The organism is Mesorhizobium onobrychidis, from assembly GCF_024707545.1.
Lineage (GTDB): Bacteria > Pseudomonadota > Alphaproteobacteria > Rhizobiales > Rhizobiaceae > Mesorhizobium > Mesorhizobium onobrychidis.
The window spans coordinates 6322571-6379140 of sequence record NZ_CP062229.1; the positions used below are offsets into that span (position 1 = coordinate 6322571).

Sequence of the window (56570 nt, forward strand, 5' to 3'; positions counted from 1 at the left end):
CATTGCGCTGATGCTGTTCGGCTCGGGTCTCGCCTTCTTCTTCGGCAAACCGTTCATCCAGCCCTCGGCGCCCGACCTGCCGGCCATCCCCTTTGGCGGCTGGTCCGACGTTCCGCAGGTGCAGGCGGCGCTCAACGTCAATGTGCTGTTCCTGATCGGCGCAGCCCTTGCCGTGTTCCTATGGTGGGCTTTCCGCAACACCCGCGCCGGCCTGATCCTGCGCGTGGTCGGTGACAGTTCCGATGCGGCGCGCGCCATGGGCCTCAACCCGAACACGGTGCGCCTCATCGCCACCGGTATCGGCGGTGCGCTGGCCGGCATCGGCGGCGCCTATCTGTCGCTCTATTATCCCGGCAGCTGGACCGAAGGCATTTCGTCGGGCCAGGGGCTGATGGCGGTGGCGCTGGTCATCTTCGCGCGCTGGAACCCGCTCGGCTGCTTTGCCGCAGCGCTGTTGTTCGGCGGCGCCGGCGCGCTCGGGCCGGCGCTGCAATCGGTCGGCGTCACGCAAGGCTACTATCTGTTCTACGCCGCGCCCTACATTCTCACCCTCGTCATCATGATCGCCACCTCGTCGCCGAGCCGTTCGCTGGCTGGCGCGCCGGGCGAACTGTCGATCACCAAATGACGTTTCCAGACTGGAGTTTTGCTCAATGAACGCCAGAGCCGAGGTCACGCAGCGCTACATCGACGCCGACCCCTATCCATGGCCCTACAATGGCGAGCTTCGGCCCGACAACACGGCGCTGATCATCATCGACATGCAGACCGATTTCTGTGGTCCGGGCGGCTATGTCGACCATATGGGCTACGACCTGTCGCTGGTGCGGGCGCCGATCGAGCCGATCAGGTCGGTGCTGTCGGCCATGCGGGCGAAGGGCTACACCATTATCCACACGCGCGAGGGCCACCGGCCCGATCTCGCCGACCTGCCGGCCAACAAGCGCTGGCGCTCGCGCCGCATCAATGCCGGCATCGGCGACCCCGGACCCTGCGGGCGCATCCTGGTGCGCGGCGAGCCGGGCTGGGACATCATCCCCGACCTCTATCCGGCCGAAGGCGAGCCGATCATCGACAAGCCGGGAAAGGGCTCGTTCTGCGCCACCGACCTGGAGCTGATCCTCAACCAGCGCGGCATCGAAAACATCGTGCTGGCCGGCATCACCACCGATGTCTGCGTGCACACGACGATGCGCGAAGCCAACGACCGCGGCTTCGAATGCGTGATGCTGGAGGATTGCTGCGGGGCGACCGACTACGGCAACCATCTCGCTGCGATCAAGATGATCAAGATGCAAGGCGGCGTGTTTGGCGCGGTGTCGAACTCGGCGTCCTTCGTTGCCCAGTTGCCATGAGGTTCGACCATGAGTGACCGCGGCAAAAAAGCGCTTGGCGTCGAGACCATCGGCATGAGCATGCGCTTCGGCGCCTTCACCGCGCTGGACGACGTCTCGATCAAGGTGCCGGCGGGATCGTTTCACGCGCTGCTTGGCGAAAACGGCGCGGGCAAGTCGACGCTGGTCAAATGCATCATGGGTTTTTATCACCCGACCGCCGGCGACATTCTGGTCGACGGCCGCGAGGTCGGGATCGCCAGTCCGAAGGATGCCTCGGCGCTCGGCCTCGGTATGGTCTACCAGCATTTTACGCTTGTCCCGTCACTGACGGGTGCAGAGAACCTGGTCATTTCGCGCGAAAAGGTGCCGGGGATTATCGACTGGCGCAACGAGCGCGCCGCACTTGCCCAATTCATGGAGCGGATGCCGTTCAAGCTGCCGCTCGACGTCAAGGTGGCCGAACTCGCCGCCGGCGAGAAACAGAAGCTCGAAATCATCAAGCAGCTTTATCTCGGCCGCAGCTTTCTGGTGCTGGATGAGCCGACGTCGGTGCTGACCCCCGGCGAGGCGCAGGAAGTGCTGGGCCTCGTGCGCGGCATGACCAAGGCGGGCGACCTCACCGTGCTGATGATCTCGCACAAATTCCACGAGGTGACGGCTTTCGCCGACGACATCACGGTGCTGCGCAAGGGCAGATTGACCGGAACTGGCAAAGTATCGGAGCTGTCTCACAAGCAGATGGCGGCGATGATGATCGGCGACCAGCCGATTGCCGCCCTCGACTCGCGTGCTCCAGTGCCGGGCGATGCCAGGCAGGTTCTGACGGTGAAGTCGCTGAAGGCGCCCGACCGCACCGGCCTGAAGACCATCAATATCGGCGAGCTCGATGTGAAATCCGGCGAGATCGTCGGCGTCGCCGGCATTTCCGGGAACGGCCAGAAGGAGTTTTTAGAAGTCCTTGCCGGGCAGCGTGCGCGTGATGCCGGCGACGTTCTGGTGAAGGGGTCACCCTATGGCGCCAGCCGCGCCGAGGCACGCACGCTCAATGTGCGCTTCATCCCGGAGGAACCGTTGCGCAATGCCTGCGCGCCGAGGATGACGGTTGCCGAAAACATGGCCTTCCGGACCTTCGACCTGAACGAGGCCGGCAAGCAGATCAACTGGATCAAGATGAGCGCCATCAGGGACTATGCGACGCGCCTGGTCGAGCAGTTCAAAGTCAAGACCGCCTCGCTCGCCTCGCCGATTTCATCGCTGTCCGGAGGCAATGTGCAGCGCGCGGTGCTCGCCCGCGAACTGACCGGCGAGGTCGATCTTCTCATCGTGTCCAATCCCTGCTTCGGCCTCGATTTCTCAGCCGTCGCCGAAATCCGCGCCCGCATCATGAAGGCGCGCAACGCCGGCGCCGCGGTGCTGCTGATGTCGGAAGATCTCGATGAGCTGCTTGAACTTTCGGACCGCATTTTCGTCATGTCCGACGGTGCGCTGGTCTACGAGACGCCGATCGCCCAGGCGAGCGTCCAGACGATCGGCGAGCATATGGCGGGACATCACTGATGGCGGAGATCGACGCGCTGCCGTTTCCGTTTGCCTTCAAGCCTGAGGCGATGGCGCTGGTCGTCATCGACATGCAGCGCGATTTCGCCGAGCCGGGCGGCTTCGGCGCCAGCCTCGGCAACGACGTCGGCCGGGTGGTGGCGATCGTGCCAACGGTGAAGAGACTGATCCAGGGATTTCGCGCCGCCGGCCTGCCGGTGATCCACACGATGGAATGCCACAGATCAGACCTTTCGGACCTGCCGCCGGCCAAGCGCAATCGCGGCAATCCGTCGATCCGGATTGGCGACGCTGGCCCGATGGGCCGGGTGCTGATCGTCGGCGAGCCGGGAACGGCGATCCTCGACGAGCTTGCCCCGCTGCCTGGCGAAATCGTCATCGAAAAACCCGGCAAGGGCGCGTTCTATGCCACCAGCTTCGGTGAGGACCTGAAGCGGCTCGGCGCGCAGCAACTCGTCTTCGCCGGCGTCACGACGGAAGTCTGTGTGCAAACGACGATGCGCGAGGCCAACGACCGCGGCTATGAATGCCTGCTGGCCGAGGATGCGACGGAGAGTTATTTTCCGGAATTCAAGGCGGCCGCGCTGGCCATGATCAGGGCGCAGGGCGCGATCGTCGGCTGGACGGCGACGACGGACCAGGTGCTCAAAGGAATTGCCGATGCCTAACATTGCATACCCGGCTCTCATCGATGCGGGCTGGCGTGATCTGGCATTCGAGCATTTTCGCGAAGGCATCACGGTGCATTGGCTGCTCAAGGGCGGGCCGGCCGAACCCTCCGTCGCGATCCTGAACTATCGGCCCGGCGCCGGCGTGCCGCGCCATCGCCATGTCGCACTGGAAACCATCGTTGTGCTGGAAGGCACCCAGAGCGACGAGAATGGCGACTATCTTCCCGGAAGCGTGATCCTGAACCCGGTCGGGACCGAGCATTCGGTGTGGACGAAACACGGCTGCGTCGTGCTGATCCAGTGGAATCTGCCGGTGGTCATCCTGGACGAGACGAAATGAGCGACATCCGCTTCGATATCGGCAGCCTGCACGCGACCTATGCCTCCGGCATGTCGGCCGCTACCATTATTGAAACCGTGTTTCAGCGCATAGCGAAAGCGGACGATCCAGGTATCTTCATCCATCTGGCGAGCAAGGCGGACCTGCTCGCCGAAGCCGAGGCACTCGGCGGATTCGATCCCGTGGCAAAGCCGCTCTGGGGCGTGCCGTTCGCGGTCAAGGACAACATCGATGTTGCCGGCATGCCGACCACGGCCGCCTGCGCCGAATATGCCTACTTGCCGGCGAAAGACGCCACCGTCGTCGCGCGTCTGAGGGCGGCCGGCGCGCTGGTCGTCGGAAAAACCAATCTCGACCAATTCGCCACCGGGCTAGTCGGCGTGCGCACGCCCTATCCGATCCCGAGAAACGCGATCGATCCGAAACTGGTGCCGGGCGGTTCCTCGTGCGGCTCGGCCGTGGCGACGGCGCACGGCATTGTTTCTTTCGCGCTCGGCACCGATACCGCAGGATCCGGCCGTATCCCCGCCGGCCTCAATAACATCGTCGGGCTAAAGCCGACGGTCGGCGCGCTGTCGGCCACCGGCGTCGTCCCGGCCTGCCGTACGCTCGACTGCGTCTCCGTCTTCGCACTCACCGTCGATGACGCCTACAGCGTCTTCAGGGTCGCGGCGGCAGAGGACGACGCCGATCCTTATTCGCGCGCTATCGCGGCGGCGCCGCTCGGTCCGCGCCCATCCGTGCTGTCTGTCGGCGTTCCGGCAAAGACGGACCGGGAATTTTTTGGCGATGCGGCCATGCAGGCGGGATTCGAAACGGCGCTGCGGACGCTGGAACAGCTCGGCTGCCGATTGATCGAAATTCCCTTCGGCGATTTCTACGCTACCGCCAACCTGCTCTACGAAGGCGCCTGGGTGGCGGAGCGCTATGCGGCGATCGCGGATTTCATGGGCGTGAACGAGGCAGCCATGCACCCGGTGACGCGCCAGATCATCGGCGGCGCGCGAAAGCTTTCCGCAGCGGATGCTTTCAAAGGCCTCTATGCGCTGCAGGCCTACAAGGCCAGGCTCGCGCCTGTCATCGCCTCGGTCGACCTTTTCTGCGTGCCGACCGCGCCGACGCACTATTCGCTGGAGACTGTTTTGGCCGATCCGATCGTCACCAACAGCCGGCTCGGCACCTACACCAACTTCGTCAATCTACTCGACATGTGCGGCATCGCCGTACCGACGGGCAAGCGCGACGACGATCTGCCGATGAGCGTCACCTTGCTTGCCGCCGCCGGCAAGGACGCCTTGACGGCGACGCTGGCCAGCGAGCTCCATGCAGCCAGCGGTCTCGGCCTTGGCGCGACTAGCTGGGCGATACCTGCCAGCGTCGCCAAAATCCCGGATTTCGATGACGAGATGATCGAGATCGTGGTCGTCGGCGCGCATTTGTCGGGAATGCCGCTCAACGGCCAGCTCTGCACACTGGGCGGCCGAATGAGCAGGGCCGTCAAGACGGTCGCCTCCTATCAGCTCTATGCACTCGCCGGCCAATCCGTGCCGAAGCCGGGGCTGGTGCGTGTTGCCGATGGCAACGGGAAGTCGATCGATGTCGAGGTCTGGCGGCTTTCAGCAGATGCGTTCGGACGCTTCGTGGCCGCGATCCCGCCGCCGCTCGGCATAGGCACGATCGAGCTCGATGACGGGACATCGGCCAAAGGCTTCCTGGTCGAAACCGCCGGGTTGTCACGAGCTATCGACATTTCGGCCTATGGGGGTTGGCGTAGCTTCATCGCAAAGGCCGGCGGAGAGCAACTGGAAAGCGTTCCGGCCGATTGAACGACCGGCGGTTCGCGCCGGCAATGTCAGCTCGACGAGCCGGTCACGCAGAATGCCGTAAGCGATCCGTAAGCGCGCGTGTGCGAAAGTTGCACCGTGAGTGGCAGGCGTCACCAAACGCTCGCCACTGCCGGAGATCTCGCGATGCGAACAGTGGCCCCAACAGGTTTCGTCGGAACTCATCAGACCCGGCGATGGTCCGCGCCGTCGCGTTTTTCTTCGCGCCGGACGCTGTCGACGGCAGCGGCGATATTTCTCAGCCTGCTGCCGGCTTCGGGGATCGCTGGAGGCCAGACTCCCGATTGGCGCCTGAACGCTCGCATCGTCGCGGTCGGGCTGCCCGACGTGGCCGGCGTGCGCGAGGTGGGGCGCTTTCATATCGGCGGGCCTATACCGGGAAATCCGGAATTCCTGATGGCGACGCGCGAAGGCCGGATGCTCGATCCGCTCAGGGTTCTCGTCGCCGTGGGCAGCAATTTCGGCGCACCGCCAGGCGATCCAGCATTTGAGGCCGGGACGATCCTGTCCATCGATCCGCGCGCGGGCAAGTCCGGTGGCACCATTATCGTTCCGCAAGAGCTCAACAATGGAGATGCGAGGGTTCAGCTCTACACGGCACAGAGTGAACGGTTCCTCAACCAGCGGTACAATGCCGGGGCTCGAACCGCACGCCTCGCAGCCGCGTCTGGACCGCGATATATTTCGATCAACAACGCGTTCGGAAGGCCCTGGATCGCCAACGCGCCGAACGGGGTGGCTGGCGAGGGCAGCGTCACGGTCGTCGACCCCGACGGTGCGCCGCTCGCCAACGCGCCAAGCCGCGAGGCCGGCGGCGTGTTCGCCGGCCGGCATACCGATCGCGAGCAGACGCCGAAAGCACAGCCCAGCGGCTGGCTTGGCAAGCTGCTGAACTATCAGGCAAGCGGCCAGCTGACATCGGGCGGAATGCAGACGGGCGCGCTCGGAACGGCGTTTCTCGGTCCGTCGCCGGACGGCAGCGGCTTTGCCGTTTTCGCCGCCGTCACCGCGGATGGCGGCGTTGTTCAAATCCATGTCCAGGACGGCGTCGACGGCTTGGCCGGGCTTGGCACGGTAAGCACCGGCCTGGGCACGGTAAGCACCGGCCATGGCACGGTGAGCACCGGCCAGGGCACGGCAAGCACCGACCGTGGCACGGTGAGTGCCGGCCACGGCATCGGCGAAGATCCCGGCGTCATCGGCATCGCCTTCAAGTGGAACCCGGACCGCGCTCTCTACATCGCCGATCCGGGCCGCGACCGGCTGGTGCTGCTTGAGCTGGAGGACGACCGGCGGCATTTCACGGTCGCCAGGACCCGCACGATCTTGCTGCCGGAATTCGACCGCCCGGTCGACGTCGCCGCCGCCATTCCCGAAATCGCCAATCCGCAGTTCTCGAGCCATACGACACTCGCCGGCGGGTCCGATCTGTTTGTCGCCAACCGCGGCAACGGTTCACTGCTGCGCGTGAGCCAGGACGGCCAGCTTCTCGCACGCGCGACGATCGAGGTTCCAGGGCTCGGCCCTTTGGGAGCCGATCGCCTTCGCGCGATCGCGACGTCGGCGGACGCACAGCATATCTGGATAACGATTGGCGGCGAGGTTCCGGGATTTCCGGGCCACGAAGGGGCGCTCGTCGAGGTTGGGGCCTTCGATGAGCACGGCGCGGCGGCAGCGACGCAGGAGACACAGAGCGCTGCCGCCGACGCCAATCTTGCGGCGCGCGGAAAAAAGTCGTTCCAGACCGATTTCACGCCGCGGACGGGCCTCGGCCCATTGTTCAATGCAACGTCCTGCGTGGCCTGCCATCCCGGCCCTGGCGGCGCGAGCGTCGATGAAGGCCACTTTGCGCGCAGAATAGCCCACATGGATCCGGGGTCTGGGCGCACGGTTCCGATCGATCATCCCAACAGCCCGGTCGCCAGGCGCTATACACTCGACGGGGGCGCCGGCAACGCGACCGTGCCAGCGGCGATGCCAAGCCAGGCCAATGTGATTTCGCTGCGCATGCCGCTCGCTCTCTACGGGATCGCTGGGATCGACGAGATACCCGACAGCGTCATCGAAGCGCAGGCGGTCAGCAAGGGCGACGGCATCAAAGGCCGCGCGCATCATGTCGTCGATGGCCACGGCGCATCGCGGGTCGGCCGATACGGCTGGAAGGCTGACATGGCCACCCTCGAAGACATGGTGGCGAACGCTTTCGCAAACGAACTCGGCGTCACCAGCGCGACTGTCAGCCGCGGGGCGGGCGCGCAGCCGATCGAAGACGATTCCGCACAGATCGATGCGGTCGCCTCCTATCTGCGAGCGCTCCGCCTGCCCGATGGGGCAAAGCCATGAGCCTCGCCCTGACGCTCTCCCATGCGCCGGAAAAAATGCGCCCGGTCTTGCCCGGCGTCATCGTTGCTGCGGCACTCGCCCTTGCGGCCGGCTGGATCGCCGGCGGACTGGGCGAGCCGCTGTCGCGCAACCCGGTCCTCGTCGCCATGCTCTTCGGGCTGCTGATCGGCAGCAGCTTCGCCTGTCCGGACGCCTTGCGCCCGGGGCTCGACTTCACCAAGCGCTATCTGTTGCGGCTTGCCGTGGTGCTGGTCGGCTTCCGTATCACGACGCGGCTGTTCCTGGATCTGGGGTTCATGCCGCTCGCGGTGGCTGCCATCGAGCTGATCCTGGTGCTGACGCTGCTCTACGCCATCGCGCGCAAGCTGTTCAGGCTCGACTCCGAGATCGCGCTGCTTGTCGCCGTCGGCAGCGCCGTCTGCGGCGCCGCGGCGATCCTCTCGATGGCCGCGCTCGTGCGTGCGCGCGACCAGAGCGCCGGCATCGCCATCGCCTTGATCACGCTGAGCGGCACCGTGGCGTTGCTTACCTATCCGGTCATGTTCCTGGGCGGATGGCTGCCGCATCTCGACGACCGCCTCTATGGCGTGTTCGTCGGGGCGAGTATTTTCGAGCTGGCGCAGGTCTACGGCGCCTCCTTCGCCATTTCCGATGACGCGCTGAACACCGCCACGCTGGTCAAGCTCAGCAAAGTGCTGATGCTCGTCCCGCTTCTGCTGGTCGCCAGCCTGGTGTTTCGCCGCCGTCACAAGGCGCAAGAGGCCACGCCGATCCCGTTCCCATGGTTCATCGTCGCGTTCATCGGCGTGGTGATGTTCAATTCGGAGATCACCCTCAATCCGCAACTGCGCCGCGTCATCCTCAATGTCGACCAATTCCTGTTCCTCATGGTGATGATCGCGCTCGGCATCACCACCAGGGTCGGCCGGCTCGGAGAGGCCGGCGGCGCCTGGCGCCTGATCGGCGTGGGGCTAGTCGGGGTGGCTCTGTCGGCGGCCCTGGCCTATGGTGCGCTGATCCCGTTCTCGGCGACCTTCCGGGCCGCATCACCTTCATCGAGCCAAAGCGCGATGCTTGGCAGCCATGGCGGACGGCTTTTCGCCTCGACCGGTTGCGCCAAATGCCATGTGCCGGCGCTGGAGGGCATCAACGGCGAAGTCCGGCTCTACTCCGACCTTTTGCTGCACGACATGGGGCCAGCGCTCGACGACAAGATCGTCCAGGGCGATGCCGTCGGCGCCGAATGGCGGACCACGCCGCTCGTCGGCATCCGCCTGCGCCAACGTTACCTGCACGACGGCCGCGCGACCACGCTGCGCGATGCCGTCTTCGCCCATGGCGGCACGGCGCAGATCGTGCGCGACCGCTTCTTCGACCTGGAGGACACCGACCGCCAGGCGATCCTCGATTTCGTGGCGAAGCCATGATGCGGCTTTATCACGCCACCACCGTTTTTGATCGGCCGAACCGCCATGTATGAAGCCGTCATCGCAGAGCTGAACCATCTCGACGGACCCGACCTGCTGGCGCCGCTCGTCAGCGACCTGTTTTGTGGAAACATAGCGCTCGTGTCCTCGTTCGGCGCGGAATCCGCGGTGCTGCTGCATATGGCGGCCTCGATCGACCGTTCGCTCCCCGTCATCACGCTCGACACCGGAAAGTTGTTTTCGGAAACGATCGCCTATCGCGCGCAGCTGACGGCTCTGCTCGGCCTCACCGATCTGCGTGTCATCACGCCTCAGGCGAATGTCTTGCGGGTGCTCGACGGCGCTGGAGCGCTGCACCGCCGCGATCCGGACCGGTGCTGCCACATCCGCAAGGTTCTGCCGCTCGAAAATGCCCTGACTGGTTTCAAGGCCTGGATTTCCGGTCGCAAGCGATATCACGGCGGGCTCCGCGCGGATGTTCCGACGGTCGAGGAAACTGACGGACGCCTGAAGATCGATCCGCTTGCCCGCTTCACCCGCGAACAGATCGAGGTCTATCTCGATCGCTATAATCTTCCCCGGCATCCGCTGCTCGAAAAAGGCTACCTCTCGATCGGCTGCGCGCCCTGCACGCTCGAGGGCGGCAGCGTCGACAACCCGCGCGCGGGCCGCTGGAGCGGATTGTCGAAGATGGAGTGCGGGATTCACCGGTCGCCCGCCGGCGCTGCCTCACACAATTCGGTCTCCTCCGCGTCCTGATTTCGCGATCGCAGGCATCCAGTCGCCGCTTAGAGTCGGCCGTTGCCGCTTCACTGCGAAGCCCCTACGAATTGTCGCATGATTGCGCTACCCTAAGGCCAATCTGGGCGGCGGGACGGTCATGGCGGCACGACCGACGCTCGATGATTGGTCGAGCGGGAGCCCCCATGACCGCCCTAGACGCAGTTGAAGCCGATGCGAAGCGCCCGCTCTCGGGCACAGGCCGGATCGCCAAGCTTGCGGCGCCGCGCAGCGCCAGGATATTGAGGCGGAACCGCGTTCTCGAAGCGATCGACCTGAAATCGCGATCAACCATATGCTGGGTGGCGGCGCCGGCCGGCTACGGCAAGACGACGGCGGTCATCGACTATCTCGAAAGCGTCGAGGCACCGCATGTGTGGTTCCGCATCGACGAGGGCGACCAGGATATTGCGCGCTTCTTTCAATATCTGGCGCAGTCACTCGCCTCGGCCGCGGACATGCCGGTGTTCGGCGTGGAGTATGCCGAGCAGCCGAAGGAGTTCGCCAGGCGCTTCTTCAGGGCTTATTTCGCGCGGTTGAAGCCCGGCACCATTCTGGTCCTGGACGATTTGCAGGACGCCGACACGCCCGAATTCCGGGCGGTGCTTTCCGTGATGTTCCGTGAGCTTCCTGACACGGTTCGCTGCATCTGCGTCTCGCGCACGCTGCCCCAGGGCGAACTGGGCGACCTCGTTCTCAAGGGTCAAATGGCCGTCGTCGACCGGTGGGCGCTCGAATTCTCGACATCGGAAGCACGCGATTTCGTCAAGCTGCGTTCGAGGAACGGCGCCGTTTCAGTCGATGTCGAAGCGGCGCGCGGTTGGGCTATCGGGCTGGTTCTCCTCGCTGATCACGGCTCGGCGGTCGGACCTGACGACACGAACGGGACAGCACCCGGCGGGCAGAACGCGCTGTCGGACGTTCTCGGCCGTCATTTCTTCCTTTCCCTCCCCGCCGCCGACCAGGACATGCTGCTGAAACTGAACCTGCTGCCCGAAATCAGCGCCGAGCTGGCGGACGTTATGATCGGGTCGGGGGAAGCGGGAAAGCTGCTCGACAGGCTCTTCAGGCGGCAGTTGCTGGTCACGCGAACGGAAAACAGCCGCGGCGTCTTCCACCTGCACGACCTCTTGCGGGACTTCCTCGACCGACGCTTCGCGCAGCGTGTGCCGATTGAAGAGCAGAAGTCGCTCAAACAAAGGGCGGCAAAGGTCCTAGCGGACGCCGGTCGTTATGACGAAGCCATACACCTCGCCTTGCAGGCAGAGGACTGGGACCGGGCGAGCGGACTCATGCTGAGCCGGGCGGAGGCCGTGCTGGCGCAGGGACATCGGACAACCTTCATCGAATGGGTCGGCCGGTTGCCGGAAGCTTTCATGAATGGCTGGCATTTCTATTGGCTGGGCGTGGCCCACATGCCGGACGACGCGGCGGCAGAGCACTGGCTGTCGAAGGCATGGCACGCCTTTGGCGAGGCCGACGATCAGCGCGGGCTTTGTCTTACGGTGTCGCGCGCGGTGCTGGTCAAGACGGACAGTTGGCGCACCTACGAGGGACTTTCGGCCTGGACTCGTCGGGCGTTCGAAATCATCGAGCGCGGCCTGCCGGAACTGCCTTCAGAGGAAGCGATGCTGGTGCGCATCGGTATGGTGCGGGCGCTGAACTTCGGCGACGACTACTATGGCAACAGCCCGGCCGGACAAGCGCTGGAAACCGAACTCCTGCAGCGGTTGACCCGGAATCCCGAGCAGGATCCGAGCGGCTTGCGGCTGCTTGCCAGCGAATCCCTGATCGAGCATTCGGTATCGATCATGCGGGCCGATTTGTTCACGAAGGCCGTCGACAGCGTCGTTGACGATTTGAGCGACAAGGAGATGCTGCCTTGGGTCCTCGGCATGTGGCTGGTCGAGTTTGGCGCCAAGAGCGGCCGCTATTTTCCCTACAAAAGACGGGGTTTTCCCTATCCTTCGGCCGAAGCGGCGTTGCGGGAGGCGATCGCCATCGGCGAGCGCGAATCGCTCAAGGGCGTGGAGTTCGGTGGCCTCTATCACCTTCAGATGCAGATGAAGTTCCGCAACGATTTTGCCGAGTTCCAGCAGGTGGTTGAGCGCCTGGCCGAGATCGCTGACAGCCGTTTCAGCACGCAAGTCGCCGTCGTCGCCAATTGCTACGCTACGCTTCATGCCAGGCAAGGCGATTTCGCGGCCGCCTATCAGGATTGCGAGCGTTTCATGGCGGCGAGCGAGGCCGCCAACGAGCCGATGGTCGAGCGCTGGGCACACTTTATCACGAAGTTCCAGGTGCTGCTCGCCGACAGGAAGCCGCGCGAAGCCGCCACGTTTCTTGACGATTTGCTGCCGCGGCTGGACGGCGGCGCCCGCAAACGGACTGAGATATGCATTCTGGCAGCGGCCGCGCTGGAGAGCCTGTGGGACGGGGATCCGCACTATGGCGATCGGCTGAAGCTCTTCATGGAGGCGCTGCGCGACATCAGCTGGCCAATGGTGCTCCTCAATGTTCCGGAGTTGCTCGCCGAACTGCTTGGCGATGCGCTTGAACGCGGCATCGAGCCCAAGCTTTGCCGGTCGCTGATCGGGGAACGCCGGCTGGATGTGCCGCAGCGGCGGCCCGCGGCCTGGCCATGGCCGCTCAAGGTCCACGTTCTCGGAGGCTTTCGGCTCGAACTCGACGGAAACCCTCTCCCTCTCGGCGCCAAGCCACCGACGAAGGCTCTCGACATACTGCGGGTACTGGCGATCTCGAAAGACAACACCTGCTCGCTGGAGACCCTTCAGGACTGGCTGTGGCCCGACCTCGACGGCGATCAGGCGCGGGCGGCCTGCGAGCAAGCGCTGCATCGGCTGCGCAAGCTGCTCGGGCGGACCGACCTCATCGTCCAGCGCGAAGGCAAGCTTCGCCTGGCATCGGACAAGGTCTGGGTCGACCTCACCGACTGGGATACACGGCTCAGGTCCGTCACGACCGTCAATGGCGGGGCGGTGGGACTGCGCCCGGAAGCGGAAGCGCTCTTCCTCGCATTCCCCGGTCCGCTGTTTCTGCACGAGCGAGCCAGCTTCTGGTCGCTAGCCGCCGCTGAAAAAGTGCGTCGCGATCTGATCGATCTCGCCTTGCGGATCGGCCAGCGGCTGGAGGCGACCAACGCCCATGAAGCGCGCTCGATTTATCTGAGGACGTTGGACCTCTATCCGGATGCCGGCCCCGTCTGCAAGGCGCTGATCAAGGAGCGGCTGTCGCGCCATGATTTCGAAGGTGCGGTCGACGATTATGCGCGCTACGAACGGGCGCTGCGTGCTGCCGGAGAAGCGGCGCCCGCTGTGGAAATACGCGCCTTGGTCGACCCCTATCTTGTGCGGCATACGCGCTGAAGACGATCCGTTGCGCTGTCTGGCGAAACACGGCGCTATAGTCGGTCTGACGGTCATCGCTCAAGCTCCGTTCAGGATGTTTGCGGCCAGGAGAAGGGCTGCCAGGATCAGAACGAGACCGGCGATCGCGTCCATTCGCTTGCGGTAGATCGGGCGGTCGAAGCGGCGCGACAGGCTCACCCCGGCCAGGCTCCAGCCATAGAACTTGATTGCGGAAGCCGTGCGGAACCCGGCTGCGAACCCCGCCTGTTCGTCGCTGCCGTAGCTGAACGAGAGAACGCCGACGAGAAACATCGCCTCGAGCCAAACCAGAGGATTGAGCCAGGTGACGGCGAGCATCGACCCGATCGCCCGAGATCTGGACTTGCCGCCTGTTGTGGCAGCCGCCGTCCTGCGTTTCCGGCTGATGTTGAGCAAGGTGCGCGCACCCCACCAGGCGAGGAATACGGCGCATACTGCCTGCAGCACACCGGAGATTGCGGGATGGTGCGTCAGCAGCGTTCCAAGCCCGCCGATTCCCATGGTCACCAAAGCGATTTCCGAGACGTAACCGGTGGAAGCGACGGCAAAGGGGTGGCTGCGGGTCAGCCCCGCCTGGATCAGCATGAGGTTCTGGGGGCCGAGGGAAAAGATAGCCCGAGGCCGAACACGAAGCCGGATACCGCTGCCGGCGACAACAGGGCGTCGGCTGTCATGTGACGCCACCCGGCTTTTTCGGTCCCGCACCCTTCTGCATCTGCCGCCTCCCACGCGACGTAGTGTGGAAGGCAGACGCATATGGATCGCTTACGGCAAAGCCGGCAGTCCCAGTTCATGGTTCGCCGACCACAGCTGATTTGCCGAAATCGCACGAAAAAAATAGCCGGGCTCGAATACGGCCCGGCCAAAAGAAGGTTACAACCTTCAGAGGGGAACGCCGTTCAACGGAATGGGAGGAAACCGTCGAACGGTCTTACCTGTTTGAGCTTGTTTGGGCGTGTTGGCGACGAACAAAATTCCAAAAGCCGGCGGGATAACGAAAATTCCCGTTCTATTTGCTCTAACCTCTTCAGACAGGTGACGCCCTCGTCTCACGGAGATCGGCATAGTGCCGGCGCGCCACGTCAGGATGCGAGCGCAAGCGACTTTTCAGCACGTTGGTGCCGACATCGCGAAACAGCGGATTGTCCGGATCGCTCGCCGGTCCGCGCGCCTCGGCAGCCAGTTCTTCAGGCAGGGTGAGCAACGGGATCGTCGCATCGAGCCGGGCGCTGAAGAAGAACGGGACGGAAATCCGCTCGACACCGGCCGGCGGCGTGACGACACGGTGGACCGTCGCCCTGAGATAACCGTTCGATGCCAGTTCGAGGAGTTCGCCGATGTTGACCACCAGCGTTCCGGGGATGGGATCCACATTCACCCAGCTTCCGTCGTATTCGACCTGCAGCCCCCTGTTGTCGTCCTGAAGCAGGAGCGTCAGGAAACCGCCGTCCTTGTGTGCGCCGACGCCCTGGTCGCCGCCGGTTGCATTGCGTCCGGGATAGCGCACGATCTTCATGCGATGGTTGGGCTCACCGCCATAGATCGGATCGAAAGCGTCCTCGGCCTGGTCGAGCGACAGCGCGAAAGCCTTCAGCAGGCGGATCGCCACCGCCGTCGCCTTGGTCTGCCATGCCAGCAGCGCCGGCTTGAGTTCCGGCAGGGCCGAAGGCCACTGGTTCGGCCCTTGCAGCCGCGTCCAGGCAGGAATGCCCGGCCCCTGTGGTATGGGTCGACGCTCGACGCCGATGTCGAGCTGTTCGCGCCAATCGGCCTTGCCCTTGGTCAGTTCGCCACCGGTCCGCGTGTAGCCGCGGAATTGCGGGGACTTGACCATTTCGATGGCCAGCTTATCGGCTTCCGACAAGGCAAAGAACCGGCGCGAGGCGTCGAGCACCTCGTCAATCTCCACAGCCGAAATTCCATGGCCGCTGAGATAGAAAAAGCCGACATCGCGGGCCGCCGTGCGCAGGTCAAATAGAAAGGTCCGACGCTCCGACGCACCCTGTTCGAGACGGCTGAGATCGAGCACGGGTACAATCCTGGCCATGGTCAACCTCCTCCTGCCTTCAGGCTTGGTTCAGGCCTTTACGGTGACACGCAGGTCGTTGCGATCAAAGCAACGTTCGATCCAATCTCGATGCCAATGGAAGAAAGTCAGCGCTGCGTTTGGCGGCCGCCAGGCAAATAACGTCCGAACGGGTGTTCCATGGCACGAAGGCATCATGGCAACCATATGCACGAGTTGCAGTCCGGCCGAGACTCAGAAATTTTCGACCCACGGCCTGAGTTCGAGCTCCCAAGTCCAGGCGCTGCGATGCTGCCGGTGGATTGCGAGATAGGTTTCGGCGATCGCGTCCGGAGACAGCCGGCGATCCTGCCGGTCGGGTTCGCCGGCCTGTCCGGGCCTATTCTGTCCGGGCTCGTTCGCCGCGATCACACCGTCGACAATGAAATGCGCGACATGGATGTTTTTCGGCGCAAGTTCGCGGGCCATGGATTGGGCCAGTCCGCGCAGGCCGAACTTTGGCATGGCAAAGCCGGCCGAACCCGGAAACCCTTTGACGCTGGCGGTGGCGCCGGTGAACAGGATCGAGCCGGAGCCGCGGGAAAGCAACCGGCGCGCGGCCTGCTGGCCGACCAGGAACCCGCCATAGGCGCCGACCAGCAATGCCTGTCTGACCGCTTCGGGTTCGAGGTCGGCGATCGGTCCGCGGGAGCGGCCGCTGGCGTTGAAAACCACAAGCGACAGAGGACCGGCCTTGTCGGCGACGTCGAACAGGTTTTCGACCGACGCGACATCGGCAACGTCCGTTTCGACCGCCAACGCTCCGGTCTCGTCGACCAGCGTGCTCAGCTTGCCGACGTTGCGGGCAGCCAGGACCACGCGAAATCCCTCCTTGGCGAGAAGACGTGCAAGCGAGGCGCTCAGCCCCGGTCCTGCTCCAGCGATAATTGCCACGTGCGATGTCATGGAGCTTCTCCCTTACGGATTCTGGTATGGTACGGATTCTAGTGCGGCGGATTGGCGATTCAGGTCCTACCACTCGTGCTTCTGAGGTAGGATTTCGAGCCGACATAAATATGTTCGCCGAGACGAAGGCCGGTCGGCCGATCGAGGGTCGACTTGCAGGCCGCCATGACGGCAAAGTTGCCGCTGGTGCGCGCACATTGAGCAGTGACAGGCGATCGGCTGAGCAAGCTCGCCTGCAATCTCGTGGCGCACGCCGCCGCAGGGACAACGTCCAGTCGCCATCCGGTCCTCCGTGATCCGCCCCATCAAGTGGTCCGGTCGGATTGTTATGGCATTGAGGGTTTCGGCGCCAGCACAGCCGCTGGTGTGGTGAATGGCCCCTGCGTAGCGAAAAGGACAATGCCCGCATCACGCACGAGGTCGATGCGGACCGCTTCTTCAAACTGATGTTCGATCTGCTGCGGGATTAGGGCGAATTCGAACGGCACCCTCCTGATCTTTGCGTGGATCGCAGAGGGGCGGCGCTACCGACTTGAAGGATCGGTGGGCGCACCCACCGACGGCGCGCGATTTCGACGCCGTCGGCGGCTTCCTGTGCCTCACCCCACTGCCCTCTTCCTTCGGATCAGGAAGGCGTGAATGATCTTGGGAAAGTCTTCCACGCTGCGAGCCCAACTCTATGCGTGCCGGCGGGTACGCAAATCGGTGCCATCACCCATTTTTGGGCGGCCGGTTTCCCAGTTTTCGCGGGCGTGTTCTTGCTTTTGCGGGAATTACCTAATTTTCGTGCGGTTCCAGCGGATAGGCGCCCGTCGGGAACGACGCGTTTTTGTACGCAGCGGTCTCGCCATGCAGTCGGCGGTGGCTCCGATGCTCACGGCGCTTATGAAACCGAGCAGGATGATGGAAATGCAGCAAACAGCGTTGATCGCGAGCGCCGTCACCGTCTGCCAGTCCCGCACCGCTACGAGGGTGTAGGCGACAACAGTGGAAAGATGCGATGCGGCGAAAAGGCTCCAGGTCCAATAAGAGACCGCAGTCGCACCGTTCGTATCCCGGACAATTGCTGCCATCTGAGAACGGGAACCGCATCGAATGAAGTGAAGGCAAGGAGCGCCATTTCGATCCTGGTCATAGAAACCTCGTGGACTTCGAGGAAGCACTCGATGTACGGCGGCTCGGCGTCCAAGGGTTTGATCTGCCGGGCCGTTCGCAACCGGGCCCCTCGGTGTGGGCCTGCATCGTTTCACCCGTCGAGACCGCGCTAAGCGGCGGCCCATTTACCGGCTCACCGGTCGAGAGCGTCCTGGATCAATGCTTGTTCCATCGGATCGCCATCGGAGTGGCAGCGGGCTCGCTCACGAGAACCGTGGCGCCGTCCCGCATGATCTCGAAATCGAGAGATGGCTGACCGACGGCTTGAGGCAAGGAGATCACCATGTGTTGCCCCGGTCCGAGCGTGGAGACGAACCGCATCGGCTGCGCATCGGCCCCTGAAGCCAGGGTCGCAACGACCCGGTAGCCGTCCTGCTCGACCGTGTAATAGACGACGCCTTTGACGTGGCCGAAATGGATGCTGTGGCCGTTCCCCGGCGCAAGTTCCGAGGCCGCGGCCACGCTCGTGGTGGCGAGCAAGACCGTCGCAAATGCGGTAGAATATCTGATCATTGCTATTCTCTCCGATTGGCGAGCTCATGGACTGCTTCGCAGTCTATGCCAAACTCACAAGCGCAACCTATGCGCGGAGGCATTCGCGCACATCGGTACGGTCACCTAGTTTCCCGGCAGCTGATCTCCTAGTTTTTTAAGGGCTTGCCTAGTTTTCACGGACTTGCAGCGCGTCTGCCGACGGCAAAAGCCAGGGCTCGCCGCGAAGGCGGAGCAGAATTTCCATCCGGTTTGCTGCGTTGAATTTGCCGAGCACGGCGGAAACCTGGTGCTCGATGGTCCGCGGCGAGCGCGACAGACGCCGTGCCGCCTCCTTGTTGCCCAAACCTTGAGCGATCATTGTGAGTACCTGTTGTTCTTGCCTCGTCAGGCCCAGTGGATGCTGCCTAGCCACGGTGTATGGCCCCCGGCGCTGCTTCGGCAGCAGATTGGCAGCTCCGATGCGCTGCGCCAGCTTTCGCGCCAGCGCTGCCGCGGGGCGCGCTTCGACGCCCTCGAATGTAGCCACGGCGCGAGCCAGCGCCGCGCCGGCATCGGTTCCGCGGACCTGCATGAGGGCGAGCGCTGACTCATAGGGAAGACCCAGGCGGGACCATTCTGCCGAGGCCGCCATCGGGTCGCCGCGGAGTTCCAATGCTTGCGGCAAAGGAATGCGGCCGGCCGGCACCGGCAGCGATCCCGCCATTCCGCAGCGCTGCCACCAGACTGCCAGTTCACCGACATCCCAGGGACGGAAATTGTCGAGGTCCATTTCGGTGAGGGCCGTCAGCTGCTCGTGGCCGGCGCCGGGCTCCTCGGCAAGCCAGGCGGCCTCGGCCAGCGCCAAGCGAACCGGTATGACGCGTTGAGCCTCGCCGGTTGTCAGACCCTCCTGGAGCGCCTGCTCCAGCAGGGCCGCGCCACCGGGCTCACCCAGCCGGATCCGCGCCCTGCCGAGTTCCGTCAGAGCCGGCAGGTGCATCACCATCGGCAGGCGTTCCAGATTCATGACGCCTTGGGCAATCGTCTCGGCCTCGCGAAAGCGGCCCTGCTCGGTACGAAGCTGTGCCTGCCGGCCGAGCAGGTATTGCGCCGCCGAATCGAGGTCGTGCCTGGCGCAATACGCAATCCCTTCCGCGAGCAGCCGTTCGGCCAAGGCGAAGTCCTTGGCCACTACCGCGCATTCGGCGAAGTTCGTATAGGCTCGCGACGCATGGTCGTGAAACCCGTGATCGAGCGCCAGGGTAAGGCTTTCCTCCAACCGCTCACGCCCGCCCGGGCGGTCGGCGAACATCAGCGCTGTGCCGACATTGTTCAGGGCGTGGACGCGTGTCTCGACCTCACCAAACCGGTCCGCCAGGCTGATCGCGCGCTCGCCCCATTCGATCGCCTCGTTGAAGCGATAATGCAGCATGTGTAGCTGCGAGCGCGTGCTGTATGCCATCGCCAGTTCCGGCCCAGGCGGCAGGTTCTCCACTTCACGCACTGCCTGATCCGCGTAGTCTTCCGCCTCCTGGCCCTCTCCGCGGCGCCAGTGGAGACGCGACAGCCAGCGCAGATTGGCCCCGACCTTGTCGATGCGCCCAAGCTCCCGCCAGATCGCAATGGCGCGATGCCGCGCCTCGATGATTTCATCGTAGACGAACAGTGACAGGCCCGCCTCGTAGGCCCAGTCTTCACAAAGCTGGGCAGCCAGCGCCGACGGAGCCTCTGAAACGTATCGGAGTGCGGTCGCCAGATGTGAAGCCGCCTCTCTATGCGCGCCCAGACGCGCGGCCTGCTCGGCGGCCTGCGGCGCGAGCTCCAGGACGCGTTCGCCGTTGTCGGCGCCGCCGGCATGGTGCACCCGTCGCGAAAGTAGAGCGCTTGCCTGCGCCGCCGGAAGTTCGGAGAGTGCCGCTTCGACTTTCGCATGCAGCGACCGTTGGAGAGACGGAGCGAGGCGGTCGAGCGTCGCTTCCCTGGCAAGCTCGTGGCGAAACGTCAGCGCGCCTTGAACATCCCGCCGCAGCAATCCCCGTCCCACGCACTGATCCACGAGAACTTCGGTCTCGTCCCCGAGAAGCGCCCGGATCAGCCACGGCTCAACGCTGCCCGGCATGATGCTCATGACCTCCAACACCTCGCGCTCTCCTGGGGTCAGGCGCGACAAGCGCGACCAGACCGCATCGCGTATGGAATCGGGCACGCGCCCCGACTCGACCTCACTGCTAGACAGGAGTTCGGTGACGAAGAAGGGATTGCCCTCGGTAATGCGATAAAGCCCGCCGGCGGAGCGGCCAGCCTGCTCGGCCAGCACCGTCACCGCCTGGGAAGACAGCGGTTCCAGGGTCACGCGGCTCACCGAGCCGGACGGAAGGTCGCCGAGCACGTGGGTCAGAGGATGATCGGCACTTATCTCGTCTCTGCGCATGCTGAGCACCAGCATCGTGCGAAGCAGGGAGACGCGGCGACCGAGGTATCTTACCAGGTCAAGTGTCGCATTGTCGGCCCATTGCATGTCCTCGAAGACGAGCACGGTCGTGCCCTTGGTGTGCTGAAGCGCATTCAACAACGCCGGAAAAAGCCGCTCCGGCGCCGCGGTCTCCTCGAGCAGCGCCGCCACGCGGGGGTCTAGCAGGTGCGCCATGTCCTGAAGAGGACCGAGCGGGCGCGGTGTGAAGAGCGCCTCGCACCAGCCCCACAGCATCCGGTAATTCCTGTCGGCGTTTTCCGCGAATTCGCGCAGGAGGGAAGTCTTGCCGACGCCCGCTTCGCCGTCCACCAGCACGGTCCCGCCGTGTCCGGCCGCAGCTCTCTCGGCGCTGGCCAACAAAGTTCCAAGCGGCGCCTCTCGCTCAAGCAGCATAAAAACTCACGCCTCCTTAACCTTGAAGGTACAGCAGTAAGCCTCGAGTGCAACAACGTCATTTCATGTGGATTGATTGGAATGACAGCTTTCGTCTATTTCGTCTTCGATCGCATCGTGATGGCTGCCGACGGCGCGAACGCCGTCGGCCAGGCAGATAGTGTAGAAAGACCTGCTGCCGATGAAGATGACATCCTCGACCCGTCCCATCGCCGATTGCGTGGTGTCATTGTCCCGGTTGAAGCGGAAGGATTCCGGACGAATTGAGACGATCATCTTGCCGCGCAATTCGCCTGTCGGAACGATGCTGTTGTGAAAGCGGAGCCGGATCCGGTAACAGGACGCATCAGTCATGAAGTTCCTTCGAGATCGCCGGGCCGACCGAAAAATCGCTGAATGTGACTTCGAAACCTTCACGTTGCGGCGAACAGCACATCATGCCGATATCGACTGTTTTCGAAGGCGGGAAGTAGGCGAGCCGCACCGGCTTCCAGTGATGGTCGGAGGCATCAAGATACTGAACACGAATTGTCTCGGCATGGCGGGTCAGCCGGATCCTGACGCCGCCCGGACCAGCCGGGATGCTGACCAATGACCAGTCGGAAGCATCATTGGTGACGACGACGGAAAAATATGCCAGCCCGTCGGTGAACTCAATGCCGGCCTTGACCCAGTGCGTCTCGCTCAGCCGGACCATCAAACCGGCCTGGTCGTAGAGCACCTTGTAGTCCCCCTTGACGGTGACCTCGGCGCTGAAGTCGCCCTCGACCTGCCGGTAGAGGAAGTGGCCATTGTCGCGCCAGAAGTCGTAGAACGTCGCGCGCCAGAAATCGGTTTCCTTCCCGGTCCGCACATGCACGGTGCTGTCGCCGAAAGCATGATGCGGTGGCGGGTTGAGCCAGGTCAGTTCTGCATTCTGAGATGTCATCGACTTGCTCGTCTCTCCAGTTCGTGTTGCCTTGTCCGTCGCTCATGCGAAGAGGCGGCTACGATCTCGTCCAGATCATTTGTACCCGGCTCCAACCGTTTCATTTCGGCGTTTGGTAAAGCTCGGTCGCGGCCTCTCTCAGAGCGCGCCGGCTGTCTGGCCTGAAATACATCATGTGGCCGCCTTCCAGCAGGTCGACGCGGATGGGCTTTGCGCCAGGAAGCGAAGGAACCTGGCCGACCAGGTAGCGTGACACCAGATAGGGTGTCACCAGGTCGGTGTAGCCGTTGACGATCAAAACGCCGAGGCCGGGATTTAGCGCGCGCGCCTGCTGAAGGTCATCCATCACGCCGACATAGCCCTGACGCGTCGGGCTCGTCCCGTAATCCCAATTGCCGCTGACTTCGCGGTTGAGAAGCCGGTAGCTTAGATCGGTGCGGAATTTCAATTCCTCACGCACATAGCTGACAAAAGCGGATGTGAGCGCCGGCACGCTACGGTCGAGCACCGGATCAGGACCGCGAGGCCTTGGACTTTCCGGGGCAACGTCTGCCGTTTCGATCGTGCCGTCATAGGTGCTGAGAACATTGCCCCTTGCCCGCGCAAACTCCTTGGCGAAGAGGGCGGTGGGAATGCGTGCAAAGTTTCGTTTGACGAGTTCGAGCGGCAGGCCGGTGATTTCGGCAACGCGCGGGCTCGCCAGGCGCCCACCCTGTTCGAGCCCGCTGGCAAGCGCGACGAGATAGTCGCCAAGCGCATAGCGTTCGACATCGGCCAACCGCTCCTGCAGTTCGGAACCGGTGACGCCTTCGCTGCGCAGGCGCACCGCCGCCAGCGACGGCAGCTCAAGCGCCCAGTGGAGCGGCTGGAACTCGTCGGGCCGCACGAGTGTGAATTCGAGCGCGGGCGAGATGAGCACGATGCCGCGAGGACTGATGCCGATATCATCCTGAAGCGTCTTGGCAAGCAGTGCCGCCCGAAACCCACCATAGCTTTCGCCGGCAAGAAACACCGGCGACGCCGTGCGGCCCGCCTGTGCCAGGTAGAGCCGGATAAAGGCGCCCATCGCGGCAGCGTCCTGGTTGACGCCCCAGAAGCTGCGTGCCTCGGTTCCGGGTGCTTCGCGGCTGTAACCCGTTCCGACCGGGTCGACAAAGACCAGGTCGGTCATGTCGAGCCATGTGTTCGGGTTGTCCAAAAGCCTCTGCGGCGATGGGAGAAAACTTCCATTAGCCGCCGTCGCCATCACGCGTGGACCGAGCGCGCCGAGATGCAGATAGGCGGAAGCCGCTCCGGGACCACCGTTGAATACGAACGTGATCGGGCGCTGGGGATCAGGTTCCCGGCTTGGCTCGGCACGCAGCGTGTAGGCGACATGAAAGATTTCCGCGGTGACGTCGCCCTTGCCGGATAGCAACGACAGCGTGCCGGCCCTTGCCTGATAGTTGAGCGTGCGTCCCGCGATCACGATCGAATGATCTGAGACCTGGGGCGGCGGAAGCAGCGACAGAACGCCGCCTGAAGGCGACGGCCGCTCGGCCACTTCCGCATGGCCGGCTGAAAGGCCGCCAACCAGCAGCAGCATAGCAAGGGTGATTTCTAGCAGCTTGATACGCATGACGACTCCGCAGCGGAACGACTGGAAGCTACCACGCTGATTGCTCAGCCGAAATCACAGGACCGTGCACGCCCTCGCTGCTGGAAGGAGACAGCGTGACTTTCAACGCACGATCTTGACGCACATCGGCGTGCCGACATCGATAAACCGTCCGGTGTCGGCCAGCCGGCCCGTGGCCGCGTCGCGCGCGAAAATCGAGATGCGGTCGGCGTTCTGGTTGGCCGAGAAGAGATGGCCGCCCGAGGGCGTCAGTGCCAGATTGCGCGGCGTGGCGCCCCCGCACGGCGCATAGTCGACGAGCGCGAGCGTGCCTGTCTGCTGGTCGACAGAAAACACCGCAACGCTGTCATGGCCGCGGTTGGAACCGTAGAGGAAGCGGCCATCGGGCGAGATCTGGATATCGGCGCAATGATTGCCGTCGCGCGTCGCGGCCGGCACGGCCGGCTTCGTGTCGATGACCGAGAGCCTTCCTGACGTATCGTCGAGCGCAAGCGACGCCACCGTTGAATCCAGTTCGTTCATCACGAATACGAAGCGCCCGCCCGGGTGCAGCGCCACGTGACGTGGGCCGGCGCCGGGCGCAAGCACCGACTCCGCCAGTCTGGTCAGGCTGCCGTCAGGCGCGATGCGGTACGAGACAAGCCGATCGATGCCGAGATCGGCGACGATCGCCACGCCGCCGGCAACCGTCTCGGTGACGCTGTGAGCATGGGGGCGTTCCTGACGAGCTGTATCGGGGCCCGTTCCGGCATGGGTGACGCTCGACAACGGCGCGGTCAGACCACCGTCCTCGCGCAGCCCATAGACGACGACCGAGCGATCGGGACCGCCTTCACCGATGCCGTAGTTGGCCACCAGGAGCTTCGTCCTGTCGCGCGTGATGGTGTTGTGCGCGGTGATGCTGCCAAGCGTCGGCTGCTTGTTGATGTAGGACAGCGCGGCGGTTTGCCTGTCGAAGCGGTAGGCCGAGACCACGCCCTCGCGCCAGGCGAGCACTTCGGAATTGGCATAGATGTGGGAGCCGTCCGGCGTCACCGACAGGAAAGTCGGATTGTCGATGTCACCCGTCTCAGTCAGTTTCCTCGTCTCCAGCGTCTCTTCGTCGAAGCTGTAGACGCCGAGCCCGACGCCGCGCGCGCCCTGAAAATAAGGCGCCTCGCGGTTGAGACTGCCGACAAAGACCAGACAGGCATTCCGCATAAATCCTCCCTTGTTCCGCCGGCGTTGGCCGCCGCGGATTCGCGCGAAATTTCGCTGAGACTCGCTTGCAACGCAATCCCATATGTGAAAAGTCTATTCACAAAAGAAGATTGACGGGAGGATAGATCATGCAATTCGCTGTTCCACGGTTCGTCGGCACTGGCGATCGCGAAGGAGAACTCGTGCTTTATTGCGAGCACCTGCAGACGGTGAAGTTCCGCAAGCCGGCCGATTTCGCCGGCAAGACGGAGAAATAGGCAATGGCCGCCATTGCCGAATTGCCGCTGACCGGGCTCGTCGTCGTCGACATGAGCCAGTTCCTGTCCGGGCCCTACTGCTCGCTGCGACTGCTCGACCTTGGCGCCCGCGTCATCAAAATCGAGCGCCCGGATGGCGGTGACCTGTCGCGCCGGCTTTATCTCAGCGACACCGAGATCGGCGGCGACTCTACAATCTTCCACGCCATAAACCGCGCCAAGGAAAGCTTTGCCATCGACCTCAAGGACGAGGCCGACCTTGCGGCGCTGCGCGGCCTGCTGGCCAAGGCCGACGTGCTGATCCAGAATTTCCGCCCCGGCGTCATCGAGCGCCTGGGCCTCGACTTTGAGGCGGTGCGTGAGATCAATCCGCGCCTGGTCTATGCCTCGATCAGCGGCTATGGCGAGGAAGGCCCCTGGGTCAAGCGGCCCGGGCAGGATCTGCTGGCGCAGGCGCGTTCCGGCGTGATGTGGCTGAACGGCGACGAGGACCAGGGGCCGGTGCCCTTCGGCCTGGCGATTGCCGACATGCTGGCGGGCTCCGCCGCCGCGCAAGGCATCCTTGCCGCACTGGTGCGGCGCGGCCTGACCGGCACGGGCAGCCACGTCGAGACCAGCCTGCTCGAAGCGCTGGTCGACTTCCAGTTCGAAGTGCTGACCACGCATCTCAATGACGGACGCCGCCTGCCGCGGCGATCGGCCTTCCGCAGCGCCCATGCCTATCTGTCGGCGCCTTACGGCGTCTATCCGGCCAAGGACGGCTATCTGGCGATTGCCATGACGCCGGTCCCGAAGCTGGCCGATCTCCTGGCGCTCGAAGAGCTAGCGCCCTATCGCGATCAGCCGTCGACCTGGTTCACCGCCCGCGACGAGATCAAGGCGATCATCGCGCAAAAAATCGCGACGAAGACGGTCGACGAATGGCTTGCCATCCTCGAGCCTGCCGATATCTGGTGCGCCAAGGTGCTGACCTGGCCGGAAATGATGGCCAGCGAAGGCTTCCAGGTGCTCGACATGCTGCAGACGGTGACGCGCGAGGATGACGTCTCGATCCTCACCACGCGCTCGCCGCTCAGGGTCGATGGCGTCCGCGCCAAGGTCGAGCGGGCTGCGCCACGCATCGGCGAGCACAGCGCAAAGATCCGCAAGGAGTTCGGATTGTGAGCGACGTGATGCTCAAAGGCATGACCTGGAGCCATCCGCGCGGCTACGATCCGATGGTCGCCTGTTCGGCGCTGTGGAAGCAGCGCACCGGCGTCACTGTTGAATGGGACAAGCGCTCGCTGCAGGATTTCGAATCCTTTCCGGTCGAAGAACTGGCCCGTGCCTATGATTTGATCGTCATCGATCATCCGCATGTCGGCCAGATCACTGCCGAGAATTGTTTGGCGCCGCTCGATGTCGTTGGCCGCGAAGCGGAGCGCGCGGCGCTGGCGGCGGGCAGCGTCGGCCGGTCCTATCCGAGCTACAACTGGCAGGGCCGGCAGTGGGCGTTTCCGATCGACACGGCGAGCCAGGTGCAGGCGTGGCGGCCGGACATGCTTTCCGCCGCCCCGGCGAACTGGTCCGACGTGCTCGACCTGGCGCGGCAAGGTCGCGTGCTGTTGCCGCTCAGGCCGCCGCATTCGCTGATGGTGTTCTACACGCTTGCCGGCAATTTCGGCCGACCAGCCGCCGAAGAGCCTGGCGACCACGTAAGCCCCGAGATGGGCAGCCGTGTTTTCGAGATGATGCGCGAGATCGCGGCTCTCGTCGATCCGGCCTGCCTTGGCATGGACCCGATCGACATCCTGGAGCAAATGGCCAGGTCCGGCTCACGGATCGCCTGCGCGCCGCTGGTCTATGGCTATGTCTCCTATGCCATTGCCGGATTTCGGCCCAACCGCCTTGCCTTTGCGGACATCCCGGCTGCGGGCCATGCCGGTCCGGTCGGCTCGGCGCTCGGCGGAACCGGCATTGCCGTGTCGGCCTTTTCGAAGGCGAAGCAGGCGGCCATCGACTTTGCCTACTGGATCGCCAGCGGCGAGGTGCAGCGCGGCCCCTATGCGTCGGCCGGCGGCCAGCCCGGCCATGCCGCAGCTTGGGACGATGCAGTCGTCAACGCAGCCACCGGTAATTTCTACATGGACACCCGCGCCACGCTCGAGGGTGCCTGGGTCAGGCCACGCCATGATGGCTACATGACATTCCAGCAGGCCGCGTCCGATCGCATCAATCTCGGCCTGACCGAGAAGCACGATGCCGGCCGCGTCGTTGCCGATCTCAATCGCCTGTTTGTGGAGAGTTTCCCGGCACCCGGCGCTGCCGGTGGAGGATCCTGAAACAGCTTAAATGGAGGAGAACATGAACAGTCTGATCCGCGGCAACCCACGCTGCTGATCGGCCTCGGCTTCCGGCCGTCGACCGTGCAGGCTGCACTTGGCCTGGTGATCGTGCTGCTTGTGTCGCTCTATGACCGCGAGAGGCACGTGTCGGCGACGATCTGAAGCCGCTTACAAACTCCAAAGCCGCTTCGCATTGCCGGAGAGCAGCTTTTGCCGCTCATCGATGCTTGCACCGGCAAGCAGCGCGTGCGTCGCCGCCACCCAGGTCGCAAGCCCGCCACCAAGCGTGCAGACCGGCCAGTCGCTGCCCCACACGACGCGGTCCCAGCCGAAGCATTCGATGGTGTGCTCCACATAGGAACGCAGCGTTTCGACAGTCCACGATCCAGTGTCCGCATAGGCGACCACACCGGAAATTTTGCCGACGACGTTTGGGCGGCGCGCAATCTGCGCCATATGCTCGCGCCAGGGATGCTCACTGCTGCCCTTGATGTCGGGCACGCCGCAATGGTCGAGCACGAACTGCACGTCCGGCGCGAGATCGGCGAGTGCAATCGCCTTGGGGATTTGGTGCGGCAGGACGACGAGATCGAAGGTCAATTGCGTGCCGGCAAGCCGTTTGATGTTTTCCCGAAACAGCGCGCCTTCCGAAAGCTCGTCCGGCATGACGTGGAGCACACGGCGAAAACCCTTGACGAAGGGATCGGCGCGCTGGCGCTCGATATAGGCGGCAAAGCCCGGCTCTTCGGGACGGCAGGAGGCGATTGCCCCGCGCAGCAAACTGTCTTTCTGATGTGACAGCGCTTTCACATGGCTGGTTTCGGCCTCGATGTCAGCCGGATCGACATCGACCTCCATGTGCAACGCCCCCTCTATGCCGGCGCGGCGAGCCTGGACTGCATATTCGTCGTAGGAAAAATCGCGGTTGAGCGCCGGCACGCCGGAGAGCCAGGGATAGCGCAGTGCCGACTGGTCGATCAGGTGCAGATGGGTATCGAAGATCATGACGGCGCTCCCCTCCTTGGCGACTTCGAGATCATCTCACGGAGAAATTTTTCATTCAAATAAGAATTTATTTCGCCTGCTTGGCCGCGGCTCCCGCCAGTGGCGATAGCTTTTCGGTCGCTGCCAGCAACAGTTCTATCGTCCTGGTGATATCGGGCGCCTTGGGTGCGCTGACCAGGGTTATGTAGGGGATCGACAGCGCGGCGATCGCCCTGCCGTCCGAGCCAAGCACAGGTGCCGACAGGTTGAACACACCGGCGGTCTGCATCGACGCCATCATCTCATAGCCGCGTTCACGAATCTGGTCGAGGCGGGCAAAGAACTCCGGCGATTGAGGCGGCTTGTCGGTGCTGCGCAGATGTTCGGAGATCATCATCCGCCGCTCTTCCGGTGAGCGGAACGCCAGCAGTACATGGCCGGAGCCGGTGTCGAACAGGCTGATATGCGAGCCGACGCGAATCGAGATGCCCCAGTAATTTGGCGCTTCCTGCTGGGCGATAACCACCGCGGAGCCGCGGTCGAAGACGACAAGCTGGTTTGCCTGCTGCGAGGTTTCGGCAAGTTCACGCATCAGCGGCGTCGCATAAGAAACCAGCCGCCGCACCGGCGCGTGCAGTTGCGCCAGACCAAACAGCTTGAGCGTCAGCGAATAACGATCACCGTCGGGCCGCGTGACGTAGCCGCGTCGCACCAGCCGGTCCAGCATGCGGTAGAACTCGTTGGGGCTACGGTCGAGCTTTTTGGCGATTTCCGCCTGCGTCAGGCCGCCGTCGACGCCGGCCAGAAGCTCGAGTATGTCGAGCCCCTTGTCGAGCGCCGGGGCGCGATAACGGTCCTCGTCCTCGTCCTCCGCCATAGCACTCCCCAGTGAATTTTGACTTTCATATACGCACGATGGCCTGCATCCGGAAAGGAACTTTCAAACTTGACGACGCCGTAAATGTTTTGTTTGTATATGAATTATGTACTGCAAATCGGGTCGGCTTGCCCGAAACCGCTCAAAGCCGGCGACCGAGTGAAAATGAGCCTGGACCTGTCGCTGGCCCATCTGTTTTCGCCGATACCGGCAAGACATTGCGAGGTTAACGTCATGGCAAAGATCGAAAAAGTCGAACTGCGCATGGTCGATCTGGTGCCGAAGGTCAAGCGCACCGATGCGATCCAGAGTTTTGTCAGCCAGGAGACGCCGATCGTCACTATCACCGACGCCGACGGCGCGGTCGGCACCGGCTACAGCTACACGATCGGCACTGGCGGCTCCTCGGTGATGCGGCTGTTGGCCGACCATCTCGCGCCGCGGCTCATCGGCCGCGACGCTGACATGATCGAGGCGATCTGGCACGAGCACGAATTTGCCACCCACGCCACGACGATCGGCGCGATCACGGCAATCGCGCTCGCGGCCATCGATACGTCGCTGTGGGATCTCAGGGCGAAGAAGCAAAACCTGCCGCTGTGGAAGCTGGCCGGCGGCGCCAAGGACCGCTGTCCGCTCTACACGACCGAAGGCGGCTGGCTGCACATCGAGACCGAGGCGCTGGTCGAGGACGCGCTGGCCGCCAAGGCCAAGGGTTTTCGCGGCTCGAAGGTCAAGATCGGCAAGCCGCACAGCTCAGAGGATCTCGCCCGGCTGACCGCGGTGCGCCAGGCGGTCGGCTCATCCTACGAGATCATGACCGACTGCAACCAGGGCTTTTCGGTCGACGAGGCGATCCGCCGGACGGAGCGGCTGCGCGATCTCGACCTCGCCTGGATCGAGGAACCGCTGCCGGCCGACGACATAGACGGCCATGTGCGGCTGTCGAATGCGACGTCGACGCCGATCGCCATTGGCGAGTCGCTCTATTCGATCCGGCATTTCCGAGAATATATGCAAAAAGGCGGCTGCTCGATCGTGCAGGTCGATGTCGGCCGCATCGGCGGCATCACGCCGTGGCTGAAGGTCGCGCATGCGGCCGAGACGTTCGACATCCCGGTCTGCCCGCATTTCCTGATGGAACTGCATGTCAGCCTGACTTGCGCCATTCAGAATGGCCGATATGTCGAGTATATTCCCCAGCTTGACGAACTGACCGCCAAGAAAATGCGCATCGAGAACGGGCACGCATTGGCGCCGGACGAGCCCGGCATCGGCATCGACTGGGACTGGGACGCCGTCAAGGCGAAGAGCATCGCGGAATTCACGACCGATATAAAAAAATAGGGAGCCGGACATGCAGCGGATGGGAATGGTGCTCGGCCTCAAGCCGGAAAAGGTCACTGAATATGTGCGGCTTCACGCTGCCGTCTGGCCTGAAGTGCTTGCCATGATTTCCGCCTGCAACATCAAGAATTATTCGATCTATCTCAAGGAGCCGGAGCACCTTTTGTTCAGCACCTTCGAGTACCACGGCACCGACTATGCCGCCGACATGGCCAAGATGGCCGCCGATCCCAAGACGCAGGAATGGTGGGCGCTCTGCATGCCTTGCCAGGAGCCGCTGCCGACGCGCGGGGAAGGCGAGTGGTGGGCATCGATGGACGAAGTCTTCCATCATGACTGATGGCGTTTTCGATCCTGCCTCGCTCTCCCAGGCGTGGGCACAGCCGTCGAACCCCAGGCCGATTGTGATTTTCGGCGCCGGGTCGATCGTCGGCGATGCGCATTTCCCGGCCTATGGGAAAGCCGGCTTCCCGGTCGCCGGGCTTTTCGATCCCGATCAGGCCAAGGCGGAAAAGCTCGCGGCAAAATGGGGTGTCACCGCTTACCGGTCGGTCGATGAGGCCGCGGCGATCAAGAACGCCGTCTTCGACCTAGCGACGCCGCCGGCTCGTCATGCCGGCGTGCTCAGGGCGTTGCCCGACGGTGCAGTGGCGCTGGTCCAGAAACCGATGGGCAGCGACCTCACCGAGGCGACCGAGATCCTTGAAATCTGTCGCTCCAAAAAATTGAAGGCGGCGGTGAATTTCCAGCTCCGCTTCGCGCCGATGATGCTGGCGCTGAAGGATGCGATCGCCAAGGGCTGGCTGGGCGACGTGGTCGATTTCGACGCTTGGCTGGCGCTTGCCACTCCCTGGCAACTCTGGGAGTTCCTGCTGAAGGCGGCGCGCGTCGAGATCGCCATGCATTCGATCCATTATCTCGACCTGATCCGGCAATTGCTCGGCGATCCCGGAGGGGTTCACGCCAAGACGCTCGGCCATCCCAACCACAAGGTCGCGCAAACGCGCACCAGTGCGATCCTCGACTATGGCGACACCGTGCGCTGCGCGCTGTCGATCAATCACGATCATAAATTTGGCCGAAAACACCAGGCCTGCGAGTTCCGCATCTGCGGCACCGCGGGAGCCGCCTATCTCAAACTCGGGCTCAATCTCGACTATCCGCGCGGCGAGCCGGATATCCTTGAAATCTATCCGAAGGGCGGCTCAGACTGGGTTACAGTGCCGCTCGTCGGCGAATGGTTTCCGGACGCCTTTGTCGGCCGCATGGCCAATGTCCAGCGCTACGCGTTAGGCGAGGATGCCGAACTTGTCAGTTCCGTCGAGGACGCCTGGAGCACCATGGCACTGGTTGAAGCCGCCTACCAATCGAGCGCGGCGCCGGCAACACCGATCGGGGCGAGGCCCTGACATGGAGCAGACGATTTACTTTGAAGACTACCAGATCGGCTCGTCGCGCATGACCAGCGGGCGCACCATCACCGAAACCGATTTCGTCGTCCACGCCGGCCATACCGGCGATTTTTTTCCTCACCACATGGACGCCGAGTTCATGAAGACGACGCCGTTCGGCCAGCGTATCGCTCATGGCACGCTGGTCTTCTCGGTCGGCGTCGGGCTGACGGCAAACGTTATCAACCCGGTCGCCTTCTCCTATGGCTATGACAGGTTGCGCTTCATCAAGCCGGTGTTCATCGGCGATACGATCAAGACCCGCACCACCATCTCGGCCAGGGAAGACGACCCCAAGCGGCCGGATTCGGGCCGGGTCATCGAACGCTGCGAGGTGATCAACCAGCATGGCGATGTGGTCCTAGTGGCCGACCACATCTACATCGTCGAGCGCCGCGACAAGCCGAACAGCGCTTCGAACTCAGTTTGACAAAACGCGCTTTTTAGCCAGGCCTCAAGTTCCCGGAAGTGGCTGACGGTTAGGTCAACTCGTGCCGCCAGCCTTGATCTCGCGGGCCTGTGAAAGATGGCGCTGAACCCCGAGACAAAAAACCCGCCTTGGCGGCGGCCGTCACCTGTCAAGTTGAAACTACCTAGAGTTGCAATTCCATCACTTCAGGTTTGCGCTGTCCCCATTGCCTTCGGTCCAGCGAGGATTTCACGAACCGGAGGGGCGGCCGGACGGCGCTATTTTTGCGATCGCCACGAAAAAGCGGACCCGTAGTGACAGTCAATCGGCTGGGCAAGGGCTCCAGCGATCCGCTCCGCCGCGTTCATGGCCGCTCCCGGCGGACGGTTCATCAAAGGCGAAAGCGCGCCCGCGAGGGCCGCTTCGGTTACTTGCTCGTGGAGCCTCGCCTCGGCCGGCGGATGGCTCTCACCTTGCCGCTGTTTCCACCGCCGCAGAAGAACTGATCGCTACCATCGGACTCGAGCCCCGACACGCCTGTTCCAGGCGGCATCTCGAGCTTCTCCAGGACCTTTCCCGTTTCAGGATCTATCCGCCTGACGTCGCTCTCGTCACCTTCCCAGGTGCCGTGCCAGAGTTCGCCGTCGATCCAGGTGACCCCTGTGACGATACGGTTGGAATCGATTGTGCGAAGAACTGCCCCTGTTTGGGGATCGATCTGATGGATTTTGCGACCGCGATTCTGCCCAACCCAAAGTGTCCCTTCGGCCCAGGCGAGCCCGGAGTCGCCGCCGCCACCTGGCGCCGGGATCGTGGCCAGCACTTGGCCGGTCTTCGGGTCGATCTTCTGGATGCGATCTTCGGCGATCTGGAACAGGTGCTGACCGTCGAAGGCCGTTCCTGCGTGCGCGGCGACATCGATCGCGCGCACCACCTTCCCGCTCGCAGGATCCAAGGCGTTCAGCCTGTCTCCGGACGCAAACCAGACGTGCTGACCGTCGAACGTAACCCCAGCCACCTGGTCGACACCCGGAAAGGGTCCATATTCGCGGAGGACTTCGGCTGCAGATCGCTTCATGCTTCTATCCTAGTAGCCCGAGAGTGAACCGGGGAGTAACAAGATTGTCGGGAATCCCGGTACTGGTGGGGTCATCCAGCGACGCGCTCGCCCGCGACCGAACGACTGCACCTTGCCTGCTGCCGCAAGCTGCTCGAGCGATCGCTGCACGGTGCGCGAGCTGGCTCCGAGCGCAATTGCGAGCGCCGAGCTCGACCACGATTCGCCGTCGGCGAGGAAGGCGAGCACTGCTGCATGCTGCTCGTCGACGGGCGGCGCCAGCACCACGACATCGCGTGGGCGGCGCGGCTTAAGCGCAAAGCCTCGCTTGGTCGCGCTCACATCCGCCAGTGACCGCAGCTCTACGCGAAGCCGGCCGACTTCGACCCGCAAACGGGCGCGATGCGATTCATCGGCGTGCTTGCCGCCGAAGGCGCGGGCGACGAGCGTGCTCCTCGGCACGTCTGCGGGCCAGGCTTCACCCAGCGTGCGTGCAAGCGCGAACAAGACCGGGCGCGTCGCGAGCGAGACGATCATGCCGGCGTCACGCACGACATTGCGGCAGGCATCGACGACGAGCGCCCCCGACGCCAGCAGCGCTTCGACCTCCTCAAGCAGGAGCGGGCGCTCCTCACCACGGGCGATCAGGCGCGCCGCGGGTGTGTCCATCACGAGGGATGCGCCTTCAACCTCGGCCGTCAGCGCGGGAATGTCCGCCTGGCGCGCGGCGTGCTCGGCCCGCGCGAGCGCGACGCGCGCCGCCTTGGTCCGGAGGCGGCGAATCGCCAGCCCCGCAATCACCAACTCGTGGGCGGCCCTCGACGCGGCTGGGAGCGTTGTGGGGTCGAACCCGGCGAGCCTGCTCTCGGCCTCGTCGAGGCGTCCGATCAGGAGCAGGCGCCGAGCCTCGAGATTGCGCGCATGCGCGGCATTGACGTGGTCGCCGTGCTTTTCAAGCGTGGCCCGCGCGGCGTCGAGTGCCTTCGCCGGCCAACCCAGGTCGCGCGAGACGAGTGCGATCTCGGCTTCGGCGACGACGCACCTCGCGCGGGCCACGGCCTCCTTCGGACCGAAGGCGCGCGCAGCACTTTTGAGGAGAGCCTTTGCGCGAACGAGATCGCCGAGCTGCGCCATCGCAATGCCGCGCAGCGCAAGCGCAGGCGCATCGTCACGCAGGGCGACCCGCTTCAATGCGCCGAGGGGATCACCCGTTGCGAGAGCGCGCGCCGCAGCGGTGATCAGCGAGTCCATAGGAATCCCGTCACACTTGTAACTCTCACCATTCGAAATCCGGTCCTAATCTATCTCAGGACCAACAACCAGCGCGCCGTAAGAAAACGGTGCGAACGAGGCAGGACATAGAGGACAGAACATAGAGGAGAAGAACGATGCCGACACACAGGACCGGAACACGTGAGGAGTGGCTGGCAGCGCGGCTTGATCTGCTCAAGGCGGAGAAGGAGCTCACGCGACAAAGCGACGAGGTGGCGCGGCGGCGGCAGGAATTGCCTTGGGTTCGGATCGACAAGGATTACCGATTCGAGACCGACGAAGGCAGCGCTTCACTGGCAGACCTTTTCAGGGGACGCTCGCAGCTCCTCGTCTACCACTTCATGTTCGGGCCTGATTACACGGCCGGCTGTCCGGCCTGCTCAGCGATCGCGGATGGATTCGACGGCTTCGTCGTCCACCTGGCCAACCACGACGTCACGCTTTCGGCGGTATCGCGGGCACCGCTCGCGAAGCTGCAGGCGTACAAGCGGCGGATGGGATGGACGTTCCCCTGGGCCTCCTCACACGGCAGCGACTTCAACTTCGACTTCGACGTTTCGTTCACCGAGGAGCAGCAGCGCGAGGAAGGCATCGAATACAACTATGTCCGCGAGGCGCCTCTCGCCGAGATACCCTCGCGTACGACTGCCGACGGCTCCGAGACGTTCGCTGCAATGAGCGGAACGGACATGGCCACGTACACGCGCGAGAGGCCAGGCATGAGCGCATTCGTGCTCGAGGACGGCGTCGTCTACCACGCCTATTCCACCTATGCGCGCGGACTGGACGGCCTCTGGGGCATGTATCAGTGGCTCGACCGCGCGCCCCAAGGGCGTAACGAGACGGGCGTCTGGTGGCGCCGCCACGACGAGTACGGCCAGGGCTGACGTTCGATGACACTGCACTCCAACCACACGCAGAAGATGCCGCCGGCAGGCAGCGGATCTGCCGATTTCCCAAGCGACAATGTCGCTGCGCGCGGCGCGGCCGACTGGCTATCCCTGGCAGCCGCGCCAACCTTCGCAATGATGGCGCTGCTGACGGCCGTCACCGGTGATGCGGACATGATCTGCTCGGCGGCGCAAGATGCGTCGCCGCTGAGCGGAATGGTCGTAATGTACTTGCTGATGAGCGCCTTCCATTCGGCGCCTTGGCTGAAGCTGGTTGGCAGCCGACGAAGCGCTGTCCGCCGGTCGTGATCCGGCGCTCGCCGGATCAAACGGCAACCGCGACCTGGCGTAGCCCCGACATGGCGATGGCAGTCGATTTTGTGCGAATGTCATTCCCGGCGGAAGAGGGAATTCAGAGCGTAAATTACAGAGTTTCGCCGGACGTGCTGACCTCGCCTGCATGACGCATCATGCGGCGAAAACTCATCGAGATATGAGCTCGCCTTATGTGCCCGATGGACTCCCAGTCGCCGATCTCGGCGGCGGCAAGCACCTCTTCCATTTCGCGGCGGAACGCAGTGAACTCCTCGACAAGGCCCAACTGCGGCATCATCTTCAGGACGACGCGCGCGACCTGAAAATACAGGCGCTCGCTGATCTCGCGCAGCGGCTGGTTGCCGGTCATCGCGGTGAGCTCGTAGAAAAAATCCATGTTGAGGCGCAGGAAAGCGCGCTGGTCGGGATTGAGCACATCGGAATCGCAGCGCGCGATGAGTGCCCTTATCCGGTCGAGGTCGTCCGCCGTGCGCGGGATCGGCGAAAGCTTGCCGACGAGGAGCGCCAGCTCCAGGCGCAAGTGATAGACCTGTTGCAATTCCTCGATGTCGACATCGGTGACGATCGTGCCGACACCATGGACGGATTGAACCAGACCCTCGGATTCGAGGCGCGCCAGGACACGGCGAACCGGCGTGCGGCTGATCTGGAATTCCTGGGCAAGCTCTTCCTCGGAGAGATGGCTACCCGGCGCGTAGTCGAGCAGGCAGATGCGGTCGCGCAGTATCCGGTAGATACGCTCGAACCGCTCCCGCGCCGAAAGCGGACGCGGCGGCGCGGCGGTCACGGCTAGGGGCGTGGCATCCGTCTCAAGCGTCATCCAGCCTCCAGGACAGCGTGCAGGAACTGCCGTGTCCGCTCGTTCTTGGGGGCGCCGAACAACTCGCTTGGCGGCCCCTGCTCGCAGATCTTGCCGGCATGGAAAAAGCAGACGCGATCGGAGAATTCCTTGGCAAATCCCATCTGGTGGGTGACCATCAGCATGGTGAGGTCATGTTCCCTACCGAGTTTTCGGATGACTTCAAGCACTTCGCCGACGAGTTCGGGGTCGAGTGCCGAGGTCACTTCGTCGAACAGCATGATCTTGGGCCGCATGGCGCAAGCGCGGGCGATGGCGACACGCTGCTGCTGGCCGCCGGAGAGCTGCGAGGGATAGTGGTCCTTCTTCTCCGACAAGCCGACCATGTCGAGCAGTTCGGCCGCACGCGCCTCAGCATCGGCCCGCTTCATGCCGAGCACGGTTATCGGGGCCTCGATGCAGTTCTGCATCGCCGTCATGTGCGGGAACAGGTTGAACGACTGGAACACCATGCCGATCTTGGCGCGGATCTTGCGGATGTGTGCGAGATCGGCGGGAACAAGCTTGCCGTTCCTCTCCATGTGGGTGAGCGGCTGGCCTTCGACCCAGATGACGCCGTCATTGATCGTCTCCAGCGTCATCAGCATGCGCAGCACCGTCGTCTTGCCGGAGCCGGACGGGCCGATGATGGAGACCTTCTCGCCGCGTGCTATTTCCAGATTGAGCCCGTCGAGAACGGTCAGCGCGCCGTAGCGTTTCGAAACATTGTCGAAGCGGACCATCGGTTGTTCCGTCATCGCATGGTCCTCCGGTTGAGCAGGCCTTCGAGGGAGCGAATGAGCGCGGCAGAAACCAGGCTCATGGCAAGAAAGAACAGGCCGACCAGCGTCATCGGCTCAGTGTAGCGGAAGGTTTCGGAGCCGATGATCTTGGCCGTCTGCATCAGCTCCAGCACGGCGATTGCGGAAAGCAATGGCGTCTCCTTGAACAAGGCAACCAGATAGTTGCCGAGCGCCGGAACGATCGGCGGGATCGCCTGCGGAATGATGATGTCGCGGAACGTCGTCCAGGCTGACAGATTGAGTGCGACCGAGGCTTCCCACTGGCCACGATGGATGTTGTCGAAACCGGCGCGATAGACCTCGGAACAATAGGCTGCGTAGTGGATGCCGATGGCAAGCACCCCGGCGGTGAAGGCGTCGAGCACGACGCCAAATTTCGGAAAGACGAAATAGAGAAAGAATATCTGGATCAGCAGCGGGGTCGACCGGATCAGTTCGACCAGCACCGAAATCGTCCAGCCGGTCCACGGCACGGCGATGCGGACGACCGCCAGCACCAGGCCAAGCGAGGCGGCAAGCGCAAAGCCGATCAGCGTCGCCTCGATGGAAACGATGGCAGCGCGGGCGAGCACCGGCAGGATTTCAAAAGCAAATGCCCAGTCCCAGATCATGCTGCCTTCCCCCGCGCCAGTCCGAGCGAAGCCCGCCTTTCGAGAAGCCGCATGCCGATGGTCACAACCAGCGACATTGCCAGGTACATCAGCAGGACGAGGGTGAAGATCGGAATGGTCTTGAACGTGTTCTGGTTCATTTGCTGCGCCTTGAAGGCGAGGTCCGACAGCGTGATCAGCGAGACCAGCGCTGTCGATTTCAAAAGCTCGATGAACAGATTGCCCCAAGGCGGAATCATGGCGACGAAAGCCTGCGGCAGGATGATCCGGCGCAGCATCTGGGGGCGGCTCATGTTCAATGCAGTGCACGCCTCCCACTGTCCGCGGGCAACGGACTGGATCGCGCCGCGCACGACTTCCGATCCGTAAGCACCAACGTTCAGGCCGAGCGCCAGGACAGCAACCAGAAAGGCGTTGAGCGTGACACCGAATTGCGGCAGCACGAAAAACAGCCAAAACAATTGCACCAGCGCCGACGTGCCGCGGAAGATCTCGACATAGACCGTGGCCAGCCATCTGAGCGGCGCCGGGCCATACATCCTTGCCAGCGCCGCCAGCACGCCCATGACAATTGCCAGCAGGCTGCCGAGGATAGCGATCTCGATCGTCAGGACCGCGCCTTGCAGCAGTCCCGGCATAAACACTTTGTAAGATTCCTGTGTTGCCAAGGCACCGATCACGACAAGCGCGACGACCAGCATGGCAAGGAGCGTACGGATTCCCATGCGGATTCCCCCAGGAAAAAAGGGGCGGCGCTTTCGCGCCGCCAGCAGTTGGGAACCTATTTGCCCGCGCAAAGCTCCGCGGTGGTCTTGTTGGGGAGGTAGTCCTTGCCGAAGCCGAGCGGCTCGACCAGCGCGATGTGCTCCGGCGAACCGAGGAACGTCTTCAGCTCCGCGTTGAACGCCTCCTGCAGATCGGTATCTTCCTTGCGGAAGCCGAAGCCGCCATGGCCTTTCACCGACTTGCCGGCAACCTCGCCGAACGGCTTGGTCGATTCGACGCCGTCGGCCTTCTTGGCCATGTCGGCGATCGAAAGAGCGGTTAGTGCGGCAGCGTCCGCGCGGCCCGACTGGACGGCGGCGACCAGGCTGGACTGGTCGGGCAAGGCAACGATCTGCCCATCGGCGACGCCAGCGTCCTTGGCATAGCCGCCCCCGACGGCGCCGGCCATCACGGCGAGCTTGAGATCCGGGTTTTCCTTGATGCTGGAAAAGTCCTTCACGCCCTTCGGATTGCCTTTTGCCACCAGCATAGCCTGACCGATGCCGTAGGACGGCTCGGAGAAATTGATCTCGGCGCAGCGCTTCGGATTGATGAACATGCCGGCGGCGATAATATCGAAGCGGCCGGCCTTGAGACCCGGAATAAGCGAACCGAATTCGGTCAGCACGCCGTCAACCTGCGCGATACCCATCTTGGCGAGCACCGCCTTGGCAACTTCCGGCGCTTCGCCGGTCAGCTTGCCGTCAGGCGTGGCGTAACCGAACGGCGCCTCGTTGGCAAAGCCGACGCGGATGTAGCCGTCCTTCTTGGCCCGTTCGAGGGTCGTTTCCGCATAAGCGGGCAGCGCCGTGAGTGATGTCGCGGCAAGCGCGAGGCAGGCGGCGGCTTTCACGACCATCCGGCGCGATATCGATGATTTGAACATGCTTTTCTCCCATTGAACAACTGACTGATGATTCCCAGGGCGCGGCCTTCTTCGAGGTCGACACCTGCTTGTCAAGACGTATACAACTGCCCTAGACATTGTGCAAGCGAAGATATAAAAACCACAGAAAGTCGGTAATAATTCGCAGTCAAACCACAAATTATTGCCCTAGTTGTGCACAATTTAAGAAAAACAGCGTACCGGTAGGTGGGATTTCGGTGGCGAGCGCGAGCGGTTTCGGGACTTTCACGCAAGCGGAGTATGCGCAGCGCCTGGCCGGCGTGAAGTCACGCATGGAGAAGGCCGGCTTCGACCTCATCATCTGTCAGGATCCAGCCAATATGTGCTGGCTGACCGGCTATGACGGATGGTCGTTCTATGTTCCGCAATGCGTGCTCGTCCATCTGGAGGAAGACCGGCCGATCTGGTTCGGCAGGGCGCAGGACGCCAGGAGCGCACGCCTGACCACCGGCCTGCCGGAGAAGAACATCGTGCCGTTCTCGGAACGGCTGGTGCAGCAGCCCGTCGAACACCCCTATGACGAACTCGCCCAGCTGATCCGGTCGCGTGGCTGGGGAAACGCCCGCATCGGCGTCGAGATGGACGCGCACTATTACACCGCGCGCTGCCATGCCCATCTCGTCAGCGGGCTGCCTGAAGCGCACTTCGCCAACAACCACGATCTCGTCAACTGGGCGCGGCTGGTCAAATCCGAAGCCGAGCTGGTGCTGGTCCGCGAGGCCGGTGCGATCTGCACGCAGGCCATGAAACGCGCCATCGAAAAAATGCGGCCCGGCGTGCCGCAGAACCATGTCATTGCGGAAATCTATCACGCACAGATCATGGGCGTGCCTGGAGCGGGCGGCGACTATGCCGCGATCTGTCCGCTGATGCCCGTCGGCGAGGGCACCAGCACGCCGCATCTGACCTGGTCCGACACGCCGCTGCCGGACAGCGGCCTCGCCATTCTGGAGATCGCCGGGGTGCGGCGGCGCTATCATGCGGCGCTGACGCGGACCGTACATTTTGGCAAGCCGCCGCAAGCGATCCTCGACATGGCCAAGGCGATCGTCGAGGGCGTCGACGCCGGCCTTGAGAAGGCGCGCCCCGGCTACACCGCCGAAGAGGTGGAAGCCGCCTGGCAGGCAGTGTTGAGGAAGAACGGGCTGAAGAAGGAGAGCCGCGTCGGCTATCCGGTCGGGCTCGCCTACCCGCCCGATTGGGGCGAACGCACCGCAAGTCTTCGTCCCGGCGACACCACAGAGATGCAGTCCGGGATGTGCTTCCATTTCATGGCCGGCGTTTGGCTCGACGATTTCGGCATCGCCATCTCGGAATCCTTCGTCGTCACGGATCACGGCGGCGAACGCCTCTGCGACGTGGCGCGCGAACTCATCGTCATCGACTGACCATGACGGACGGGAAGCCGGTAACTGACGAAGATCATGCCGGTAACGAAACCGGTAACCAGCACGAGGACGCCTGATGGACCGTAATCCGTTTTCCGAGGCCGAAATCGTCGGCCGCCTTGTCAGGGTCCGCACGGCGCTGGCTGAGCGCGAGTTCGACGCGGCGGTCTTTGCTTCGCCGGAGAACGTCTTTTACCTCACCGGGCTCGATCACTGGGGATATTTTGCCCCACACCTGCTGATCGTGCCGCTCGAAGGGAAACCTGTTCTGGTCACCCGCTCGATGGAAAAGGTGACGATCGAGAAACAGGTGACGGCAGCGGAATTCCGCGGCCATTCCGACAGCGAAACGGCGGCCGACCTCGCCGCGCGGGTGCTTGCGGAACTCAGCCTGTCCGGCAAGCGGATCGGCCTCGAATACTGGACGGCCGGCCTCAGCCATGGGCTTGCCGTCGCACTCCAGACGCAGGCCGATGCCAGATGGAGCGATGTTTCCGAGCTGGTCGACAAGATGCGGCGGGTGAAGAGCGCCGAGGAACAGGCGCTGATGCGTCAGGCGGCACAAGTGACCGACGCCGCCGCCGGCGCCGCGATCGCCGCGATCTCGGACGGCGCTTCCGAACAGGAGGTCGCGGCCCAATGTGTTTCAGCAATGATCCGCGCCGGCGGTCATGCTCCGGGCTTCGGACCTTTCATCCGCCCGGCCAAGCGCCTGGGCGAGGAGCACACGACCTGGGGCAACGGGATCTACCGCAAGGGCGAGCCGGTCTTCGTCGAACTGTCCGGCTGCATCTCGCGTTATCACGCGCCGCTCGGCCGGCTCGTTCGCATCGGCTATATCAGCGACGAAGACGCCGCGATGGCGGAAGTGACCGCCAAGGCGTTCGATGCCGTCGTCGAGGCGCTGCGGCCCGGGGCCAAGGCGCGCGACGTCTACGCTGCCTGGCAGGCAGTCGCGGACGAGGCCGGTCTTTCCCACTATCGCCGCCATCACTGCGGCTACCTTGTCGGCGCCGGCCAGCCGCCATCATGGACCGGCGGCAATTCGGTAACCGGCTTGAGGCACGATTCCGACCTCGAGATCGAGACGGGGATGAGCTTCCACATCCTGTCGTGGCTGATGGGCACCGGTCGCGGCGATGACTTCGTCTCCAACACCGTACTTCTGACCGATGCGGGCGCCGAAGTGCTTACCCGCACGCCGGCCGGCCCGATCGTTCGCTAGGCCCGCACGCATGTCGCGCTACTCGGCATTTTCAATTTTCCGCAACACGCTGTCTGGTCAGAAGAACTGGCAGCGCGCCTGGCGGGCGGCGGAGCCAAAACCGGCCTACGACGTGATCGTCATCGGCGGCGGTGGACACGGCCTCGCTACCGCCTTCTACCTCGCCGAGAACCACGGCATCCGCAATGTCGCGGTGCTCGAAAAAGGCTATATCGGCGGCGGCAATGTCGGCCGCAACACCACCGTCATCCGCTCCAACTACCTGCTCGACGGCAACACCCAGTTCTACGAATTCTCGATGAAACTCTGGGAGAACATGTCGCGGGCGTTGAATTTCAACGTCATGTTCTCGCAGCGCGGCCAGCTCGTCACTGCGCATTCGGCCGATCAGCTCGATGGCTTCAGTCACCGCGCCAACATCATGCGGCTGAACGGCATCGATGCCGATATCCTCGACCGCGACGAGGTGCGCCGGCTGGTGCCCTATCTCGATTTTTCCGACACGGCCCGCTTTCCGATCCATGGCGCCATCTTCCAGGGCCGGGCGGGCACGGCGCGCCACGACGCCGTCGCCTGGGGCTACGCGCGCGCTGCCGACGGCCATGGCGTCGACATTATTCAGAACTGCGAGGTGACAGGCTTCCTCCGCGACGGCGACAGTATCGTCGGCGTCGAAACGACGAAAGGCCGGATCGGCGCCGGCAAGGTCGGCCTCGCTGTTGCCGGTCATACATCCGTGCTCGGCGCCAAGGCCGGCCTTGAACTGCCGATCGAAAGCCACGTCCTGCAGGCCTTCGTCACCGAACCGCTGAAGCCGTTGGTAGACCACGTCGTCGCCTACGGTGCTGACCATTTCTACGTCAGCCAGTCGGACAAGGGCGGGTTGGTCTTCGGCGGCAATCTCGACGGCTACAATTCCTACGCCCAGCGCGGCAATCTCGGCGTCGTGCGCGAAGTGGCGGAGGCGGCGATTGCGCTGATGCCATGCATTTCGCGCGTCCGTCTGCTGCGCCATTGGGGCGGCGTCATGGACATGACGCCCGATGCCAGCCCGATCATCTGCCCGACACCTATCGAGGGCCTCTTTCTCAACGGCGGCTGGTGCTACGGCGGCTTCAAGGCGACGCCGGCTTCCGGCTGGTGCTTCGCCCACACGATCGCCACCGGCAAGCCGCACCCCTTGATCGCAGCCTACGGGCTCGATCGTTTCCGCACCGGCCACACGCTCGACGAGGCCGGCGCCGGTCCTTGCGCCTGGCTGCAATAGGAGGCGGAAGGCAATGCTGCGCATCGAATGCCCCTGCTGCGGTCTGCGCGACCATGACGAGTTCCGCTACGGCGGAGACGCTTCCGTCACGCGCCCGGCCCACGACGATCCCGATCCGCAGGCCTGGTACGCTTATGTCTATCTCAGGACGAACCCGGCAGGCCCGCACCGCGAATTCTGGCAGCACGTGATCGGCTGCCGCCAATGGCTGGTGGTCGAACGCGACACGCGCAATCACGCCATCGCATCCGTTGACTTCGCCAGGAAATTACCCCCCAGGAAATCGCTGGCCAGGAAATCACCCGCATGAGTTCGAACCACAAGCGGCTGTCGATGGGTGGCCGCATCGACCGCGAGCAGCCGGTCGATTTTACCTTCGATGGCAGGACGCTGGCTGGATATCGCGGCGACACGCTCGCCTCCGCGCTGCTCGCCAACGGCGTCACCCTGGTCGGGCGCAGCTTCAAATATCATCGTCCACGCGGCATTTTTTCCGCCGGGCCCGAGGAGCCGAATGCGCTGGTCACGCTCGCAACCGCAGGCAGGCGCCAGCCGAACCTGCCGGCGACGACACTGGAACTTGCAGACGGCGTAGTCGCGGAAAGCCAGAACCGCTGGCCCTCGCTCGCCTTTGACGTGCAAAGCGCCAACGGCCTGTTGGCGCCGTTCCTTTCGGCCGGCTTCTACTACAAGACCTTCATGGGCCCGACGCGACGCGCCTGGATGTTCTACGAGCACTTTATCCGCAAGGCGGCCGGGCTGGGCAGGGCCGGCACCGACCCCGATCCCGACCGTTACGAGGTTCGTCATGCCTTTGCCGATGTCGCAATCGTCGGCGGCGGCCCGGCGGGATTGTCGGCGGCGCGTGCTGCCGCAGCGGCCGGCGCGCGGGTGGCGCTGATCGAACAGGATTTCCTGCTCGGCGGCCAGCTTCTGGCGGAGCCGTCCGACAGCGCAGCGGCCGCATGGTTGAGACAGGCCGAGGCCGAGCTCGAGGGCTCCGAAACCGTCACTCTGATGAAGCGGACAACCGCTTTCGGCATCTATGACGGCAATGTCATCGGACTGGTCGAGCAACGCGACCCAACCAATCCGCAGCCGGCCGGCGAAGCGCGGCAGACATTCACCATGCTTCGCGCCCGCTCGATCGTTTTCGCCACCGGCGCCATCGAGCGACCCATGGTGTTCTCCAACAACGACCGGCCTGGCGTCATGCTTGCCTCGGCTGCCCGGACCTACCTCAACCGCTTCGCCGTTCTACCGGGCAAGAAAACCATCGTCGCCACCAGCAATGACGGCGCCTGGCGCGCCGCCTTTGACCTTGCCGATGCCGGCGCGGAGGTAACGGTTGCCGATGTTCGCGCAGCGCCGCCCGAAGCACTTGTCGCAGAAGCCGCACGGTTCGGCGTGATGGTTCGGGCCAAAACGCATATCGTCGACGTGCGCGGCGGCCATGCCGTCAGGCGTGCAACGCTCAACGGACCGGACGGCCAATCGGAAACGGCCTGCGACCTGGTCTGCGTGTCCGGCGGCTGGTCGCCAACCGTGCATCTCACCTCGCATCTTGGCGTAAAACCTCAATATCGCGACGACATTGGCGGCTTCGTGCCGGGCGCGTTTCCGGCGGACCGGTTCGGCGCCGGCTCGATGATGGGAATTTATTCGACCGCCGATGCCATCGAGGACGGTCATCGCGCCGGCACCGAGGCGGCATGGTTCTGCGGCAAGTCGACGCCGGCGCACGCCCCGTCGAAACTCGATCTCGGCGAGACCGCCGCGGCCCCGCTTCACGAAATCCTGCCCGCTGGACGTGGAAAAGCCTTCGTCGATTTCCAGATGGACGTGACGACCGGGGATATCGAGATCGCCCATCGCGAGGGCTATCAGTCGGTGGAGCACCTGAAGCGCTACACCACGCTTGGCATGGGCACCGACCAGGGCAAGACCAGCAATTTTGCGGCGCTTGCCGCAATGGCGGCCTTACGCAACGCAACGATCCCCGAGACCGGCGCCACGACCTTTCGACCGCCCTATACGCCGGTCGCCATCGGTGCGCTTGCCGGACGCGCCATCGGCCATCATTTCAAGCCGATCCGCCGTACGCCGATGCACGACTGGCACATGGCGAACGGCGCCAAGATGCTGGAGGTCGGGCTCTGGATGCGGCCCTATTTCTACAGGCAATCCGGGCTCGACGTGAACGAAGCCTATGTCGCCGAAATGCGGAGTGTGCGCCAGGCCGCAGGCCTGATGGACATCTCCACCCTCGGCAAGATCGACGTCCAGGGCCCGGATGCCGCGATTTTCCTCGATCGCATCTACGCCAATGGCTTTGCCAAACTGCCGGTTGGCCGTGCGCGCTACGGCGTCATGCTGCGCGACGACGGCATCGTCTTCGACGACGGCACCACGACGCGGCTGGCCGAGAACCGGTTCTTCATGACCACCTCGACCGCCAAGGCCGCCGACGTGCTGTCGCGTCTTGAATTCCTGCTCGATACGGCCTGGCCGGATTTGCGCGTCGCAGTGACCTCGGTGAGCGATGAATGGGCGGCGATGTCGGTTGCCGGACCGAAAAGCCGCGCAATTCTGAGTGCCGCGTTTCCCGCTCTCGATGTTTCCGACGCGGCACTTGCGCATATGGGATTGCTCGAAAGCGAATGGCAGGGCCGTGCGCTCCGCATCCTGCGCCTCAGTTATTCCGGCGAGCGCGCCTACGAAATCTATGTCGGCGCAACTGCCGGTGAACAGCTTTGGAGCCGCCTGCTCAAAGCAGGCAGGCCGCTCGGCCTGAAACCTTACGGCGTCGAGGCGCTCGGCGCGCTGCGTGTCGAAAAGGGCCATGTCGCCGGACCTGAAATCGATGGGCGCACGACGCTCGACGATCTCGGCCTCGGCCGCATGGCGGGCAAGCGTACCGGCTTCGTCGGCGACGTGCTGCGACGGCGCCCCGCCTTCCAGGCGCCCGACCGCCAGCGCCTGGTCGGACTGGAATGCATCGAGGAGGGAAAACGCCTTCGCGGTGGCGCCATCCTGTTTCTGCCGGGCGAGAAACCTTACGGCCACGGGCGCGGCCGCGTGACTTCCGTCACCTTCAGCCCCGAACGCGGCCACTATGTCGGGCTGGCCTTGCTTGCCGGCGATGTCGCTAGCGAAGGAAGCGAGGTCGTGGCCGTCTATCCGATGAAAGCCGAAACGGTCCGTGCCCGAATCGTCTCGCCGGTATTCCTCGATCCGCAGGGGGAGCGACTGCATGGCTAGCCCGGATTTCAGCCTGTCCGTGGCCGATTGCCCGCTCATCGAGATCGAGGGCTGGGACGGCACGCTGGGGCAATTCGAAAAGAGCGTCACGGCGTCGCTCGGCACGAAACTTCCTGCCTCGGTCGGAGAGACGGTTCGCCAAAAAGGTCTCCTCGTGATCCGCGTCGCGCCTCGCCGTCTCTGGCTGGCTCTCGACGACGGTATTGAAGCGCCTTCGCTTGCCGTCGACCCAGATCTCGGTTGTTCGGTCTCTCTCGACGAAGGTCGCGTGCGTTTCAGAATGGCTGGGGCCGACGTCGCGCGGGTCCTCTCCAAATGTATCGCCGTAGACTGGCGCGCGCCGGCGGCCGCCCCGGGCCGCGCCGTGCTGACATCCTTGCACCATGTGCCCGTGCTTTTCCTGCGCACCGGCGATACCGCGTGCGAACTCATCGTGCCGCGAAGTTTTTCGCAAAGCCTCTCGGACTGGATTTCCGGACTGGGTTGCTGACGCCACGGGTAGGGAAAAGGACTAGGGCGCGAGCGCTCGTCTCAGGCGGCGCTCCACGGTCTTGCCCCTTGGATGATCTCTTGAGCACGTGCGGCAAAGCGACCGGCGAGAGGCCACTTGCCGGCGGCATCGGCCGACGCCGCGCTGCCTGCCCGCGCCCGGTCGGCGATGCCGACGAAGATCACCGCGAAACGGAACAGCGAAAAAACCAGGTGGAAGCGTTCCAGGGGCGCGGTGGGCACGGCGTGCGCGAAATAATGGTCGAGGAATTCGCGCTGGCTGGGGATGCCGAGTGCGGCATGATCGAGGCCGAGGATGCCACCATATTCGTCCGGGGTCGAATGCCAGGTCATTGAACAAAAGCCGAGATCGGCGAGCGGATGGCCGATCGTCGACAGCTCCCAATCGAGAATGCCGATCACCTCCGGCTTGCCGGGATGGAACAGCAGATTTCCGAGGCGGAAGTCGCCATGGGCGATCGACACGCGTCCATCATCCGCGGGCATATGCTGCGGCAGCCAGTCGGCGACCGCTTCGAGTGCCGGAATTCTGTCGCTCGGCGATTCCCTGAGCTGCCTGGTCCAGCGGCCAATCTGGCGCTCGAAATAGTTGCCGGGCCGGCCGTAGTCGCCGAGACCGACCTCGTCGGGACGGACAGCATGCAATTTGGCCATCGCTTCGGCCATGCCGAAATAGACGCCGCGTCGCTCCGCGGGGACAAGGCCAGGCAGCGAACAGTCGTGGAAGACGCGACCATCCAGCCGCTCCATCAGGTAGAAGGGCGTGCCGAGCGGCTCGACACCGTCGTGATAGAGCACCGGCGCGGGCACCGGGACATTGGTCGGTGCGAGCGCTTCAAGCACGCGGAATTCGCGATCGACGGCATGCGCCCCACGCAGGATCGGCCCGGCCGGCTTCTTGCGCAGCACCATGCGATGCGCACCATAGTCGACGAAGTAGGTGGGGTTGGACTGCCCGCCGCCGATCCGCTCGAACGTCATTGCGGCATCGCCGAAGCGGTTCGCGAGAAAGCCCTTCAATGCCGCAGGATCGAAATCCGCATTCAACGGCATCTTTTCCTCCTGAGATGCCACCCCGCGTCGCTTATGCCTCGCCTTCGACAGTCCAGCGCCAGAAGCCCTTCTCTTCCTCGTTGAGGAAACGGTTCAGCACCATCTTGTGGACCTCATCGGCGCCATCGACCAGCCGCGCCTGGCGAGCATAGCGGTAGATCCATTCGAGCACCGTGTCCTTCGAATAGCCCCGCGCGCCATTGATCTGGATCGCCACATCGGCCGCGTCATGCAGCACATTGGCGACCTGGACCTTGGCCATCGACACTTCCTTGCGGGCAAAGCCGCCGCGGTCCAGTTCCCACGCAGCCTTCATCACCAGGATGCGGCCGATCTCGATGCGCATGGCGAGGTCGCCGAGCTTCAGCTGGACGCTTTCGCGGTCGGCGAGGCGCTGGCCAAAACCATGGCGCTCGGCAGCGTAGGCGCGCGCGATCTCGACGCAGCGCTTGGACAATCCGAGCCAGCGCATGCAGTGGGTAAGCCGCGCCGGGCCGAGCCGCACCTGCGTCACCTTCATGCCCCTGCCCTCGCCGGCAAGCATATCTTCGACAGGGATTTCGAGCCCATCGAATTCGAGCTCGCAATGCCCGCCATGCTCCTCCGGGCCCATGATCTCGATGCGGCGCATGATGCGCCAGCCCGGCTGGTCCTTGTGGAACATCAGGGCCGACAGACCATGGCGCGGGTCGTCCGAGGTTCGCGCGATCAGAATGAAATGGCTGGCCTCCTCCGCGCCGGTGATGAACCATTTGCGGCCGGTCACAACATATTTGTCGCCGCGCCGCTTCGCACGCGTCATGATCATCGAAGGGTCCGAACCGCCGCCGGGGTGCGGTTCGGTCATGGCAAAGGCCGAGCGCACCTTGCCCTCGACAATCGGCTTCAGCCATTTTTCCTTTTGCGCTGGCGTGCCGAGCGCCTCCAGAACCATCATGTTGCCATCGTCGGGCGCTGCCGAATTAAACACCACGGGTCCGAAGATCGACCGGTTCATCTCCTCGTAGCAGACCGCCATGTCCATCTTCCCGAGACCGGCGCCGCCGGATTCGGGCTTGAGTTGCAGGCACCACAGGCCCGCCATACGCGCCTTGGCGCGAAGCGTCTCCAGCAGCGGCAAGGCGATATTTCCATGTGCATCATAGGACGTCTTGTCGGCCTCGAGCGGCAGGATCTCACGCTCGACGAAGTCGGCAATGCGGACGCGGTAATCTTGGGTGCGGGCGGGAATGTCGAAATTCATGGACAAACTCCCAGCGATGAAACGAGGTGGCCACCATCGATGGACGAGATCGCCGAAAAGCATCGGGTCCATATCTGAAATCGAGCGAGCGCTCGTTTTCCTTATTCGCCTCTATCCTCTTTTGCAGCCGCCGTCATCCGGCGAAGCGTGGTTCCGCCACGCCCTTGATGCCAAGGCCGGTTATTGCGAACAGGCTGCCGCGCAGGACGCCATCGCCGGGGAAGCGCGGTAACGGCGGTTTTGCCATCGAGGTCACATAGAGGGTGTCGAGTTTCGGCCCGCCGAACATCACGCTGGTGACCTTCTTGACGGGCATGTCGATGATGCGATCGACGCTGCCGTCGGGCGTATAACGCACCAGCCGGCCGTCATAGACGAGGGCATTCCAGAGGAAGCCTTCGGCATCGACGGTCGACCCATCGGCAGCGCCACCCCGGCTGGTGTCGACACGGACGAAGGTGCGCCGGTTGCCGGCAGCGCCAGTCGCGATGTCATAGTCGTAGGCCCAGATCTCGCCGGTCCAGGTGTCGGCGAAATAAAAGGTGCGATCGTCGGGGCTCCAGCACGGGCCATTGGAACAGATGATGCCTGAATCGATCCTGGTGACGGAGAAATCCGGATCGAGCCGGTAAAGGCCGCCGGATGGCCCCTCCTCCATCGTGTCCATGGAGCCGGCGAAGAAACGTCCGCGCCGGTCGACCTTGCCGTCATTGAGCCGGTTCATCGGCTTGTCCGGTTCCGGATCGTGGATCAGCGTCACCTCGCCGGTGGCGAAATCGAGCAGATGGAAGCCGCGCTGAAGCGAGACCACCGCGCCGTTGCCGTCCTTGCGCAGAGCCATCGAGCCGATCTTCATCGGCACATCCCAGCAACGGATCTCGCGCCCATCGGCGGTCGCCCGAAACACGCGCCCGTCGAAACTGTCGATCCAGTAGAGGCGCTCCTGTTCGACGTCCCACAATGGTCCCTCGCCCAGCGTGGTCTTCACGTCCACCACGACTTCGATCTTCATGCCGTCCTCCTCTGTTGGCACCGTGCGGCGATTGGCGAGCCGCCTCAGAACGCGACCTTGTCGCCGCCCTTCAGTGACAGGATCTCGCGCGCCTCGTCGGGCGTCGCCACCTCCATGCCAAGCCCCTCGATGATCTTGCGGGCAAGTACAACCTGTTCGGCGTTCGACTTTGCCAGCCGGCCCTTGCCGGCCCACAGACTGTCCTCCAGGCCAACCCTGATGTTGCCGCCAAGCGCTGCCGACTGCGCCGCGATGCGCAACTGGCTGGCGCCGGCACCGAGCACCGACCAGCGGAACTGGTCGCCGAACAGCCGGTCGGCGGTGCGCTTCATATGAGCGACGTCTTCGGGATGGGTGCCTATGCCGCCAAGCAGCCCGAACACCGACTGCACGAAGAACGGCGGCTTCACCAGCCCGCGATCGGCGAAGTGCGAGAGGTTGTAGAGGTGGGCGATGTCGTAGCACTCGAACTCGAAGCGCGTGCCGTTGTCGTAGCAGGTCGCAAGAATGTACTCGATGTCTTTGAACGAGTTGCGGAACACCAGGTCGCGCGTCGCTTCCAGATGCGGCTTTTCCCAGTCGAACTTGAAAGTCTCGTATTTGCCCACGAGGTGATAGAGCCCGAAATTGATCGAGCCCATATTGAGCGAAGCGACCTCAGGCTTGAACTGGGCTGCCGGTCGCACGCGCTCCTCGACCTTCATATAGGGGCTGCCGCCAGTGGTGATGTTTATGGCGGCGTTGGTGGCCTGCTTGATGCGCGGAAGGAAGCGGGCGAAGGCCTCCGGCGTCTGGTCGGGCTTGCCGGTCTCGGGGTCGCGGGCATGCAGGTGCAGGATCGCCGCACCTGCCTCCGCCGCCGCGATCGCCTCTGAAGCGATCTGGTCCGGCGTGATCGGCAGATAGGGCGACATGGTCGGTGTATGGATCGCCCCCGTCACCGCACAGGTGATGATAATTTTGCTCCTGGTCTGCATAGCGCCGGGCTTGTGGCTTGTTTCCGTCATCGTCCGAACTCCTGATCCGATTTTCTCTTATGCGCCGCCAGCGCCATCAGCCGGCGGTCGCGCCACACCTGCCGTTCGCCGAGTTCTTCCCGCGGCAGCCGCTTGCGGCGATCCGCCTCGACGGTTGCCATGACCTCGCCGGCCCAGTCGACGCGGCGCAGCATTTGCGGAAAAATGTTCGAATAGATCGTCTGGTAGCGCTCGACATAGTCGCGTACACCGCCCGGCGCATTGAGGTCGATCGTCTCGAACGGACCCATGAAAGACCAGCGCAGCGCCAGCCCGTCGCGAATGCCGATATCGACGTCCTCGACGCTGGCATAGCCGTCGGCGACGAGCCGGAAAGCCTCCTCCAGCAGCGCGCCCTGCAGGCGGTTCATGATGAAGCCGTCGAGCTCGTGCTTCATCACCAGCGGCGCGTGGCCCGCATCGACCAGGAAGGCGCGGGTCCTTTCGACCGTTTCGGAAGAAGTCCATGGCGCCGGCACGACTTCCGCGGCCGGGATGAGATAGGGCGGATTGATCGGATGCACGACCAGGCAGCGGTGCCGCCCTTGCAGATGGTCGGTGAATTTCGATGGCAGCAACGCCGAGGTGGAACTGGCGATCACCGCCTGCGGACCGGCCATTGCGTCGATCAGGGAGAACACCTCGCGCTTCACGTCGAGGTTTTCGGGCGTGTTCTCCTGGATATGGACCGCATCGGCCAGCGCTTCTTCCAGCTCAGCAACGACGGCGATGCGACCAAGCACGGCGTCGATTGGCTGCCCCCGCAGCAGATCGTTCGCGGCGAGGTCGCCCAGCACGCCGGCGATGTAGTCGCGGGCACCTTCGCTCGCGGCCGGCGACTGGTCCCACATCCGCACATCATGGCCGGCGCGGGCGAAGCTGATCGCCCAGGCCCGTCCGATGAACCCGCTGCCGACAATTGCTACCTTCATCATGGTCCGTTCCTCAAAGCGTTTCGACATTGCCGTCGACGCCGAGCGACTGGCCGGAAATGTTGATGCCCGCATCAGACAACAGGAAGGCGACCATCGCGGCGACGTCATAGGGGCTGGTCATGCGGCGCAGCGAGATGTTCTGAAGATAGCGCTGCGTCATCTCCTCGTTCGAAACACCGAGCTGCCTGGCCCGGTCGGCGATGACCTTGTCGATGCGTGGTCCCTCGATAATGCCGGGCAGGATGGCGTTGACCCTTATGCCGTGCCGCCCGAGTTCCTTGGCGAGGCTCTGCGTGAAACCGATGACGCCGAACTTGGCCGCCGAATAGGGGGTGCGGAAAGCGTAGCCGTGGCGGCCGGCGGCGGACGACATCGAGACGATCGAGCCGCCGCCCGCCGCCTTGATCAGCGGCACGGCACGCCGGGCGCAGAGGAACTGGCCGGTCAGGCAGATGTCGATGCAGCGCCGCCAGTCCGCCGGATCGATTTCATCGACGCCGCCGGTCGGCCCGGCGATGCCGGCATTGTTGATCAGCGCGTCGAGCCCGCCGAGCTTTTCCTTCACCGTCTCGAACAGCCGGTCGACGTCGTCTTCGCGCGAGACATCGGCCTTGACCGCGGCGACGAGGGCGATCTTGTCCGGAGCAGCAGCCAGCGCCTCGTCGGAAACGTCGCAGACGACGATGCGCGCGGCGAGCCGCGACAGCGTTTCGGCGATGGCCAAGCCGATGCCGCCGGCGCCCGCCGTCACCAGCACGCGCTGCCCCTTCAGCCCGGTCAGAAAATCGTCCGCCGATGACGGCGCCCCTTTGCTCATCGCCACTTTGCTCATCGCCCCTTTGCTCATCGCCTTGGCGCTCATCGTCCCGTCCTTCTCATTGCAGCCGCCGTTCGCGCAGCGCCATGACGGCGCCCAGAACGACCAGCCCGTACAGAATTGCCCTTGTGGCATAGGGAAGCGTGGTGCCGGCCAGCAGCATCTGCAGCGCCGTGAGCAACAGCACCCCGCCGAGCATGCCGAGATAATGGCCGCGTCCGCCGGTGATCAGCGCGCCTCCGACCACAACCACCGCGATCGACGGCAAAAGATAGTCGTCGCCCATGCCCAGGCTCGCCTGGCCCGAAAAGCCGGTGAGCATGATGCCGACGATCGCCGCGCAGACCGCCGAAAGCATATAGACCAGGATCAGCGTGCGCCCGACCGCGATGCCGGACAGTTGGGCCGCGCGCAGGCTGTTGCCGATGCCGTAGACGCGGCGGCCGAAAGCGGTGCGGCCGAGCAGCAGAACGGCAAAGACGACAAACGCGACCATGAACAGCACCACCGGCGTCAAGGCGAATATCTTGCCTGTCATGAACCAGCGCAGCATCGGCGAGGAGAAGCCGGCCGGGGTGCCCTGCGAATAGAGAAGCGCAAACCCTTGCAGAATGCCGTTGGTGGCCAGCGTCATCACGATCGGCGAGATGCCGAGCAAGACGATGCCGATGCCGTTCGCCAGCCCGACGAGGCAGGCGATGACCAGGACGGCCGGCAGCGCATAGGCAAGTGCTGCGTCCGATCCGTTGACGATGCCGGCGAGCAGGATGCCCGAGAGGCCGATCGTCCACGGCACCGACAGGTCGAGCCCGCCGGTGAGGATCACGCTGCCTTGCCCCAGTGCGAGGATGGCGAGGAAGCTCGACAGCACGAACAGCGAATTCCAGTAGGTGACGTTGAAGATGGCGCGTCCGAGCCAGATCTGGGTGACGATCACGACAATGGCCAGGCAGACATAGGCCGGCGCCGCATAGCGCAGCGTCTCAGCGTTGCGGACGTGGAAGGGCGGTCGCACCACCGGCTGGTCGCCGGTGCTGTCGCGGGCGATCCTCAGCCGCCGGTCGATGCGATCGATCTGCGACGGCAGCATTCCGGCGCGCCACGCGGCCAGCCGCGCCCGCGCGGCGCGGAACTGGCGAGCCAGGACGGAGCCATGCGACAGCGAGCCGGCAAGCACCGCAAGGATCAGGATCGTGCCCTCGGCGATAGTCGAATAATAGGCCGAGACGTTGAGCACGAGCAGGATGTTGACGACCATCATCAGGATATAGGCGCCGAACACGGTGCCGACCGGCCCACCCTGCCCGCCGCCCAGCCTCGTGCCGCCGACGACGACCGCCGCAAACATCGACAACAGCAGCGGATTGCCGACGAGCGGATCGCCGCTGCCGGTTTGGGCGCTGATGAAGACGCCCGCAAGTCCGTAGCAGCCGCCGGCAATGACATAGACGAGGAAGCGGACGAGAACGACGCGCACACCGACGGAGGCAGCCGCATCCGGATCGCTGCCGACCGCATAGAGAGCCGTTCCGAAGCGCGTCCCCTTCAGCCAGAACCAGGCGAGCAGGACGACGCCGATAACCACCAGCGGCATCGGCAGCCAGCCCTCGACGGCATCGCCGAGATAGAAGGCGCCAAGATCGGGCGAGACGAAGCCGCCCGGCTTGTCCATGACCAGCAATGTGATGCCTTGCAGGATGAACATGGTCGACAGCGTGACGACGATGGGCTGCATGCGCAGGACGGCGATGAAAAAGCCGTTGAAAGCGCCGACCAACATGCCGACGCCAATTCCCACCAGCGTCCACAGGACAACGCTCAAACCGGTCGCCATCGGATCCATGCCCGTCGCCAGGACGACGTTGACCAGCGAGATCACCGCGCCGGCGGACAGGTCGAAGCCGCCGGACAGGACGACCAGCGTCTGGCCGATTGCCGCCAGCGCCGAGGTAGCGCCGCCGCTCGAGAGGAACGAAATGTCGAAATAGGTTAGCCGCCCGGCGCTGACCAGATCGACGACGAGCAGAAGCGCTGCGAAGACGACTGCGGCGATGATCGCACCACTGTGCCGCGACAGCAGCCGCGACAAGGTTCCGGCTGGCGCGGCGGCGGGGGAACTGATCGCGCTCATTCAGCCGCCTGTCGAACCGCATCGCCATGGCCCAGCGCCGGCCTCATGATCGCGCCTTCAGAAATATCCTCGCCCGCAAGCTCCGCCACCAGCCGGCCGTCGTAGAGGACGAGCACCCGGTCGCATTGATGGACGAGCTCGGGAATCTCGGTCGAATGCAGCAGGATCGAGCCGCCGGCCGCCACATAGTCGCGCATCATCACATAGAGCTCGTGCTTGGTGCCGACGTCGATGCCGCGAGTGGGATCGAAGAGCAGCAGGATGCGACTTTCGGCGACCAGCCATTTCGCGATAGCGATCTTCTGCTGGTTGCCGCCCGAAAACGCGCCTGCCCTCGTCCACATGGCACGGCGGTCGACCTCGACTGTAGAGAAGGCAGATTGCACGGCGCGAGCTTCCTCGTCCTCCCTAATCAGGCCAAACCGCGTGAAGCGCCCGACGACCGGCAGCGATGCGTTCTGCCGGCCCGGGAGCTTCAGGAACAGACCCTCGGTCTTGCGGTCCTCCGGCACCAGCCCGATCGCCATATTGGGCTTGAGCGCATCGGCCGGCGAGCCGAGCCACACCTTGCGGCCGTCAACCACGACATGGCCACGTTCGATCTCGGCCATGCCGAAGCAAGCGAAGAACAGGTCAAGCTGCCCCATGCCCTGAAGCCCGGCAATG

The 56570-nt window shown here is 63.9% G+C and carries 50 protein-coding genes and 1 pseudogene (2 of these 51 running past the window's edge); 25 read left to right on the forward strand and 26 right to left on the reverse strand.

The annotated features are described in order from the left end of the window. The 10 genes from IHQ72_RS31250 to IHQ72_RS31295 all read left to right on the forward strand — a co-directional run. On the forward strand, nt 1-628 hold the 3' portion of the coding sequence (locus tag IHQ72_RS31250) for an ABC transporter permease (protein ID WP_258119499.1). Its footprint begins 299 nt before the window's first position; the window shows 628 of its 927 coding nt (coding positions 300-927); its start codon lies beyond the left edge, outside the window; its stop codon occupies nt 626-628. Nucleotides 629-653: 25 nt separating this feature from the next. Next, nucleotides 654-1355 carry a biuret amidohydrolase gene (gene biuH, locus IHQ72_RS31255; RefSeq protein ID WP_258119500.1) on the forward strand — a complete coding sequence of 234 codons (702 nt, stop codon included), beginning with the start codon at nt 654-656 and terminating at the stop codon, nt 1353-1355. 9 nt (nt 1356-1364) lie between these two features. Then, on the forward strand, nt 1365-2894 hold the full coding sequence (locus IHQ72_RS31260; RefSeq protein ID WP_258119501.1) for an ABC transporter ATP-binding protein: 1530 nt from the start codon (nt 1365-1367) through the stop codon (nt 2892-2894). Next, nucleotides 2894-3562, forward strand: a complete 669-nt coding sequence (locus IHQ72_RS31265) for a cysteine hydrolase family protein (protein ID WP_258119502.1) — start codon at nt 2894-2896, stop codon at nt 3560-3562. Before IHQ72_RS31260 ends, IHQ72_RS31265 begins: the two co-directional genes overlap by 1 nt. After that, nucleotides 3555-3905, forward strand: a complete 351-nt coding sequence (locus IHQ72_RS31270) for a cupin domain-containing protein (protein ID WP_258119503.1) — start codon at nt 3555-3557, stop codon at nt 3903-3905. Before IHQ72_RS31265 ends, IHQ72_RS31270 begins: the two co-directional genes overlap by 8 nt. Next, complete coding sequence (gene atzF / locus IHQ72_RS31275; RefSeq protein ID WP_258119504.1) at nt 3902-5731, forward strand: allophanate hydrolase; 1830 nt, start codon at nt 3902-3904, stop codon at nt 5729-5731. Before IHQ72_RS31270 ends, atzF begins: the two co-directional genes overlap by 4 nt. 144 nt (nt 5732-5875) lie before the next feature. Then, entirely contained in the window at nt 5876-8092 is a 2217-nt protein-coding gene (locus IHQ72_RS31280) for a di-heme oxidoredictase family protein (protein ID WP_258119506.1), read from the forward strand. Then, nucleotides 8089-9519, forward strand: a complete 1431-nt coding sequence (locus IHQ72_RS31285; protein WP_258119508.1) for a putative sulfate exporter family transporter — start codon at nt 8089-8091, stop codon at nt 9517-9519. The genes IHQ72_RS31280 and IHQ72_RS31285 overlap by 4 nt, the downstream gene beginning before the upstream one ends. Before the next feature lie 45 nt (nt 9520-9564). After that, the gene (locus IHQ72_RS31290) at nt 9565-10278 is read left to right on the forward strand and encodes a phosphoadenylyl-sulfate reductase (RefSeq protein WP_258119509.1); all 714 of its coding nucleotides are present in this window, start codon (nt 9565-9567) and stop codon (nt 10276-10278) included. Nucleotides 10279-10445: 167 nt separating this feature from the next. Beyond that, nucleotides 10446-13685, forward strand: a complete 3240-nt coding sequence (locus tag IHQ72_RS31295) for an AfsR/SARP family transcriptional regulator (RefSeq protein ID WP_258119512.1) — start codon at nt 10446-10448, stop codon at nt 13683-13685. Between the two features lie 60 nt (nt 13686-13745). On the opposite strand, the gene IHQ72_RS31300 is transcribed toward IHQ72_RS31295, so the two are convergent. From IHQ72_RS31300 to IHQ72_RS31340, 9 genes are all read right to left on the reverse strand, one after another. After that, nucleotides 13746-14291 carry a LysE/ArgO family amino acid transporter gene (locus tag IHQ72_RS31300; RefSeq protein WP_258119513.1) on the reverse strand — a complete coding sequence of 182 codons (546 nt, stop codon included), beginning with the start codon at nt 14289-14291 and terminating at the stop codon, nt 13746-13748. Nucleotides 14292-14733: 442 nt separating this feature from the next. Next, the gene (locus tag IHQ72_RS31305; protein ID WP_258119514.1) at nt 14734-15753 is read right to left on the reverse strand and encodes an isopenicillin N synthase family dioxygenase; all 1020 of its coding nucleotides are present in this window, start codon (nt 15751-15753) and stop codon (nt 14734-14736) included. Between the two features lie 213 nt (nt 15754-15966). After that, on the reverse strand, nt 15967-16677 hold the full coding sequence (locus IHQ72_RS31310; RefSeq protein ID WP_258119515.1) for an SDR family NAD(P)-dependent oxidoreductase: 711 nt from the start codon (nt 16675-16677) through the stop codon (nt 15967-15969). 1311 nt (nt 16678-17988) lie between these two features. Next, on the reverse strand, nt 17989-18345 hold the full coding sequence (locus IHQ72_RS31315) for a hypothetical protein (RefSeq protein WP_258119516.1): 357 nt from the start codon (nt 18343-18345) through the stop codon (nt 17989-17991). Between the two features lie 148 nt (nt 18346-18493). Next, complete coding sequence (locus tag IHQ72_RS31320; protein ID WP_258119517.1) at nt 18494-21172, reverse strand: ATP-binding protein; 2679 nt, start codon at nt 21170-21172, stop codon at nt 18494-18496. Between the two features lie 63 nt (nt 21173-21235). Then, on the reverse strand, nt 21236-21526 hold the full coding sequence (locus IHQ72_RS31325) for a TOBE domain-containing protein (RefSeq protein WP_258119518.1): 291 nt from the start codon (nt 21524-21526) through the stop codon (nt 21236-21238). Continuing rightward, entirely contained in the window at nt 21519-22100 is a 582-nt protein-coding gene (locus IHQ72_RS31330) for a DUF1349 domain-containing protein (protein WP_258119519.1), read from the reverse strand. Before IHQ72_RS31330 ends, IHQ72_RS31325 begins: the two co-directional genes overlap by 8 nt. A gap of 100 nt (nt 22101-22200) precedes the next feature. Continuing rightward, the gene (locus tag IHQ72_RS31335) at nt 22201-23718 is read right to left on the reverse strand and encodes a S10 family peptidase (RefSeq protein WP_258119520.1); all 1518 of its coding nucleotides are present in this window, start codon (nt 23716-23718) and stop codon (nt 22201-22203) included. A gap of 102 nt (nt 23719-23820) precedes the next feature. Then, entirely contained in the window at nt 23821-24918 is a 1098-nt protein-coding gene (locus IHQ72_RS31340; RefSeq protein ID WP_258119521.1) for a lactonase family protein, read from the reverse strand. 170 nt (nt 24919-25088) lie between these two features. Here IHQ72_RS31340 and IHQ72_RS31345 point away from each other — a divergent pair. The 3 genes and pseudogenes from IHQ72_RS31345 to IHQ72_RS31355 form a co-directional block, all read left to right on the forward strand. After that, nucleotides 25089-25175 (forward strand): annotated as a pseudogene (locus tag IHQ72_RS31345) (amine oxidase); the annotation flags it as partial. 3 nt (nt 25176-25178) lie between these two features. After that, entirely contained in the window at nt 25179-26339 is a 1161-nt protein-coding gene (locus IHQ72_RS31350) for a CaiB/BaiF CoA transferase family protein (protein ID WP_258119522.1), read from the forward strand. Then, nucleotides 26336-27496, forward strand: a complete 1161-nt coding sequence (locus tag IHQ72_RS31355; RefSeq protein ID WP_258119523.1) for an extracellular solute-binding protein — start codon at nt 26336-26338, stop codon at nt 27494-27496. Before IHQ72_RS31350 ends, IHQ72_RS31355 begins: the two co-directional genes overlap by 4 nt. 171 nt (nt 27497-27667) lie before the next feature. On the opposite strand, the gene IHQ72_RS31360 is transcribed toward IHQ72_RS31355, so the two are convergent. Beyond that, nucleotides 27668-28504: an amidohydrolase family protein gene (locus IHQ72_RS31360; RefSeq protein ID WP_258119524.1), complete on the reverse strand. Its 837-nt coding sequence runs from the start codon at nt 28502-28504 to the stop codon at nt 27668-27670. Nucleotides 28505-28571: 67 nt separating this feature from the next. Further along, complete coding sequence (locus IHQ72_RS31365) at nt 28572-29360, reverse strand: IclR family transcriptional regulator (RefSeq protein ID WP_258119526.1); 789 nt, start codon at nt 29358-29360, stop codon at nt 28572-28574. Nucleotides 29361-29594: 234 nt separating this feature from the next. On the opposite strand from IHQ72_RS31365, the gene IHQ72_RS31370 reads away from it, so the two are divergent. Genes IHQ72_RS31370 through IHQ72_RS31385 form a run of 4 tightly spaced genes read left to right on the forward strand, consistent with a single transcriptional unit; the run spans nt 29595 to nt 32588 of the window. Further along, on the forward strand, nt 29595-30707 hold the full coding sequence (locus IHQ72_RS31370; protein ID WP_258123993.1) for a mandelate racemase/muconate lactonizing enzyme family protein: 1113 nt from the start codon (nt 29595-29597) through the stop codon (nt 30705-30707). Nucleotides 30708-30717: 10 nt separating this feature from the next. Beyond that, the gene (locus IHQ72_RS31375; RefSeq protein ID WP_258119527.1) at nt 30718-31047 is read left to right on the forward strand and encodes an L-rhamnose mutarotase; all 330 of its coding nucleotides are present in this window, start codon (nt 30718-30720) and stop codon (nt 31045-31047) included. Further along, nucleotides 31040-32116 (forward strand): Gfo/Idh/MocA family protein, encoded by a 1077-nt coding sequence (locus tag IHQ72_RS31380; RefSeq protein ID WP_258119528.1) that lies wholly within the window; start codon nt 31040-31042, stop codon nt 32114-32116. The genes IHQ72_RS31375 and IHQ72_RS31380 overlap by 8 nt, the downstream gene beginning before the upstream one ends. A gap of 1 nt (nt 32117) precedes the next feature. Continuing rightward, nucleotides 32118-32588, forward strand: a complete 471-nt coding sequence (locus IHQ72_RS31385; RefSeq protein WP_258119530.1) for a MaoC/PaaZ C-terminal domain-containing protein — start codon at nt 32118-32120, stop codon at nt 32586-32588. A gap of 406 nt (nt 32589-32994) precedes the next feature. Here the strand turns inward: IHQ72_RS31385 and IHQ72_RS31390 are convergent, their stop codons facing one another. Next, complete coding sequence (locus IHQ72_RS31390; protein WP_258119532.1) at nt 32995-33645, reverse strand: Vgb family protein; 651 nt, start codon at nt 33643-33645, stop codon at nt 32995-32997. Nucleotides 33646-33654: 9 nt separating this feature from the next. After that, nucleotides 33655-34875, reverse strand: a complete 1221-nt coding sequence (locus tag IHQ72_RS31395) for a helix-turn-helix domain-containing protein (RefSeq protein ID WP_258119534.1) — start codon at nt 34873-34875, stop codon at nt 33655-33657. A 137-nt stretch (nt 34876-35012) separates the two neighbouring features. On the opposite strand from IHQ72_RS31395, the gene IHQ72_RS31400 reads away from it, so the two are divergent. Both IHQ72_RS31400 and IHQ72_RS31405 read left to right on the forward strand, forming a co-directional pair. Next, nucleotides 35013-35783 carry a DUF899 domain-containing protein gene (locus IHQ72_RS31400; protein ID WP_258119535.1) on the forward strand — a complete coding sequence of 257 codons (771 nt, stop codon included), beginning with the start codon at nt 35013-35015 and terminating at the stop codon, nt 35781-35783. Nucleotides 35784-35789: 6 nt separating this feature from the next. Then, nucleotides 35790-36095, forward strand: coding sequence for a hypothetical protein (locus IHQ72_RS31405; RefSeq protein ID WP_258119537.1), 306 nt, complete (start codon nt 35790-35792; stop codon nt 36093-36095). Between the two features lie 115 nt (nt 36096-36210). On the opposite strand, the gene IHQ72_RS31410 is transcribed toward IHQ72_RS31405, so the two are convergent. The 5 genes from IHQ72_RS31410 to ehuB are packed head-to-tail and all read right to left on the reverse strand — an operon-like array spanning nt 36211 to nt 40025. Next, complete coding sequence (locus IHQ72_RS31410; RefSeq protein ID WP_258119538.1) at nt 36211-36942, reverse strand: GntR family transcriptional regulator; 732 nt, start codon at nt 36940-36942, stop codon at nt 36211-36213. Then, the gene (ehuA, locus tag IHQ72_RS31415) at nt 36939-37718 is read right to left on the reverse strand and encodes an ectoine/hydroxyectoine ABC transporter ATP-binding protein EhuA (RefSeq protein WP_309508713.1); all 780 of its coding nucleotides are present in this window, start codon (nt 37716-37718) and stop codon (nt 36939-36941) included. The genes IHQ72_RS31410 and ehuA overlap by 4 nt, the downstream gene beginning before the upstream one ends. Continuing rightward, nucleotides 37715-38374: an ectoine/hydroxyectoine ABC transporter permease subunit EhuD gene (ehuD, locus tag IHQ72_RS31420; RefSeq protein ID WP_095495147.1), complete on the reverse strand. Its 660-nt coding sequence runs from the start codon at nt 38372-38374 to the stop codon at nt 37715-37717. The genes ehuA and ehuD overlap by 4 nt, the downstream gene beginning before the upstream one ends. Continuing rightward, nucleotides 38371-39099, reverse strand: a complete 729-nt coding sequence (gene ehuC / locus IHQ72_RS31425) for an ectoine/hydroxyectoine ABC transporter permease subunit EhuC (RefSeq protein WP_258119541.1) — start codon at nt 39097-39099, stop codon at nt 38371-38373. Before ehuC ends, ehuD begins: the two co-directional genes overlap by 4 nt. Nucleotides 39100-39155: 56 nt before the next feature. Beyond that, nucleotides 39156-40025 carry an ectoine/hydroxyectoine ABC transporter substrate-binding protein EhuB gene (gene ehuB, locus IHQ72_RS31430; RefSeq protein WP_258119543.1) on the reverse strand — a complete coding sequence of 290 codons (870 nt, stop codon included), beginning with the start codon at nt 40023-40025 and terminating at the stop codon, nt 39156-39158. A 218-nt stretch (nt 40026-40243) separates the two neighbouring features. Here ehuB and IHQ72_RS31435 point away from each other — a divergent pair, with 218 nt between their 5' ends. From IHQ72_RS31435 to IHQ72_RS31460, 6 genes are all read left to right on the forward strand, one after another. Beyond that, nucleotides 40244-41434: a M24 family metallopeptidase gene (locus IHQ72_RS31435; RefSeq protein ID WP_258119545.1), complete on the forward strand. Its 1191-nt coding sequence runs from the start codon at nt 40244-40246 to the stop codon at nt 41432-41434. 76 nt (nt 41435-41510) lie between these two features. After that, nucleotides 41511-42659, forward strand: a complete 1149-nt coding sequence (locus IHQ72_RS31440; protein WP_258119547.1) for a M24 family metallopeptidase — start codon at nt 41511-41513, stop codon at nt 42657-42659. A 10-nt stretch (nt 42660-42669) separates the two neighbouring features. Continuing rightward, the gene (locus IHQ72_RS31445) at nt 42670-43926 is read left to right on the forward strand and encodes a sarcosine oxidase subunit beta family protein (RefSeq protein WP_258119549.1); all 1257 of its coding nucleotides are present in this window, start codon (nt 42670-42672) and stop codon (nt 43924-43926) included. A gap of 13 nt (nt 43927-43939) precedes the next feature. Next, the gene (locus tag IHQ72_RS31450) at nt 43940-44236 is read left to right on the forward strand and encodes a sarcosine oxidase subunit delta (protein WP_374120290.1); all 297 of its coding nucleotides are present in this window, start codon (nt 43940-43942) and stop codon (nt 44234-44236) included. Further along, nucleotides 44233-47187, forward strand: a complete 2955-nt coding sequence (locus IHQ72_RS31455) for a sarcosine oxidase subunit alpha family protein (protein WP_258119550.1) — start codon at nt 44233-44235, stop codon at nt 47185-47187. Before IHQ72_RS31450 ends, IHQ72_RS31455 begins: the two co-directional genes overlap by 4 nt. Continuing rightward, a complete protein-coding gene (locus tag IHQ72_RS31460) occupies nt 47180-47677 on the forward strand; it encodes an aminomethyltransferase family protein (protein WP_258119551.1) in 498 nt (165 codons plus the stop codon). The genes IHQ72_RS31455 and IHQ72_RS31460 overlap by 8 nt, the downstream gene beginning before the upstream one ends. A 41-nt stretch (nt 47678-47718) precedes the next feature. Here IHQ72_RS31460 and IHQ72_RS31465 read toward each other — a convergent pair whose 3' ends face one another. The 8 genes from IHQ72_RS31465 to IHQ72_RS31500 all read right to left on the reverse strand — a co-directional run. Beyond that, nucleotides 47719-48750 (reverse strand): phosphotransferase family protein, encoded by a 1032-nt coding sequence (locus tag IHQ72_RS31465; RefSeq protein WP_258119553.1) that lies wholly within the window; start codon nt 48748-48750, stop codon nt 47719-47721. A gap of 31 nt (nt 48751-48781) precedes the next feature. Then, entirely contained in the window at nt 48782-49993 is a 1212-nt protein-coding gene (locus IHQ72_RS31470; RefSeq protein ID WP_258119555.1) for an acyl-CoA dehydrogenase family protein, read from the reverse strand. A gap of 133 nt (nt 49994-50126) precedes the next feature. Beyond that, nucleotides 50127-51005, reverse strand: coding sequence for an SMP-30/gluconolactonase/LRE family protein (locus IHQ72_RS31475; RefSeq protein ID WP_258119557.1), 879 nt, complete (start codon nt 51003-51005; stop codon nt 50127-50129). 44 nt (nt 51006-51049) lie between these two features. Continuing rightward, nucleotides 51050-52012: a 3,5-dioxohexanoate:acetyl-CoA acetone transferase gene (kce, locus tag IHQ72_RS31480; RefSeq protein WP_258119560.1), complete on the reverse strand. Its 963-nt coding sequence runs from the start codon at nt 52010-52012 to the stop codon at nt 51050-51052. Continuing rightward, a complete protein-coding gene (locus IHQ72_RS31485; protein WP_258119563.1) occupies nt 52009-52956 on the reverse strand; it encodes a 3-hydroxyacyl-CoA dehydrogenase in 948 nt (315 codons plus the stop codon). The genes kce and IHQ72_RS31485 overlap by 4 nt, the downstream gene beginning before the upstream one ends. 10 nt (nt 52957-52966) lie before the next feature. After that, the gene (locus IHQ72_RS31490; protein WP_258123996.1) at nt 52967-53773 is read right to left on the reverse strand and encodes an SDR family oxidoreductase; all 807 of its coding nucleotides are present in this window, start codon (nt 53771-53773) and stop codon (nt 52967-52969) included. 58 nt (nt 53774-53831) lie between these two features. Next, nucleotides 53832-55904, reverse strand: a complete 2073-nt coding sequence (locus tag IHQ72_RS31495) for an ABC transporter permease subunit (protein WP_258119564.1) — start codon at nt 55902-55904, stop codon at nt 53832-53834. Further along, on the reverse strand, nt 55901-56570 hold the final stretch of the coding sequence (locus IHQ72_RS31500) for a sugar ABC transporter ATP-binding protein (protein ID WP_258119565.1). 872 nt of this gene lie beyond the right edge of the window; 670 of the gene's 1542 nt are visible here — the last part of the coding sequence; the start codon falls outside the window, past its right edge; its stop codon occupies nt 55901-55903. The genes IHQ72_RS31495 and IHQ72_RS31500 overlap by 4 nt, the downstream gene beginning before the upstream one ends.

Excerpts from the sequence above, each read along its gene's own strand:
- biuH (WP_258119500.1), top strand. The coding sequence starts at position 654 with ATGAACGCCAGAGCCGAGGTCACGCAGCGCTACATCGACGCCGACCCC.
- IHQ72_RS31260 (WP_258119501.1), top strand. The coding sequence starts at position 1,365 with ATGAGTGACCGCGGCAAAAAAGCGCTTGGCGTCGAGACCATCGGCATG.
- IHQ72_RS31265 (WP_258119502.1), top strand. The coding sequence starts at position 2,894 with ATGGCGGAGATCGACGCGCTGCCGTTTCCGTTTGCCTTCAAGCCTGAG.
- IHQ72_RS31270 (WP_258119503.1), top strand. The coding sequence starts at position 3,555 with ATGCCTAACATTGCATACCCGGCTCTCATCGATGCGGGCTGGCGTGAT.
- atzF (WP_258119504.1), top strand. The coding sequence starts at position 3,902 with ATGAGCGACATCCGCTTCGATATCGGCAGCCTGCACGCGACCTATGCC.
- IHQ72_RS31280 (WP_258119506.1), top strand. The coding sequence starts at position 5,876 with ATGCGAACAGTGGCCCCAACAGGTTTCGTCGGAACTCATCAGACCCGG.
- IHQ72_RS31285 (WP_258119508.1), top strand. The coding sequence starts at position 8,089 with ATGAGCCTCGCCCTGACGCTCTCCCATGCGCCGGAAAAAATGCGCCCG.
- IHQ72_RS31290 (WP_258119509.1), top strand. The coding sequence starts at position 9,565 with ATGTATGAAGCCGTCATCGCAGAGCTGAACCATCTCGACGGACCCGAC.
- IHQ72_RS31295 (WP_258119512.1), top strand. The coding sequence starts at position 10,446 with ATGACCGCCCTAGACGCAGTTGAAGCCGATGCGAAGCGCCCGCTCTCG.
- IHQ72_RS31300 (WP_258119513.1), bottom strand. The coding sequence starts at position 14,291 with ATGCTGATCCAGGCGGGGCTGACCCGCAGCCACCCCTTTGCCGTCGCT.
- IHQ72_RS31305 (WP_258119514.1), bottom strand. The coding sequence starts at position 15,753 with ATGGCCAGGATTGTACCCGTGCTCGATCTCAGCCGTCTCGAACAGGGT.
- IHQ72_RS31310 (WP_258119515.1), bottom strand. The coding sequence starts at position 16,677 with ATGACATCGCACGTGGCAATTATCGCTGGAGCAGGACCGGGGCTGAGC.
- IHQ72_RS31315 (WP_258119516.1), bottom strand. The coding sequence starts at position 18,345 with ATGATCAGATATTCTACCGCATTTGCGACGGTCTTGCTCGCCACCACG.
- IHQ72_RS31320 (WP_258119517.1), bottom strand. The coding sequence starts at position 21,172 with ATGCTGCTTGAGCGAGAGGCGCCGCTTGGAACTTTGTTGGCCAGCGCC.
- IHQ72_RS31325 (WP_258119518.1), bottom strand. The coding sequence starts at position 21,526 with ATGACTGATGCGTCCTGTTACCGGATCCGGCTCCGCTTTCACAACAGC.
- IHQ72_RS31330 (WP_258119519.1), bottom strand. The coding sequence starts at position 22,100 with ATGACATCTCAGAATGCAGAACTGACCTGGCTCAACCCGCCACCGCAT.
- IHQ72_RS31335 (WP_258119520.1), bottom strand. The coding sequence starts at position 23,718 with ATGCGTATCAAGCTGCTAGAAATCACCCTTGCTATGCTGCTGCTGGTT.
- IHQ72_RS31340 (WP_258119521.1), bottom strand. The coding sequence starts at position 24,918 with ATGCGGAATGCCTGTCTGGTCTTTGTCGGCAGTCTCAACCGCGAGGCG.
- IHQ72_RS31350 (WP_258119522.1), top strand. The coding sequence starts at position 25,179 with ATGGCCGCCATTGCCGAATTGCCGCTGACCGGGCTCGTCGTCGTCGAC.
- IHQ72_RS31360 (WP_258119524.1), bottom strand. The coding sequence starts at position 28,504 with ATGATCTTCGATACCCATCTGCACCTGATCGACCAGTCGGCACTGCGC.
- IHQ72_RS31365 (WP_258119526.1), bottom strand. The coding sequence starts at position 29,360 with ATGGCGGAGGACGAGGACGAGGACCGTTATCGCGCCCCGGCGCTCGAC.
- IHQ72_RS31370 (WP_258123993.1), top strand. The coding sequence starts at position 29,595 with ATGGCAAAGATCGAAAAAGTCGAACTGCGCATGGTCGATCTGGTGCCG.
- IHQ72_RS31375 (WP_258119527.1), top strand. The coding sequence starts at position 30,718 with ATGCAGCGGATGGGAATGGTGCTCGGCCTCAAGCCGGAAAAGGTCACT.
- IHQ72_RS31380 (WP_258119528.1), top strand. The coding sequence starts at position 31,040 with ATGACTGATGGCGTTTTCGATCCTGCCTCGCTCTCCCAGGCGTGGGCA.
- IHQ72_RS31385 (WP_258119530.1), top strand. The coding sequence starts at position 32,118 with ATGGAGCAGACGATTTACTTTGAAGACTACCAGATCGGCTCGTCGCGC.
- IHQ72_RS31390 (WP_258119532.1), bottom strand. The coding sequence starts at position 33,645 with ATGAAGCGATCTGCAGCCGAAGTCCTCCGCGAATATGGACCCTTTCCG.
- IHQ72_RS31395 (WP_258119534.1), bottom strand. The coding sequence starts at position 34,875 with ATGGACTCGCTGATCACCGCTGCGGCGCGCGCTCTCGCAACGGGTGAT.
- IHQ72_RS31400 (WP_258119535.1), top strand. The coding sequence starts at position 35,013 with ATGCCGACACACAGGACCGGAACACGTGAGGAGTGGCTGGCAGCGCGG.
- IHQ72_RS31405 (WP_258119537.1), top strand. The coding sequence starts at position 35,790 with ATGACACTGCACTCCAACCACACGCAGAAGATGCCGCCGGCAGGCAGC.
- IHQ72_RS31410 (WP_258119538.1), bottom strand. The coding sequence starts at position 36,942 with ATGACGCTTGAGACGGATGCCACGCCCCTAGCCGTGACCGCCGCGCCG.
- ehuA (WP_309508713.1), bottom strand. The coding sequence starts at position 37,718 with ATGACGGAACAACCGATGGTCCGCTTCGACAATGTTTCGAAACGCTAC.
- ehuD (WP_095495147.1), bottom strand. The coding sequence starts at position 38,374 with ATGATCTGGGACTGGGCATTTGCTTTTGAAATCCTGCCGGTGCTCGCC.
- ehuC (WP_258119541.1), bottom strand. The coding sequence starts at position 39,099 with ATGGGAATCCGTACGCTCCTTGCCATGCTGGTCGTCGCGCTTGTCGTG.
- ehuB (WP_258119543.1), bottom strand. The coding sequence starts at position 40,025 with ATGTTCAAATCATCGATATCGCGCCGGATGGTCGTGAAAGCCGCCGCC.
- IHQ72_RS31440 (WP_258119547.1), top strand. The coding sequence starts at position 41,511 with ATGGACCGTAATCCGTTTTCCGAGGCCGAAATCGTCGGCCGCCTTGTC.
- IHQ72_RS31445 (WP_258119549.1), top strand. The coding sequence starts at position 42,670 with ATGTCGCGCTACTCGGCATTTTCAATTTTCCGCAACACGCTGTCTGGT.
- IHQ72_RS31450 (WP_374120290.1), top strand. The coding sequence starts at position 43,940 with ATGCTGCGCATCGAATGCCCCTGCTGCGGTCTGCGCGACCATGACGAG.
- IHQ72_RS31455 (WP_258119550.1), top strand. The coding sequence starts at position 44,233 with ATGAGTTCGAACCACAAGCGGCTGTCGATGGGTGGCCGCATCGACCGC.
- IHQ72_RS31460 (WP_258119551.1), top strand. The coding sequence starts at position 47,180 with ATGGCTAGCCCGGATTTCAGCCTGTCCGTGGCCGATTGCCCGCTCATC.
- IHQ72_RS31465 (WP_258119553.1), bottom strand. The coding sequence starts at position 48,750 with ATGCCGTTGAATGCGGATTTCGATCCTGCGGCATTGAAGGGCTTTCTC.
- IHQ72_RS31470 (WP_258119555.1), bottom strand. The coding sequence starts at position 49,993 with ATGAATTTCGACATTCCCGCCCGCACCCAAGATTACCGCGTCCGCATT.
- IHQ72_RS31475 (WP_258119557.1), bottom strand. The coding sequence starts at position 51,005 with ATGAAGATCGAAGTCGTGGTGGACGTGAAGACCACGCTGGGCGAGGGA.
- kce (WP_258119560.1), bottom strand. The coding sequence starts at position 52,012 with ATGACGGAAACAAGCCACAAGCCCGGCGCTATGCAGACCAGGAGCAAA.
- IHQ72_RS31485 (WP_258119563.1), bottom strand. The coding sequence starts at position 52,956 with ATGATGAAGGTAGCAATTGTCGGCAGCGGGTTCATCGGACGGGCCTGG.
- IHQ72_RS31490 (WP_258123996.1), bottom strand. The coding sequence starts at position 53,773 with ATGAGCAAAGGGGCGCCGTCATCGGCGGACGATTTTCTGACCGGGCTG.
- IHQ72_RS31495 (WP_258119564.1), bottom strand. The coding sequence starts at position 55,904 with ATGAGCGCGATCAGTTCCCCCGCCGCCGCGCCAGCCGGAACCTTGTCG.